This is a genomic window from Jiangella endophytica, from assembly GCF_003427025.1.
GTDB lineage: Bacteria > Actinomycetota > Actinomycetes > Jiangellales > Jiangellaceae > Jiangella > Jiangella endophytica.
Window position 1 is genome coordinate 172,386 of sequence record NZ_QVAI01000012.1, and the last position, 55,289, is coordinate 227,674.

The 55,289-nt window shown below is 72.6% G+C and carries 56 protein-coding genes (2 of these 56 cut by a window edge); 20 read left to right on the forward strand and 36 right to left on the reverse strand.

Features of this window, described 5'->3' with window-relative positions:
• The 5 genes from hisN to DZA62_RS22990 all read right to left on the reverse strand — a co-directional run.
• A protein-coding gene (hisN, locus tag DZA62_RS22970; RefSeq protein ID WP_116951267.1) for a histidinol-phosphatase crosses the window boundary here: on the reverse strand, nucleotides 1-544 show its 5' portion. Its footprint begins 245 nt before the window's first position; 544 of the gene's 789 nt are visible here — the first part of the coding sequence; the start codon lies at nucleotides 542-544; the stop codon falls past the left edge of the window.
• Between the two features lie 174 nt (nucleotides 545-718).
• Nucleotides 719-1,732, reverse strand: coding sequence for a ribosome small subunit-dependent GTPase A (rsgA, locus tag DZA62_RS22975; RefSeq protein ID WP_116951268.1), 1,014 nt, complete (start codon nucleotides 1,730-1,732; stop codon nucleotides 719-721).
• On the reverse strand, nucleotides 1,732-3,024 hold the full coding sequence (gene aroA / locus DZA62_RS22980; RefSeq protein WP_116951269.1) for a 3-phosphoshikimate 1-carboxyvinyltransferase: 1,293 nt from the start codon (nucleotides 3,022-3,024) through the stop codon (nucleotides 1,732-1,734). Before aroA ends, rsgA begins: the two co-directional genes overlap by 1 nt.
• A gap of 43 nt (nucleotides 3,025-3,067) precedes the next feature.
• Nucleotides 3,068-4,579 (reverse strand): glycerol kinase GlpK, encoded by a 1,512-nt coding sequence (gene glpK / locus DZA62_RS22985; RefSeq protein WP_116951270.1) that lies wholly within the window; start codon nucleotides 4,577-4,579, stop codon nucleotides 3,068-3,070.
• A gap of 50 nt (nucleotides 4,580-4,629) precedes the next feature.
• A complete protein-coding gene (locus DZA62_RS22990; RefSeq protein WP_232827575.1) occupies nucleotides 4,630-5,340 on the reverse strand; it encodes an MIP/aquaporin family protein in 711 nt (236 codons plus the stop codon).
• Between the two features lie 229 nt (nucleotides 5,341-5,569).
• On the opposite strand from DZA62_RS22990, the gene DZA62_RS22995 reads away from it, so the two are divergent.
• Nucleotides 5,570-7,315 (forward strand): glycerol-3-phosphate dehydrogenase/oxidase, encoded by a 1,746-nt coding sequence (locus tag DZA62_RS22995; RefSeq protein ID WP_232827576.1) that lies wholly within the window; start codon nucleotides 5,570-5,572, stop codon nucleotides 7,313-7,315.
• 7 nt (nucleotides 7,316-7,322) lie between these two features.
• Here the strand turns inward: DZA62_RS22995 and DZA62_RS23000 are convergent, their stop codons facing one another.
• Nucleotides 7,323-8,231, reverse strand: a complete 909-nt coding sequence (locus DZA62_RS23000) for a DMT family transporter (protein ID WP_116951272.1) — start codon at nucleotides 8,229-8,231, stop codon at nucleotides 7,323-7,325.
• A 59-nt stretch (nucleotides 8,232-8,290) separates the two neighbouring features.
• Between DZA62_RS23000 and DZA62_RS23005 the strand changes: the two genes are divergently transcribed.
• Complete coding sequence (locus tag DZA62_RS23005; RefSeq protein ID WP_116951273.1) at nucleotides 8,291-8,899, forward strand: TetR/AcrR family transcriptional regulator; 609 nt, start codon at nucleotides 8,291-8,293, stop codon at nucleotides 8,897-8,899.
• A complete protein-coding gene (locus tag DZA62_RS23010; RefSeq protein ID WP_116951274.1) occupies nucleotides 8,896-9,288 on the forward strand; it encodes an SCO4402 family protein in 393 nt (130 codons plus the stop codon). Before DZA62_RS23005 ends, DZA62_RS23010 begins: the two co-directional genes overlap by 4 nt.
• A 58-nt stretch (nucleotides 9,289-9,346) precedes the next feature.
• On the opposite strand, the gene DZA62_RS23015 is transcribed toward DZA62_RS23010, so the two are convergent.
• Nucleotides 9,347-9,907, reverse strand: a complete 561-nt coding sequence (locus tag DZA62_RS23015) for a DoxX family protein (RefSeq protein ID WP_116951275.1) — start codon at nucleotides 9,905-9,907, stop codon at nucleotides 9,347-9,349.
• Nucleotides 9,908-9,956: 49 nt separating this feature from the next.
• Between DZA62_RS23015 and DZA62_RS23020 the strand changes: the two genes are divergently transcribed.
• The 4 genes from DZA62_RS23020 (at nucleotide 9,957) to rsrA (ending at nucleotide 12,339) form a co-directional block, all read left to right on the forward strand.
• Nucleotides 9,957-10,673 (forward strand): SOS response-associated peptidase, encoded by a 717-nt coding sequence (locus DZA62_RS23020; RefSeq protein ID WP_116951276.1) that lies wholly within the window; start codon nucleotides 9,957-9,959, stop codon nucleotides 10,671-10,673.
• Entirely contained in the window at nucleotides 10,673-11,308 is a 636-nt protein-coding gene (locus DZA62_RS23025; RefSeq protein WP_198664082.1) for an alpha/beta hydrolase family protein, read from the forward strand. Before DZA62_RS23020 ends, DZA62_RS23025 begins: the two co-directional genes overlap by 1 nt.
• Before the next feature lie 132 nt (nucleotides 11,309-11,440).
• Nucleotides 11,441-12,064 (forward strand): sigma-70 family RNA polymerase sigma factor, encoded by a 624-nt coding sequence (locus DZA62_RS23030; protein ID WP_116951277.1) that lies wholly within the window; start codon nucleotides 11,441-11,443, stop codon nucleotides 12,062-12,064.
• The gene (rsrA, locus tag DZA62_RS23035; protein WP_116951278.1) at nucleotides 12,061-12,339 is read left to right on the forward strand and encodes a mycothiol system anti-sigma-R factor; all 279 of its coding nucleotides are present in this window, start codon (nucleotides 12,061-12,063) and stop codon (nucleotides 12,337-12,339) included. The genes DZA62_RS23030 and rsrA overlap by 4 nt, the downstream gene beginning before the upstream one ends.
• 157 nt (nucleotides 12,340-12,496) lie before the next feature.
• Here rsrA and DZA62_RS37670 read toward each other — a convergent pair whose 3' ends face one another.
• Nucleotides 12,497-12,571 carry a 50S ribosomal protein bL37 gene (locus tag DZA62_RS37670; protein WP_370246331.1) on the reverse strand — a complete coding sequence of 25 codons (75 nt, stop codon included), beginning with the start codon at nucleotides 12,569-12,571 and terminating at the stop codon, nucleotides 12,497-12,499.
• A 79-nt stretch (nucleotides 12,572-12,650) separates the two neighbouring features.
• A complete protein-coding gene (locus tag DZA62_RS23045; protein WP_116951280.1) occupies nucleotides 12,651-13,346 on the reverse strand; it encodes a DUF5317 domain-containing protein in 696 nt (231 codons plus the stop codon).
• Nucleotides 13,347-13,447: 101 nt separating this feature from the next.
• On the opposite strand from DZA62_RS23045, the gene DZA62_RS23050 reads away from it, so the two are divergent.
• Both DZA62_RS23050 and DZA62_RS23055 read left to right on the forward strand, forming a co-directional pair.
• Nucleotides 13,448-13,663 carry a biotin/lipoyl-binding carrier protein gene (locus DZA62_RS23050; RefSeq protein ID WP_116951281.1) on the forward strand — a complete coding sequence of 72 codons (216 nt, stop codon included), beginning with the start codon at nucleotides 13,448-13,450 and terminating at the stop codon, nucleotides 13,661-13,663.
• A complete protein-coding gene (locus tag DZA62_RS23055) occupies nucleotides 13,660-14,052 on the forward strand; it encodes a thioesterase family protein (protein WP_116951282.1) in 393 nt (130 codons plus the stop codon). The genes DZA62_RS23050 and DZA62_RS23055 overlap by 4 nt, the downstream gene beginning before the upstream one ends.
• Here the strand turns inward: DZA62_RS23055 and DZA62_RS35875 are convergent.
• Complete coding sequence (locus DZA62_RS35875; RefSeq protein ID WP_157987847.1) at nucleotides 14,040-14,198, reverse strand: hypothetical protein; 159 nt, start codon at nucleotides 14,196-14,198, stop codon at nucleotides 14,040-14,042. The genes DZA62_RS23055 and DZA62_RS35875 overlap by 13 nt on opposite strands.
• Before the next feature lie 93 nt (nucleotides 14,199-14,291).
• Here DZA62_RS35875 and DZA62_RS23060 point away from each other — a divergent pair, with 93 nt between their 5' ends.
• Nucleotides 14,292-15,254, forward strand: a complete 963-nt coding sequence (locus DZA62_RS23060; RefSeq protein WP_116951283.1) for a GlxA family transcriptional regulator — start codon at nucleotides 14,292-14,294, stop codon at nucleotides 15,252-15,254.
• Between the two features lie 169 nt (nucleotides 15,255-15,423).
• Here the strand turns inward: DZA62_RS23060 and DZA62_RS23065 are convergent, their stop codons facing one another.
• Both DZA62_RS23065 and DZA62_RS23070 read right to left on the reverse strand, forming a co-directional pair.
• Complete coding sequence (locus tag DZA62_RS23065; RefSeq protein WP_198664083.1) at nucleotides 15,424-17,088, reverse strand: acetolactate synthase; 1,665 nt, start codon at nucleotides 17,086-17,088, stop codon at nucleotides 15,424-15,426.
• A complete protein-coding gene (locus DZA62_RS23070; protein WP_116951284.1) occupies nucleotides 17,085-17,543 on the reverse strand; it encodes a MarR family winged helix-turn-helix transcriptional regulator in 459 nt (152 codons plus the stop codon). The genes DZA62_RS23065 and DZA62_RS23070 overlap by 4 nt, the downstream gene beginning before the upstream one ends.
• A 70-nt stretch (nucleotides 17,544-17,613) precedes the next feature.
• Here DZA62_RS23070 and DZA62_RS23075 point away from each other — a divergent pair, with 70 nt between their 5' ends.
• Entirely contained in the window at nucleotides 17,614-18,471 is an 858-nt protein-coding gene (locus DZA62_RS23075) for a TIGR03560 family F420-dependent LLM class oxidoreductase (RefSeq protein WP_116951285.1), read from the forward strand.
• 1 nt (nucleotide 18,472) lies between these two features.
• Here DZA62_RS23075 and DZA62_RS35880 read toward each other — a convergent pair whose 3' ends face one another.
• The 3 genes from DZA62_RS35880 to DZA62_RS23085 are packed head-to-tail and all read right to left on the reverse strand — an operon-like array spanning nucleotide 18,473 to nucleotide 20,141.
• Nucleotides 18,473-18,613 carry a hypothetical protein gene (locus DZA62_RS35880; protein ID WP_157987848.1) on the reverse strand — a complete coding sequence of 47 codons (141 nt, stop codon included), beginning with the start codon at nucleotides 18,611-18,613 and terminating at the stop codon, nucleotides 18,473-18,475.
• A gap of 51 nt (nucleotides 18,614-18,664) precedes the next feature.
• The gene (locus DZA62_RS23080) at nucleotides 18,665-19,246 is read right to left on the reverse strand and encodes a dihydrofolate reductase family protein (protein WP_116951286.1); all 582 of its coding nucleotides are present in this window, start codon (nucleotides 19,244-19,246) and stop codon (nucleotides 18,665-18,667) included.
• A gap of 13 nt (nucleotides 19,247-19,259) precedes the next feature.
• On the reverse strand, nucleotides 19,260-20,141 hold the full coding sequence (locus DZA62_RS23085; protein ID WP_116951287.1) for a DUF2785 domain-containing protein: 882 nt from the start codon (nucleotides 20,139-20,141) through the stop codon (nucleotides 19,260-19,262).
• A 65-nt stretch (nucleotides 20,142-20,206) separates the two neighbouring features.
• On the opposite strand from DZA62_RS23085, the gene DZA62_RS23090 reads away from it, so the two are divergent.
• A complete protein-coding gene (locus tag DZA62_RS23090; RefSeq protein ID WP_408619442.1) occupies nucleotides 20,207-21,682 on the forward strand; it encodes a sensor histidine kinase in 1,476 nt (491 codons plus the stop codon).
• 95 nt (nucleotides 21,683-21,777) lie between these two features.
• Here the strand turns inward: DZA62_RS23090 and DZA62_RS23095 are convergent, their stop codons facing one another.
• The 7 genes from DZA62_RS23095 to DZA62_RS23125 form a co-directional block, all read right to left on the reverse strand.
• The gene (locus tag DZA62_RS23095) at nucleotides 21,778-22,029 is read right to left on the reverse strand and encodes a WhiB family transcriptional regulator (RefSeq protein WP_053203257.1); all 252 of its coding nucleotides are present in this window, start codon (nucleotides 22,027-22,029) and stop codon (nucleotides 21,778-21,780) included.
• Nucleotides 22,030-22,414: 385 nt separating this feature from the next.
• Entirely contained in the window at nucleotides 22,415-23,341 is a 927-nt protein-coding gene (locus DZA62_RS23100) for a diacylglycerol/lipid kinase family protein (protein WP_116951289.1), read from the reverse strand.
• 35 nt (nucleotides 23,342-23,376) lie between these two features.
• Nucleotides 23,377-24,273 (reverse strand): RNA polymerase sigma factor SigF, encoded by an 897-nt coding sequence (locus DZA62_RS23105; protein WP_198664085.1) that lies wholly within the window; start codon nucleotides 24,271-24,273, stop codon nucleotides 23,377-23,379.
• Complete coding sequence (locus tag DZA62_RS23110; RefSeq protein ID WP_116951291.1) at nucleotides 24,270-24,659, reverse strand: ATP-binding protein; 390 nt, start codon at nucleotides 24,657-24,659, stop codon at nucleotides 24,270-24,272. The genes DZA62_RS23105 and DZA62_RS23110 overlap by 4 nt, the downstream gene beginning before the upstream one ends.
• 81 nt (nucleotides 24,660-24,740) lie before the next feature.
• Entirely contained in the window at nucleotides 24,741-25,499 is a 759-nt protein-coding gene (locus DZA62_RS23115) for an amino acid ABC transporter ATP-binding protein (RefSeq protein ID WP_116951292.1), read from the reverse strand.
• Nucleotides 25,496-26,281 carry an amino acid ABC transporter permease gene (locus DZA62_RS23120; protein WP_116951293.1) on the reverse strand — a complete coding sequence of 262 codons (786 nt, stop codon included), beginning with the start codon at nucleotides 26,279-26,281 and terminating at the stop codon, nucleotides 25,496-25,498. Before DZA62_RS23120 ends, DZA62_RS23115 begins: the two co-directional genes overlap by 4 nt.
• 5 nt (nucleotides 26,282-26,286) lie before the next feature.
• Nucleotides 26,287-27,183, reverse strand: coding sequence for a basic amino acid ABC transporter substrate-binding protein (locus DZA62_RS23125; RefSeq protein ID WP_116951294.1), 897 nt, complete (start codon nucleotides 27,181-27,183; stop codon nucleotides 26,287-26,289).
• Nucleotides 27,184-27,266: 83 nt separating this feature from the next.
• Between DZA62_RS23125 and DZA62_RS23130 the strand changes: the two genes are divergently transcribed.
• Nucleotides 27,267-28,232 carry a zinc-binding dehydrogenase gene (locus DZA62_RS23130; RefSeq protein WP_116951295.1) on the forward strand — a complete coding sequence of 322 codons (966 nt, stop codon included), beginning with the start codon at nucleotides 27,267-27,269 and terminating at the stop codon, nucleotides 28,230-28,232.
• Between the two features lie 17 nt (nucleotides 28,233-28,249).
• Here DZA62_RS23130 and DZA62_RS23135 read toward each other — a convergent pair whose 3' ends face one another.
• Genes DZA62_RS23135 through DZA62_RS23150 form a run of 4 tightly spaced genes read right to left on the reverse strand, consistent with a single transcriptional unit; the run spans nucleotide 28,250 to nucleotide 33,661 of the window.
• On the reverse strand, nucleotides 28,250-28,981 hold the full coding sequence (locus DZA62_RS23135; protein WP_116951296.1) for an AAA family ATPase: 732 nt from the start codon (nucleotides 28,979-28,981) through the stop codon (nucleotides 28,250-28,252).
• A 7-nt stretch (nucleotides 28,982-28,988) separates the two neighbouring features.
• Nucleotides 28,989-29,624, reverse strand: coding sequence for a GDSL-type esterase/lipase family protein (locus DZA62_RS23140; RefSeq protein WP_116951297.1), 636 nt, complete (start codon nucleotides 29,622-29,624; stop codon nucleotides 28,989-28,991).
• Nucleotides 29,621-29,818 carry a DUF6104 family protein gene (locus DZA62_RS23145; RefSeq protein ID WP_116951298.1) on the reverse strand — a complete coding sequence of 66 codons (198 nt, stop codon included), beginning with the start codon at nucleotides 29,816-29,818 and terminating at the stop codon, nucleotides 29,621-29,623. The genes DZA62_RS23140 and DZA62_RS23145 overlap by 4 nt, the downstream gene beginning before the upstream one ends.
• Nucleotides 29,819-29,848: 30 nt before the next feature.
• Nucleotides 29,849-33,661 (reverse strand): multifunctional oxoglutarate decarboxylase/oxoglutarate dehydrogenase thiamine pyrophosphate-binding subunit/dihydrolipoyllysine-residue succinyltransferase subunit, encoded by a 3,813-nt coding sequence (locus DZA62_RS23150; protein ID WP_116951299.1) that lies wholly within the window; start codon nucleotides 33,659-33,661, stop codon nucleotides 29,849-29,851.
• 170 nt (nucleotides 33,662-33,831) lie between these two features.
• Between DZA62_RS23150 and DZA62_RS23155 the strand changes: the two genes are divergently transcribed.
• Complete coding sequence (locus DZA62_RS23155; protein ID WP_116951300.1) at nucleotides 33,832-34,539, forward strand: permease prefix domain 1-containing protein; 708 nt, start codon at nucleotides 33,832-33,834, stop codon at nucleotides 34,537-34,539.
• Here DZA62_RS23155 and DZA62_RS23160 read toward each other — a convergent pair.
• On the reverse strand, nucleotides 34,471-34,791 hold the full coding sequence (locus DZA62_RS23160) for a PadR family transcriptional regulator (RefSeq protein WP_116951301.1): 321 nt from the start codon (nucleotides 34,789-34,791) through the stop codon (nucleotides 34,471-34,473). The genes DZA62_RS23155 and DZA62_RS23160 overlap by 69 nt on opposite strands.
• A 70-nt stretch (nucleotides 34,792-34,861) precedes the next feature.
• On the opposite strand from DZA62_RS23160, the gene DZA62_RS23165 reads away from it, so the two are divergent.
• From DZA62_RS23165 to cydC, 4 genes are read left to right on the forward strand one after another with little or no spacing between them, the layout of a single operon-like run.
• Nucleotides 34,862-36,154 (forward strand): cytochrome ubiquinol oxidase subunit I, encoded by a 1,293-nt coding sequence (locus tag DZA62_RS23165; protein WP_116951302.1) that lies wholly within the window; start codon nucleotides 34,862-34,864, stop codon nucleotides 36,152-36,154.
• Between the two features lies 1 nt (nucleotide 36,155).
• Nucleotides 36,156-37,109, forward strand: coding sequence for a cytochrome d ubiquinol oxidase subunit II (locus DZA62_RS23170; protein WP_116951303.1), 954 nt, complete (start codon nucleotides 36,156-36,158; stop codon nucleotides 37,107-37,109).
• Nucleotides 37,061-38,884 carry a thiol reductant ABC exporter subunit CydD gene (cydD, locus tag DZA62_RS23175; RefSeq protein ID WP_198664086.1) on the forward strand — a complete coding sequence of 608 codons (1,824 nt, stop codon included), beginning with the start codon at nucleotides 37,061-37,063 and terminating at the stop codon, nucleotides 38,882-38,884. Before DZA62_RS23170 ends, cydD begins: the two co-directional genes overlap by 49 nt.
• Nucleotides 38,884-40,620 (forward strand): thiol reductant ABC exporter subunit CydC, encoded by a 1,737-nt coding sequence (gene cydC, locus DZA62_RS23180; RefSeq protein WP_116951304.1) that lies wholly within the window; start codon nucleotides 38,884-38,886, stop codon nucleotides 40,618-40,620. Before cydD ends, cydC begins: the two co-directional genes overlap by 1 nt.
• A gap of 155 nt (nucleotides 40,621-40,775) precedes the next feature.
• Here the strand turns inward: cydC and DZA62_RS23185 are convergent, their stop codons facing one another.
• From DZA62_RS23185 to DZA62_RS37305, 7 genes are all read right to left on the reverse strand, one after another.
• Nucleotides 40,776-41,831 (reverse strand): trans-sulfuration enzyme family protein, encoded by a 1,056-nt coding sequence (locus DZA62_RS23185; protein ID WP_116951305.1) that lies wholly within the window; start codon nucleotides 41,829-41,831, stop codon nucleotides 40,776-40,778.
• 14 nt (nucleotides 41,832-41,845) lie between these two features.
• Nucleotides 41,846-42,781, reverse strand: coding sequence for an aldose 1-epimerase (locus tag DZA62_RS23190; protein WP_116951306.1), 936 nt, complete (start codon nucleotides 42,779-42,781; stop codon nucleotides 41,846-41,848).
• A 9-nt stretch (nucleotides 42,782-42,790) separates the two neighbouring features.
• Nucleotides 42,791-44,062, reverse strand: coding sequence for an MFS transporter (locus DZA62_RS23195; protein ID WP_116951307.1), 1,272 nt, complete (start codon nucleotides 44,060-44,062; stop codon nucleotides 42,791-42,793).
• A gap of 45 nt (nucleotides 44,063-44,107) precedes the next feature.
• A complete protein-coding gene (locus DZA62_RS23200) occupies nucleotides 44,108-44,956 on the reverse strand; it encodes an oxidoreductase (RefSeq protein ID WP_116951308.1) in 849 nt (282 codons plus the stop codon).
• A gap of 10 nt (nucleotides 44,957-44,966) precedes the next feature.
• Entirely contained in the window at nucleotides 44,967-45,851 is an 885-nt protein-coding gene (locus tag DZA62_RS23205; RefSeq protein ID WP_198664087.1) for an AraC family transcriptional regulator, read from the reverse strand.
• Nucleotides 45,852-45,990: 139 nt separating this feature from the next.
• On the reverse strand, nucleotides 45,991-48,240 hold the full coding sequence (locus DZA62_RS23210; protein ID WP_116951310.1) for a S1 family peptidase: 2,250 nt from the start codon (nucleotides 48,238-48,240) through the stop codon (nucleotides 45,991-45,993).
• 472 nt (nucleotides 48,241-48,712) lie between these two features.
• On the reverse strand, nucleotides 48,713-51,070 hold the full coding sequence (locus DZA62_RS37305; protein WP_116951311.1) for a S1 family peptidase: 2,358 nt from the start codon (nucleotides 51,068-51,070) through the stop codon (nucleotides 48,713-48,715).
• Nucleotides 51,071-52,369: 1,299 nt separating this feature from the next.
• Between DZA62_RS37305 and DZA62_RS23225 the strand changes: the two genes are divergently transcribed.
• A complete protein-coding gene (locus DZA62_RS23225) occupies nucleotides 52,370-52,810 on the forward strand; it encodes a MarR family winged helix-turn-helix transcriptional regulator (RefSeq protein WP_198664088.1) in 441 nt (146 codons plus the stop codon).
• Nucleotides 52,807-54,507 carry an MFS transporter gene (locus tag DZA62_RS23230; protein ID WP_116951314.1) on the forward strand — a complete coding sequence of 567 codons (1,701 nt, stop codon included), beginning with the start codon at nucleotides 52,807-52,809 and terminating at the stop codon, nucleotides 54,505-54,507. Before DZA62_RS23225 ends, DZA62_RS23230 begins: the two co-directional genes overlap by 4 nt.
• Here DZA62_RS23230 and DZA62_RS23235 read toward each other — a convergent pair.
• Together DZA62_RS23235 and DZA62_RS23240 are read right to left on the reverse strand one after the other, a co-directional pair.
• Complete coding sequence (locus DZA62_RS23235) at nucleotides 54,496-54,789, reverse strand: UBP-type zinc finger domain-containing protein (protein ID WP_116951344.1); 294 nt, start codon at nucleotides 54,787-54,789, stop codon at nucleotides 54,496-54,498. The genes DZA62_RS23230 and DZA62_RS23235 overlap by 12 nt on opposite strands.
• Before the next feature lie 25 nt (nucleotides 54,790-54,814).
• Nucleotides 54,815-55,289, reverse strand: partial view of a phosphotransferase gene (locus DZA62_RS23240; protein ID WP_198664089.1) — the final stretch only. 572 nt of this gene lie beyond the right edge of the window; only the last 475 of its 1,047 coding nucleotides appear in the window; the start codon falls outside the window, past its right edge — the gene reads right to left on this strand; the stop codon is at nucleotides 54,815-54,817.

Here is a 55,289-nt window from a genome sequence, read left to right on the forward strand (position 1 = left end):
AGGCCCGCGTGAGGTCGAGGAAGGCGGGCAGCAGGCCGCGCTTCTCCCACCCGGACAGCGACGAGTACGACAGCGACGCCCGCTCCAGCGACGTCACCGCCGACACCCGGCAGCGGGTCGCCGACGACAGCGAGCGGCCGGTGTAGGCGCCGGTGCCGCGGGCCGCCCACCAGCGCCGGCCCAGCGCCGGGGCCGACACGACGCCGGCGACGACCTGGTCCTCGACCATGAGCGCGATGAGCGTCGCCCAGACGGGGACACCGCGCAGGTAGTTCTTGGTGCCGTCGATCGGGTCGACGACCCAGCGGCGGGCGCCGTAGCCGCCGGCGCCGAACTCCTCGCCGATGACGGCGTCGCGGGGCCGGGCGCGCGACAACGTCCGCCGGATCGCCTCCTCGGTGGCCTTGTCGGCGTCGGTGACGGGGGAGTGGTCGGCCTTGGTCTCGACCCGCAGGTCGGGGGCCCGGAACCGCGACATCGTCTGCGAGTCGGCGTCGTCGGCCAGGACGTGTGCGAAGCGGAGGTCGTCGTCGTGGGCCACGATCGGTCAACCTACACGGTCAGGGGTGGCTGACGGGTCTTCGGCGGCGCGGATCGACGCACAGACGTCGACCAGCTTCGTTGTCGTCGCCCGATGGCACCGCATCGAACTCCTCCTCCGCCTTGCCGGACCGACGACTGGACGCCGCCCGCAACCACCACTACCCGTCAGACACTCCTAATCGCCCGCCTGGCGGTCGCGGCTGGCCAGCAGCCGGCGGTAGGACGCCAGGCGGTCCGGGTCGACGCGGCCGGCGGCCAGCGCGGCGTCGAGGCCGCACTCCGGCGCGCCGTCGGCGTGGGTGCAGCCGCGCGGGCACTCCTCGGTCTCGGCGGCGAGGTCGGGGAAGGCGAGGATCAGGCGGTCGGGGTCGACGTGCGCCAGGCCGAACGAGCGGATGCCCGGCGTGTCGATGACCCAGCCGCCGTCCGGCAGCGGCAGCGCGACGGCGCTCGTCGACGTGTGCCGGCCGCGCCCGGTGACGACGTTGACCTGGCCGGTCGCGCGGTCCGCGCCCGGCACGAGCGCGTTCACCAGGGTCGACTTGCCGACTCCGGAGTGGCCGACGAGGACGGTGACGCGGTCGTGCAGGTGGCCGGCGACGTCGCCGACGTCGGCGACGGCCGATCCGGGCGCCAGCCGGGTCGCGACGGCCGGGACGTGCAGCGGGGCGTACGCCGCCAGCAGCGGCCCGGGGTCGGCGAGGTCGGCCTTGGTGAGGCACAGCAGCGGCTCGATCCCGGCGTCGAACGATGCCACGAGGGCGCGGTCGATCAGCCGCGGCCGCGGCTCGGGGTCGGCGACGGCGGTGACGATCATCAGCTGGTCGGCGTTGGCGACGATGATCCGCTCGACCGGATCGTCGTCGTCGGCGGTGCGCCGCAGGACGGTGGCGCGTTCCTCGACCCGCACGATGCGGGCCAGCGTGCCGGGTGCGCCGGACACGTCGCCGACCAGGCCGACGCGGTCGCCCACGACGACCGCCTTGCGGCCCAGCTCGCGCGCCGCCATGGCCGTCACCGTCATGGCGTCGAGCACGCACGTGTAGCGGCCACGGTCGACGGCGATGACCAGCGCCGGCCTGGCGTCGGCGTGGGCCGGACGGAGCTTGCTGCGCGGCCGCGAGCCGCGTCCCGGGCGGACCCTGACGTCGCCCTCGTCGTAGGACGAGGCGGCGGTCCGCCGGGCCATCACGCGGACGTGTCCTGACCGAGGAGGGCCGACCACATGCCGGGGAAGTCGGCGAGCGTCTTCGATGTGGTCGCGATGTCGTCGACCTCGACCCCCGGCACCACCAGCCCGAGCACGGCGCCGGCCTGCGCCATGCGGTGATCGGCGTAGCTGTGGAAGACGCCGGCCCGCAGCGGTGCCGGCGCGATGTCGAGGCCGTCGGCGGTCTCGGTGACCTCGCCGCCCAGCCCGTTGATCTCGGTGGCCAGCGCGGCCAGCCGGTCGGTCTCGTGTCCGCGCAGGTGAGCGATGCCGCGCAGGTGCGACGGCGTGCTCGCGACGGCGGCCAGCGCGGCCAGGACGGGGGTCAGCTCGCCGACGTCGTGCAGGTCGGCGTCGATGCCGAGCACCGTGCCGGTGCCGCGCACCGTCAGCGCGCCGTCGTCGAGCGAGACGTCGGCGCCCATGCGGGCCAGGAGCTCGCTCAGCTGGGCGCCCGGCTGTGTCGTGGCGGCAGGCCAGCGCGGCACCCGGACCGTCCCGCCGGTCAGCACGGCGGCGGCCAGGAACGGCGCGGCGTTGGAGAGGTCGGGCTCGACGACGGTGTCGACGGCGCGGACGGTGCCCGGCTCGACCCGCCAGACGTTCGGCTCGGAGTCGTCGACCTCGACGCCATGCTCGCGCAGCATGGCCACCGTCATGTCGATGTGCGGCTGCGACGGGACCGGCCTGCCGTCGTGGTGGACGGTGACGCCCTTGTCGTAGCGCGGCGCCGACAGCAGCAGCCCGCTGACGAACTGCGACGACCCCGACGCGTCGATGGTGACGTCCCCGCCGGGGACCGCGCCCGTGCCGGCGACGGTGAACGGCAGCACGCCGCGCCCGCCGTCGTCGATGCTGACGCCGAGGGCCTGCAGCGCGTCGAGCACGGTGCCCATGGGGCGCAGCCGGGCCTGCGGATCGCCGTCGAACCGGACGTCGCCGTGGGCCAGCGCGGCGACCGGCGGCACGAACCGCATGACGGTGCCGGCCAGGCCGGTGTCGATGGCGGCGTCGCCGCGGACCGGCGCGGGCGTGACACGCACGTCGTCGCCCTCGGTCTCGAGGCCGACGCCGAGCACCCGCAGCGCGTCGATCATCAGCCGGGTGTCGCGCGCCAGCAGCGGATGGCGGACCAGCGACGGCCCGGCGGCGAGCGCGGCGAGCACGAGTGCGCGGTTGGTGATCGACTTCGAGCCGGGCAGCGCGACGGTGGCGTCGACCGGTGCGGCGGCGGTCGGTGCAGGCCAGAGCGGGGCAGTGGTGTCGGTCATCGGGCACCCAGCCTATCGGGTGCCCGACGACCTCACCCGCGGATTATTCCGCGTCGACCCAGTCGAAGGTCTTCGTGACGGCTTTCTTCCAGGTGCGGTACAGCTTCTCGCGGTGGGCATCGTCCATGTCGGGATCCCACTGCTTGTCCTGCGCCCAGTTGGTGCGGATGTCGTCCTCGCTGTTCCAGAAGCCCGTCGCCAGGCCGGCCGCGTAGGCCGCGCCGAGCGCCGTCGTCTCCGCGACGACCGGCCGGATGACCGGGACGCCGAGGACGTCGGCCTGGAACTGCATGAGCAACTCGTTCGCCACCATGCCGCCGTCGACCTTGAGCGACGTCAGCGCCACCCCGGAGTCGGCGTTCATGGCGTCGATGACCTCGCGGGACTGGAAGGCCGTGGCCTCCAGCACCGCGCGGGCGATGTGCCCCTTGTTCACGAACCGGGTCAGCCCGACGATCGCCCCCCGGGCGTCGGACCGCCAGTACGGTGCGAACAGACCGGAGAACGCCGGGACGAAGTAGGCCCCGCCGTTGTCGTCGACGCTGCGGGCCAGCGGCTCGATCTCGGGTGCCGCGCCGATGATGCCGAGGTTGTCGCGCAACCACTGCACCAGCGAGCCGGTGACCGCGATGGAGCCCTCCAGCGCGTAGACGGCGGCGTTGTCGCCGATCTTGTAGCAGACGGTGGTGAGCAGGCCGTTCTCGCTCATCACCTTCTCCGTCCCGGTGTTCAGCAGGACGAAGTTGCCGGTGCCGTAGGTGTTCTTCGCCTCGCCCGGCGACAGGCAGGCCTGGCCGAACGTGGCCGCCTGCTGGTCGCCCAGGATCCCGGCGACGGGCAGCCCGCCCAGCGCGCCGCGCTCGCGGATGGTCCCGTACACCTCCGACGACGACCGGATCTCCGGGAGCATCGACAACGGGATGCCCATGTCGGAGGCGTTGTCCTCGCGCCAGGACAGGGTGTCCAGGTCCATCAGCATGGTGCGCGAGGCGTTGGTCGGGTCGGTGTAGTGCAGCCCGCCGTCCGGCCCGCCGGTGGCGTTCCACAGCACCCAGGTGTCCATGTTGCCGAACACCAGGTCGCCGGCCTCGGCCTTGGCCCGGGCGCCCTCGACGTTGTCGAGGATCCACTTCACCTTCGGTCCGGAGAAGTAGGTGGCGAGCGGCAGCCCCGTCGTGGCCCGGTACCGTTCCTGGCCGCCGCCGAGCTTCCCGAGCTCGTCGACGATGCGGTCGGTGCGGGTGTCCTGCCAGACGATGGCGTTGTAGACCGGCTTGCCGGTCGTGCGGTCCCAGACCACGGTGGTCTCGCGCTGGTTCGTGATGCCCACAGCCACGACGTCGTTGGTGACGAGGTCACGTTTGGCCAATGCCCCCGCGCAGACCTCACGCGTGTTCTGCCAGACCTCCACCGGATCGTGTTCGACCCAGCCGGCCTGCGGGAAGATCTGCTGGTGCTCCCGCTGGTCGACGGAGACCACCCGGCCGGAGTGATCGAAGATCATGCACCGGGTGGATGTGGTGCCCTGATCGATGGCGGCTACGTACTGAGTCATCCCTTCTCCTCACATCGTCGTACGGGGGCAGGCAGTACCCGGTTGGGCGATCAGTAGATGGCCTTGGCGAGCAGGGCGCCGAGGACACCACCGATGATGGGACCCACCACGGGCACCCAGGAGTAACCCCAGTCGCTCGTGCCCTTGCCTCTGATGGGCAGGAGCGCGTGCGCGATGCGGGGGCCGAGGTCACGGGCCGGGTTGATGGCGTAGCCGGTCGGGCCACCGAGGGAGGCACCGATGCCGACGACCAGAAGGGCGACGGGCAGCGGGCCGAGGTCGACCGGCGAGTTGCCGAACGAGAGGATGACGAACAGCAGGACGAAGGTACCGATGATCTCCGTCACGGTGTTCCACAGCGGGTTGCGGATCTGCGGGCCCGTGGAGAACACGCCCAGCTTCTTGCCGGCTTCCTCCTCGGCGTCGAAGTGCTGCCTGAACGCCAGCCAGCAGACGATGGCACCGACGAACGCGCCGCAGAGTTGGGCGAGGATGTAGGTCGGTACGTCCGACCAGTCGGTGGTGCCCTCGACGGCGAGGCCGATCGTCACGGCGGGGTTGATGTGAGCGCCCGAAGGCAGCGCCACGTACACGCCGGAGAAGACCGCAAGGCCCCAGCCGAAGTTGATGAGCAGCCAGCCACCGCCGAGCCCTTTGCTCTGCGTGAGGATCGCGGTGGCGACCACACCGCAGCCCAGCAGCGTCAGCATCGCGGTGCCGAGGAACTCGCTCTGGAAGATGTCGCCGAAACTCAGGTCCATGTGAACCTCCGCTTCCGTTGACGACAACGGCCGTGGCGTCCCCGGTATCCCGGCTGGTCTCGGCAACGTTGCCAAGGGTCTCTTCGGAACTTACTGGTGCGTAGAGCAACTGTCTACGTTCTTCGCGACCTGAGCGGGTAGCGTGTTGCAGGGGTGCCGCTGACGCGATGCGACCTTGGCGGCATTCGACCGCTTTATGCGCTCTGAGCTGCAAGGAGACGTGATCGACGTGACCCGTGACAGCGAGCGGGCCGAAACGGCCGGCCCGAGTGGCCGGCTGGGGCCGCAGGCTCGGCAGGAGAACTGGGACCGCCTCGGCTCCGAACACTTCGACGTCGTCGTCATCGGCGGCGGCGTGGTGGGTACGGGCGCCGCGCTCGACGCCGTCACGCGCGGGCTGCGGGTGGCGCTGGTCGAGGCGCGCGATTTCGCCGCCGGCACGTCGAGCCGGTCGAGCAAGCTGTTCCACGGCGGCCTGCGCTACCTCGAGCAGTTCGAGTTCGGCCTGGTGCGCGAGGCGCTGCACGAGCGCGAGCTGATGCTCACCCGCATCGCTCCGCACCTGGTCAAGCCGGTGAGCTTCCTCTATCCGCTCAAGCACCGTTGGTGGGAGCGCCCGTACACCGCGGCCGGTCTGCTCATGTACGACACCATGGGCGGCGCCCGGTCCGTGCCGGGCCAGAAGCACCTCACCCGGGCCGGAGCGCTGCGGCTGTTCCCGGGCCTACGCCACGACGCCCTCATCGGCGGCGTCCGCTACTACGACGCGCAGTCCGACGACGCTCGCCACACCCTCACCGTCGCTCGCACCGCCGCCCACTACGGCGCCGTCGTGCGGTCGTCGACGCAGGTCATCGCGTTCCTGCGCGAGGCCGACCGCATCACCGGCGTACGTCTGCGCGACGTCGAGACCGGCGCCGAGCAGGAGGTCACCGCCGACGTCGTCGTCAACTGCACCGGCGTGTGGACCGACGAGATGCAGCGGCTGGCCGGCACCCGTGGCCGGTTCCGGGTCCGGTCCAGCAAGGGCGTGCACATCGTCGTCCCGCGCGACCGCATCGCCGCCGAGAGCGGGCTGATCCTGCGCACGGAGAAGTCGGTGCTGTTCGTCATTCCGTGGCGCAACCACTGGATCATCGGCACCACCGACACCGACTGGAACTTCGACCTCGCCCACCCCGCGGCCACCAAGGCCGACATCGACTACATCCTCGAGCACGTCAACTCCGTCCTCGCCACCCCGCTCACCCACGACGACATCGAGGGCGTGTACGCGGGGCTGCGGCCGCTGCTCGCCGGCGAGAGCGAGCAGAGCTCGAAGCTGTCGCGCGAGCACGCGGTGGCCCGGCCCGCGCCCGGCATGGTCGCCATCGCCGGCGGCAAGTACACGACCTACCGGGTCATGGCCAAGGACGCCATCGACGCCGCCCGCACCGACCTGCGCGGCTGGATCCGCCCGTCCATCACCGACAAGGTGCCGCTGCTCGGGGCCGACGGCTACCACGCCCTCGTCAACCAGGTCGACCGCCTGGCCGACGAGCACGGCGTCCACCCGCACCGGCTGCGGCACCTGCTCGACCGCTACGGCTCGATGGTGTACGAGGTGCTGGCGCTGGCCGAGGGCCGGCCCGACCTCCTGCAGCCCATCCCCGGCGCCGCCGACTACCTCCAGGTCGAGGTCGTCTACGCGGTCACCCACGAGGCCGCGCTGCACGTCAGCGACGTGATGACCCGGCGCACGCGCATCAGCATCGAGTACCCGCACCGCGGGCTCGACTCCGCCGACGCGGTCGCGCGGCTCATGGCCGAGACCCTCGGTTGGGACGACGCCACCATCGCCCGCGAGGTCGACGTCTACAGCAAGCGCGTCGAGGCCGAACGCGCGTCCCAGACCGAACCCGACGACCAAGCGGCCGACGGCGTCCGTTCCGCGGCCCCCGAGTTCCGCCCCGGCGTCGCCGAACCCGTGGTCTGAGGCCCACTCACCTCTCCTCCGGCGGGCCGACGCGTCCACGGCGTCCGAGAACCATCCACACCGCGAGTCCGGACACGGCGAACCCGGCGAGCGTGGCCACTCCGAGCGACTCCCCGAACATCGCCCACGCCCACACGGCGGTCGTGGGCGGCGTCAGGTACAGCAGACTGCTCACCCTGGTGGCGCCGCCCCGCCGCAGCACCAGCAGGTACGCCCCGTACCCACCGGCGGTCGACAGCACGAGCACCCACACGACCGCCCACCAGAACCCGCTCGACTCCGGCACGAAGAACCGCCCGAACGCGACCGCCTCGCCGGTGAACGCGACCGCCGCGATCACGACGTGCACGCTCAGCGACACGGTCAGACCTCCGGCCGGCCGCCACCGCTGCTCCAGCACGGTGCCCGCCGAGAGCGCCAGCATGCCGCCCACCGGCAGTAGGTACGTCCACGCCGACCCGCCGGCGCCGATGTCGTCCGCGACGACGATGCCGACGCCTACCAGGCCGAGCCACAGCCCCAGCCGGGCGCGTCCGCTGACCGCCTCGCCGAGCAGCCGTCGCGCGGCCGTCGCGACGACCAGAGGCTGAAGGGCCGCGATCAGCGCGGTCGTGCCGGCGGGGACGCCGAGGCCGATGCCCGTGACCACGCCGCCGAGATAGAGGGTCTGCGAGAGCAGGCCCACGACGGCGTGCCGGCCGAGGTCGCGGCGGGCCATCCGGACCAGCGACGGCGCGACGACCGGGAGCAGGAGCGCCGCGGCGACCAGGTAGCGCCACGACAGGAGAGTGTCGGCGGGCGCGTGCTCGGTGCCGAGCCGGGCGCCGATGAACCCGGAGCTCCAGAAGACGACGAGCGCGGTGGCGGTGCCGACGTCGACGGCCGAGGTGCGGGGGGCGAGCTGCGTCGTCGTCATACCGCCGATATAAACACACCGGTCGGTATACTGTCAGTGTCCACAACGGAGGAGCGGCGATGGCACGGAGGCAACCGGGCACCCTCACGCCGGCGGGGCAGCGGCTGCTCGACACCGCGAGCACGCTGTTCTATCGGCACGGCATCCGCGCGGTCGGCGTCGACGCCATCGCCGAGGCCGCCGGCACCACGAAGAAGACGCTGTACGACCGGTTCGGGTCCAAGGACGCGCTGGTCGCGCTCTACCTGGGCCGCCGGTTCGAGCGGTGGCGCGCGTTCGTCGCCGCGTATCTCGACGAGCACGCGCCGCGGCCCGGCCCGGACCGGGTGCTGGCGGTGTACGACGCACTCGCGCAGTGGCAGCGCGACGCCGACCGCGGGTGCGCCTTCGTCAACGCGTTCGCCGAGATCGGCGGCACCGACCACCCGGGGGTGGCGGTGATCCGGGCGGAGAAGGACACGGTCCGCGAGCTCTACGTCCGGCTGGTCGCCGAGGCCGGTGTGCCGACGGCCGAGGCCACCGACGTGGGCCTGCGGCTGGCGCTGCTGCACGAGGGAGCGCTGGTGACGATGACGGCGGGCGGGCAGCCCGACGCGCTGACGCACGCCCGCGCGGCTGCCGCCGACCTGCTGGCGGCGGCCCTGGACGAATCGTGGAACACACCATGACCGACGAGATCCAATACCCATCGATGCGCGCGCAGATTGTTTCGGCGCTTGAATCCCTCAGCGATCCGGTCCACCAGTCCACCCGCTGGGGCCGGGTCGAGGAGGGCGTCAACTACTACGACGACTTCTCGATGGCCGTGCACATCCTCTATGACGACACGACGGTGTTGCCCTCACCCGAGAACTCGGTTCCGTCGCTGCTGCACCCCGAGGAGGTGCCCGCGCTCCGGGCGCTCGACGAGGCTCTGGACCCGATGATCACTGACTTGAGCGGCAGCCCGGATGAGGTCTATCTCGCCGATCCCCGGTGGGCGGGGGTCGTCGGCGCGGCCCGTACGGCGCTGCTGACCATGCGAAGCTCCGATCAGAACGACCCACCGGCCTCGTGAGCGAACTCGAGCGTGAGCCGGGCCTGGACTTGAACGTCCCGGCCCGAGCAGGGCGCCGTCAGGGCGAGACGCGGTGCTGCACCGAGCGCAGGCCCGCCCGGGCCTGACCGGCGGTGGCCTTGGCGGCCAGCCTCGCCTCGCGCTTGGCCGTCTTGGTGGCCCGCTTCGCGTCCTTGGCGGCTCGCCGCGCCCGCCAGGACAGGCCCGGCTTGCCCTCGGTGTCGACGCTGGCCAGCAGCAGCCCACCGGCGAGTCCGACGTTCTTCAACGCCTGGATGCGCTGGGTGTTGCGCTGGGTGGGGTCCTCGATCGTCCAGAACGGGTGCCCGGCCAACGTCGTCGGGACCAGCGACGCCAGCAGCGCGACCGACGCCAGCCGCGGGAACCTGCTCGTGGCCAGCGCCAGCCCCGCGCCGACCTGCACGCCGGCGTTGATGCGGACGAGGGTCTTCGGGTCCGTCGGCAGCTGCGGCGCCCGCTTCTGCAGCGTGGGGCCGAAGCGGTCGGAGAACGTGGTGGCCGCGGGGAGCAGCGGCTCGGGGTCGCGCAGGTTCTTGGCGCCCTGCGCGATGAAGATCGTCGCGAGCATCGGGCGGGCGATCATTCGGACGAGGCTCATACCCCTTGCCTACCACGAAACCCGCGCTCGCCGGTGCGAGGATGGGCGTATGTGCGGACGGTACGCGGTCAGCCAGAGCGCCGACGACCTCGCCGACGAGTTCGGTGTCGAGCGGGCGGAGGTGCGCGAGCGCCTCGACCCCGACTGGAACGTCGCCCCGACCAAGAAGGTCTACGCGGTGCTCTCGCGCGGGAGGAAGGACGAGCCCGCCGAGCCGCCGGTGCGCCGGCTGCGCACGCTGCGGTGGGGCCTGGTGCCGTCGTGGGCCAAGGACGTCGCCATCGGGAACCGGCTGATCAACGCGCGGGTCGAGACCGCGGCGGAGAAGCCGGCGTTCCGCAAGGCGTTCGCGCTGCGCCGGTGCATCCTCCCGGCCGACGGCTTCTACGAGTGGCGCGGTGAGAAGGGGCAGAAGCAGCCGTTCTTCATCCACCCGAAGGACGGCTCGCTGGCCATGGCCGGGCTGTACGAGATCTGGCGCGACAAGAGCAAGCCCGAGGACGCCGACGACGCGTTCGTGTGGTCCGTGGTCATCCTCACCACCGACGCCACCGACGACGTCGGCCAGATCCACGACCGCATGCCCATGCTGGTCGGACCGGAGAGCTGGGACCGCTGGCTCGATCCCGGCAGCACCGACGCCGACGACGTGACGCGGCTGCTGACCCCGGCCGTGCCGGGCGTCCTCGACGCCTATCCGGTGTCGACCGACGTCAACAAGGTCGGCAACAACGGCCCGCACCTCGTCGACCCGGTGGAGCTGTGATGGCGCCGGTCCGGACCACGGTGAGCACCCCCATCGGCGAGGCCGCGTTCTGGACCGATGCCGCCGACGAGCCCCGGCTGCGGCTGGTGCTGGGCCACGGCGCCGGTGGCGGGCCGAAGGCGGCCGACCTCGAGGCGCTGTCCCGCGAGCTGCCGGCCCAGGGCGTCACCGTCGTCCGGTTCGAGCAGCCGTGGCGGCTGGCCGGCAAGAAGGTCGCGCCGCGCCCGCCGGTGCTCGACGAGGCCTGGCTGGCGGCGCTCGCGACGCTGCCGCGCGACGTGCCGCTGGTGCTCGGCGGACGCAGCTCCGGCGCCCGCGTCGCCTGCCGCACCGCCGCCGAACTGGACGCCGCCGGCGTGGTCTGCCTGGCATTCCCGCTGCACCTGCCCGGCAAGCCTCAGGCGTCGCGGCTGCCCGAGCTGACCGGCGCCGCCGAGAAGCTGCCCGTACTCGTCGTCCAGGGTGAGCGCGACACCTTCGGGGGTCCGGGCGAGTTCCCGGCCGGCCCGCACCGGCTGGTCACGATCCCCGGCGCCGACCATGGAATGCGGGTGCTCAAGGGCCACTCGCAGCGCGAGGCGATCGACGCCGTCGTGGCCGCCGTCAGCGCGTTCCTGGCCCCGCTGGGGGAATGAACCGGGCACCGTCGCCGTTGACCCCAACGGAACGACAGAGTCTTGGAGGTTCAGCTGACTGTGGGTGCAACGTGCTTGGAGCGACCGGTGTCCGAGGACACGGGAAGCGACGGCCGGGCGACGTGGGAAGCCATGACGCCGGTAGACTTGACGGCGATGGCTGATCAGGAGAGTGACGAGCAGCGCACGCAGCGGTTCGAGCGCGATGCGTTGCCGTTCCTCGACCAGTTGTACTCGGCGGCGCTGCGCATGACGCGCAACGCGAGCGATGCCGAGGACCTGGTCCAGGAGACGTTCGCGAAGGCCTACGCCTCGTTCCACCAGTTCAAGGAGGGAACGAACCTCAAGGCGTGGCTCTACCGCATCCTGACCAACACCTTCATCAACACCTACCGCAAGAAGCAGCGCGAGCCGCAGCAGAGCGCCACCGAGGAGATCGAGGACTGGCAGATGGCCCGGGCCGAGGCGCACACCTCGTCCGGCCTGCTCTCGGCCGAGGCCGAGGCACTGGCGCACCTGCCCGACTCCGACGTGAAGAACGCCCTGCAGGAGATCCCCGAGGAGTTCCGCATCGCGGTCTACCTCGCCGATGTCGAGGGCTTCCCGTACAAGGAGATCGCCGACATCATGGGGACACCCATCGGCACGGTGATGTCCAGGCTGCACCGTGGCCGCCGTCAGCTGCGCGGGCTGCTCGAGGACTACGCCCGCGAGCGTGGGCTGGTGCCGAAGGTCACTCAGGAGGTCGGGGGATGAGCTGCGACGACAACGAGGTCGACTGCGCTGAGGTTCTCGATCGGGTCTACGTCTTCTTCGATCACGAGCTCGAAGGCGACCGCGCCCTGACGTACGACGAGATCAAGGCGCATCTCGACGACTGTCAGCCGTGCCTGTCGACCTACGACATCGAGCGCGTCATCCGCGAGGCTGTCGCCCGCGCCTGCGGCTGCGACCACGCGCCCGACGAGCTGCGGCTGAAGATCCGCGCTCGCATCCAGGAGGTCCGGGTGCAGATGACCCGGACGCCCTGACCAACAGACGTCGCACACACGAGAGCCCCGGCCCTGCCGCTGCAGGTACCGGGGCTCTCGTCGGTGCGGTGCGCCCAAGGGGCTGGCTAACGGATCTTCGGCGGCGCGGATCGACGACTGGACGCCGCCCGCATCCACCAATATCCGTCAGACACCCCTAGGAGTTGGGGCGCTTGCCGTGGTTGGCGGCGCTCTTCTTGCGCGAACGGCGCTTGCGTGCCTTCTTGCCCATGGCGAGCTGACTCCTCTCCGGGATCGGTGTGTGCTGCCGACGGCCGGACCGCCGGGATCCGCAGATGACGGTGCGACCGTCACGCGGTGACGCGCGGCGACTCCGGCGCGGTCGCGTCGTCGTCCATTGTCGCATGACCGGCGGCCGGTTCCGGCGGGGGCGGTGGCGGGGCGGACGGCCGGGGCCGCGGCACGGGCCGCTGCTGGGGCCGTCGGGGCGTCTCGGCGCGCTCGCGGGCCGACGCCGTACGCCGTCCGGTCATCGCCGTGGCCAGCGCGGCCGCGACACCCGCCGCGACCGCGACGTCGCCCGGGCTGACCGCCTCCGGGCTGGGCGGGAACGCGACCGGGATGGTCTTGCCCAGCCACCGCAGCCGGGTGTCGTCGGCGGCGACCGTGACGACGCCCTCCTCGGGCCGCTCGGCGACCGTCGTCTCGACGCCGGCCCGCACCTGTGCCGACGGCGACACCGGCATGCCGCCGTTGAGCAGGATGACCAGGCCGTTCGCGGCCAGTCCGAGGGCGATCAGCCGGGCGCCGTGGTACTCGCGGTTGAGCCAGGCGTAGAAGCCGATGGTGAACCAGCACAGCGCGGTCATGACGGGCAGCAGCGGCTCCCAGGCCCAGCTGCCGCCGACGCCGATGGCGTACGCGCCGAGCGCGGTGAGGATGAGCCGGCTGCGGATCGGTGGCCGTTCGCCGAGCCGACGCAGGCGCCCGCCGCGTGCGTACCCCGCCGCCAGGCCGGCGGCCAGGGCGAGCAGGAGGAGCGCCATATCATCATCCTGACCTGGCCCGGCGCCGAACCGGGGACGCCACGCCCGGGAGTCAGCAGCTTCGTGGTGGAATGCTCCGAGCAGGCGAGAGGAGTCAGCGCGTGGCCGAGATGGTCGCCGCCGAGATGGTGGCGAATGTCCACTCCGTGGCGGTATCCGTGGGTGACCAGGTCGATGCGGGGGCGACCCTGCTGGTCCTGGAGTCCATGAAGATGGAGATCCCGGTGTTGTGCGAGGACGGCGGACTCGTGTCCGAAGTCAAGGTCGGCCCAGGCGACGTCGTCCAGGAGGGCGACGTGCTGGTCGTCATCTCGTGACCGCGCTCGGTCCAGGCCTGACGGCGAGCGAGTCGCACACCGTCACCGAGGTCGACACCGCGCTGGCGGTGGGCTCCGGCGACGTCCCCGTGCTGGCGACGCCGCGGCTGCTGGCGTGGATGGAGGCCGTGACCGTGGCCGCCGTCGAGGACGTACTCGCCGACGGCGACACCACGGTGGGCACTCGGGTCGAGGTCGATCACGTCGCGGCGAGCACGCTCGGCGCCCTCGTGGAGGTGCGCGGCGAACTGGCCGCCGTCGACGGGCGGACCCTGCGGTTCGACGTCGTCGCTCTGGACGGCGACGGCGAGCCGGTGGGCCGTGGGACGATCACCCGCGCCGTCGTGGGGCGCGAGCGGTTCCTGGCTCGTTGGGCTCAGCGCGCGTAGGGGTGCGTGGGCAGGGTCGGCGACCAGTCGTCCTCGGTCCGCGGGAGCGGATGCCGAGGGCCGCCGTCCTTGACCGTCCACCGGGCCGCGGAGACCGCGGCGGCGAGCGCGACTGCCAGGACGAGAAGAACGAATACTGTGCTCATGGCAGTAATTCTGCTCTCCTCGTGATTCTGCCAACAGTGGCAGGACTGCCAGTAGGCATCGACTTCCTGCCAGTCGTCTGGCAGACTGTCTGAATGCTGCGAAATGTCGCTGTCCTGGTGCTCGACGGCGTCGCGCCGTTCGAGCTCGGCGTGCTCTGTGAGGCGTTCGGCATCGACCGCTCCGAGCAGGGTCTGCCCGTCATGGACTTCGACCTGTGCGGGCCGTCTCCGCAGGTCCGCACGTCGCTCGGGTTCGGGGTGACGCTCGAGCACGGCCTCGACCGCCTCGAGTCGGCCGACCTCGTCGGCGTGCCGGCCGTGCCGCGGATGAACCCGGTGCCCGACGACGTGCTCGACGCGCTGCGCACCGCCGTCGACCGTGGCGCGCGGGTGCTGTCGGTCTGCTCCGGCGCGTTCGTGCTCGGCGCCGCCGGCCTGCTCGACGGCCGCCACTGCACCACGCACTGGATGTACAGCGACGAGCTGTCCGCCCGGTTCCCCGCGGCCAAGGTCGACCCCGGCGTCCTCTACGTCGACGACGACCCGATCATCACCAGCGCCGGCACGGCCGCCGGGCTGGACGCCAGCCTGCACCTGTGGCGCAAGGAGTTCGGCGCCGACGCCGCGGCCATGGTGGCCCGGCGCATGGTCGTCCCGCCACACCGCGACGGCGGCCAGGCGCAGTTCATCGAGGCGCCCATCCGCGCCACCCCGGCCCGCACGCTGGCCGGCGTCGTCGACTACATGGTCGCCCACCTCGACCAGGACCTCGCCGTCGACGACCTCGCGGCGCTGGCCAACATGTCGCCGCGCACGTTCGCCCGCCGGTTCCGCGCCGAGACCGGCACCACGCCGTACGAATGGCTGCTGACGGCCCGGCTGGCGGCCGCGCAGCGCATGCTCGAACGCGGCGACGACGTCGTCGAGACGGTGGCCGCACGGGCCGGTTTCGGCACCGCGGCGGCCATGCGGCACCACTTCGCCAAGCGGCTGGGCACCACGCCGCAGGCCTACCGGGCGGCGTTCTGCGACCGCCGCCCGGCATCCACCGCCTGACGAGAAATGATCACGTCAAGTGGGGGTGCTCCCGCTCCCACAGGCATGCATGCCTAGTGGGGCGAGCACTCGCCTGGGCCAGTACGGCCGAGGACTCCGTTCGCTTCCCCAGGAATGCATGCCTATGGGAGCGGGAGCACCCCCACTGAACGTGATCATTTCGGCGGGGTCAGATGCCGGTGGTCGAGCGCGGGTAGGCGACCTTCGGGTCGCACTGGACGTTGACGAGGTACGGCACGCCGGCGTCGAACGCGCGGCGCAGCGCCGGGCCGACGTCGCCGGGCTCGGTGACGGTCTCGCCGGCGCCGCCGAGGGCCTCGACGACGGCGTCGTAGCCGGTCTCGGGGCGCAGGTCGGCGGCGACGTCGTAGCCGTACAGGAAGCGCATGGGGTGCTTCTCCAGGCCCCACGCGCCGTTGTTGCCGACCACCATGACCACTGGCAGGTCGTGCCGGACCAGGGTGTCGACGTCCATCAGCGACATGCCGGCGGCGCCGTCGCCGTAGAGCAGCACGACCTGGCTGTCGGGGCGGGCCAGCCGGGCGGCCGCCGCGGCCCCCGCGCCGGCGCCGAGGCAGCCGTACGGGCCGGGGTCGAGCCAGCAGCCGGGCTTCCCGGGCTCGATCAGCTTGCCGGCCCACGACACGAAGTCGCCGCCGTCGCCGATGACCACGGCGTCGTCGTCGAGGACGCGGTTGAGCTCGCCGTAGATGCGCGCCGGGTGGATCGGCTCGCCCTCCGACACCAGCAGCGGCGCGTCGCGTTCGACGGCGGCGGCCGCCTGATCGCGGAGGCCGTTGGCCCAGTCGTCCCAGCGGCGTGTCGCCCGCAGCTGGTGCAGGATGCCGTCGAGCACCAGGGTGAGGTCGCCGGCGGCGCCGGCGGCCAGCTCGACATGCTTGGCGAGGCCCTCGGGGGAGTCGGTGACGTGCACGACCTTCGCCGGTGCCGAGCCGTCGGAGCCGCCGAACGTGCCGAACCCGAGCCGGAAGTCCAGCGGCGTGCCGACCACGACCACGAGGTCGGCGTTCTTGAACGCGGCCGACCGAGCCCGGTTGACCAGCAGCCGGTGGCCCTTCGGCAGCACACCGCGGCCCATGCCGTTGGCCACCACCGGGATGCCGGTCTCGTCGGCGAAGCGCAGCGCGGCCTCCTCGGCGCCGTCCATCCAGACGTCCGAGCCGAGCACGACGACCGGGTGCCGGGCCTCGCCGATCAGGGTGGCGATGGCGGTGAGGCTGTCGGGGTCGGGTTCCGCCCGCGGCGCCGGCGGGGTGAGCTCGAGCGTGACGTCGGCGAAGCTGTACAGCTCGTCCATCGGGACGTCGACGAACACCGGCCCGCGGTGCGCCGACCGCGCCACGCTGAGCGCGCGGTCGATGACGCCGCCGACGTCGGCGGCCTTGTGCGCCGTCGTCGACAGCTTGGTGACCGGCGCCAGCAGCGGCGGGTGGTCCAGTTCCTGCAGCGCGCCGGTGCCCCAGCGCCAGGCCGGTGCGCGGCCGCCGACGGCCAGCAGCGGGACGCCGCTGAAGTGCGCCTGCGCGATGCCGCTGATGCCGTTGGTGACGCCCGGGCCCGCGGTGAGCACGACCAGCCCGGGCTCGCGGGTGAGCTTCGCGGTGGCCTCGGCGCCGAAGACGGCGGTCTGCTCGTGGCGCACGTCGACGATGCGGGTCGGCGACTCGGCCTTGACCACGGCGTCGTACAGCGGGAACACGTGGGCGCCGGACAGCGTCCACATGGTGCCGACGCCGTGCGCCTCGGCGACGGCCAGGGCGTGCTGGCCGGCGTGGCCGTTCAGGGTGAGATCTTTGCGCTGCGAAATACTCACGCGGTCACCGTACCGGAATCCACGCGTCGATCATGGCGTAGTGGCGTGAGTGCCTCGTGCAGGGCCCGCAGCTGCGCCTCGTCGAGCCGGAGCAGGTCGGCCGGCGGCGCGTACATGGCCCGCACCAGCTCCGCCCGCATGGCCGCCCCGCGCGGCGTCAGGACCACGAGCCGGGCCCGCCGGTCGGCCGGGTGCACCCGGCGTTCCGCGAGGTCGAGGCGTTGCAGGCGGTCGACGGTCCAGGTGGCCGTGGATGCGTCGCACTGCCACTCGGCGGCCAGCTCCTTCATCGTCCGGCCGTCCTGGTCGTCCAGCGAGTGCAGCGCCTTGTACTCGTTCGCCGTCAGGCCGAGCCGGGCCAGGACGGCGTCGCGCTCGGGGCGGGACCGTACGAGGAGGTCGAACATCAGCCGCCAGGTGTCGGCGGCGAGCGTGGCGTGGTCGTCGGCGGGCACGTCGCCAGCATACTGCTTGGATGGCTCCAATAGTTTGACGAGTCCAAGTATTCGGTTCTAGGGTCGGACCATGAAGGTCAGCATCAGCGTCACCACCTACTCGTGGCCCGGTGGCGGGCTCACCGACGAGCTGACGCGCGTCGTGCGGACCGCCGACCAGGCCGGCATCGACACGGTCTGGGTCGCCGACCACCTGGTGCAGGGCGACCCTGCCTCGCATCTCGACGACCCGATGCTCGAGGCGTACACCACACTCGGCTATCTCGCCGGGCAGACCGAGCGGGTCCGGCTGGGCACCATGGTCTCGGCCGCGACGTTCCGCGCCCCAGCGCTGCTCGTCAAGGCCGTCACGACGCTCGACGTGCTCTCGGACGGCCGCGCGTGGCTCGGCGTCGGCGCCGGTTACCACGGCGACGAAGCCCGCATGATGGGCCTGTTCCTGCCGCCCACGGCCGAGCGGTTCGAGCGGTTGGAAGAGCTGCTGCGGCTGGCCACGCAGATGTGGGCCGGCGACGAGTCGCCGTTCGAGGGCGTCCATTACCGGCTGGACCGGCCGATCAGCAGCCCGAGCCCGGTCACCCGGCCGCACCCGCCGATCGTCGTCGGCGGGACGGGGGAGAAGGTCACGTTGCGGCTGGTGGCGCAGTACGCCGATGCCTGCAACCTGTTCGACATCCCCGACGGCGGGCAGACCGTCCGGCGCAAGCTCGACGTCCTGGCCCGGCACTGCGACGCCCTCGGGCGCCCGTTCGACGACATCGAGAAGACCCTGGCCATGGCACTGGAGCCGGACGAGCCGGCCGCGTCCTTCGTGGCCCGTGCGCGGGCCGCGCGCGAGTTGGGCATCGAGCACGTCGGCGTCATCGTCCGGGGCGCCGGCTGGACCGAGCGGCAGATCGAGACCGTGGCGGCCGCCGTCGGCGCGTAGCTCAGGCGGCGGCGCCGCGCCGCTCGGCCACCCGTTCGCGCACCGCGGGGACCACCTGGGACGTGAACAGCTCCGGCTGGGCGGCCGGGTCGGTGGGGTCGAGACCGACCCCGAAGGTGAGGGGGCGTCCGGAGTCGGCCACGCCTTCATCGTCGGCGCCCCGGGCGCCGATGGCGACATGGTGGTCAGTGACTCACCCTGTCGCGGGCCGGACGACCTCGTAGCGCAGGTGGGTGACGTCGCGGCCCTCGAGGCGCCGCACCGGCCGCAGCTCGACCCGCCGGCCGTCGTCGCCGAAGAGCCGGCGGCCGCCGCCCAGCAGCACCGGCACGAGATGGAGCTCCAGTTCGTCGAGGAGGCCGGCCCGCAGCAGCGACTGTGCCGCGGCCGCGCCGTGCACCATCACGGCGCGGTCGCCGGCGGCGGCTCGGGCGTCGTGCACGCACGCCGTGAGATCGGAGTAGAAGACCGTGCCGGGCGCCGCCGCGGGCTGCTCGCCGGGGCGGCTGGTGAGGACGTGGATCGGCACGCCGTTGTGGTGGTCACCCTGCCAGCCGCCGGCCAGGTCGAACGTGCGCCGGCCGGAGATGATCGCGCCGGTCGCCATCGCCTCGCCGAACACCTGCCCGTTGACCCCGGTGCCGTGGCGGTCGTCGAGCCAGTTGAACAGCCGCCCACCGCCACGGCCGAGTTCCTGGCCCGCGCGGTCGTCCGGGCCGGCGATGTAACCGTCGACGGACATCGTCATGTACAGGCGGATCGGTGCGGTCGTCATGGGCGCGGCCGGTTCAGCGCTGGCGGTACAGCCACGGAGCGCTGGAGCGCAGCGTCGCCTGCAGCGCCAGCAGCAGGTCGGAGCGGACGGAGGGCATCGGCTGGACGGTGCTGGCGACGTTCTGCGCGGGGGTGCCCTGCACGCCCAGCAGCAGCTGCAGGTGCAGCGCCCGCAGGTAGTCGAGGGTGTTCTCGCGCGCGGCTGCTCGCGACGACGGCGGCCGGGCGTCGTCGCGCCAGGCCTGAGCCAGCCGTTCCAGCCAGCCCTCCAACGGCTCGATGCTGACGAGGTCGCGGTGCAGGACCGACATCGTCGCGTAGGCCAGCCGCTGCTCCTCGCCGGCGGAGAACCGGTGCCGGGTCGGCGAGGTGAGCCGCTCGGCGACGACGTCGAGCAGGACGCGCAGCTCGTCGGCGCTCAAGTGCCGCGACGCGCTCAGTGCGCCGAGGACGTCGGCGCCGTGCACGAGCGCGTTGGCCCAGCCCTGGTTGGGGGTCCAGCCGCGTAGGTCGCGCTCGCCGAGCAACCAGCCGACCGCTTGGTCGGCCCAGGTGAGGACCGCCGCCGGGTGGAGTCCGTGGGTGGTGTTGTCGCGGGCGATGACCTCGGCCAGCACGCTCGCGGAGAACGAGCGGCGCAGGACGGAGTCGGTGCCCTCTTCGCCGAGGCCCTTCTTCAGCCCGAGCGCCAGCCCGTCGCCGAGCCCGATGAGCAGGTCGTCGTAGACGCCCTCGCGGATCCAGGTCTGCAGGACCGACCGGGCGATGTCCTCGCGCACGTGCGGATCGGTGTCGCCGAGCATCGTGACCAGCTCGATCGTGAGCTCGTCGAGGGCAGCACCTTGGGGTAGCCGGAAGCCGTCGGCGACGACCTGCTCCCAGTACGACTGCTGCACGGAGCAATCCTCGCAGAACCACCTCCATGGAGGGAAGCGACGTGACGAGAGCTACGCTCGGTGACGTGCCGTCGCTCAACGACGTCGTCCAGCGTCATACCGACCTCTCCGAAGCAGATCTCGACTGGCTGCATGCCCTCATCGCCGACTGGCAGCTGCTCGCCGACCTCTCCTTCGCCGACCTCGTGCTCTGGGTGCCCGACCGTGACGGCGAGGGGTACCGCGCCGTGGCCCAGATGCGTCCCACCACCGGCCCGACGGCCTACGTCGAGGACCTGGTGGGCACGTACCTGGTGAAGGGCCGCCGGCCGCTCATCGACACCGCCTACACCGCGGGCGTCATCCGCCGCGAGGGCGACCCTGAGTGGTGGGACGACGTCCCGGTGCGGGTCGAGGCGATCCCGGTGCGCCACGACGGCCGGGTGATCGCCGTCATCGGCCGCCACACCAACCTCATCGCGGTCCGCACCCCCAGCCGGCTGGAACTGTCCTACCTCGAGTGCGGCAGCCAGTTGGCCACGCTGATCACCGAGGGCCGGTTCCCGCACTCCACGCGCACCGACATGGGCCGCCGGGGCGCGCCCCGGGTCGGCGACGGCCTGGTCCGCCTCGACGCCGACGGACAGGCGCTCTACGCCAGCCCCAACGCGGTCTCCGTCTACCGGCGTCTCGGGCTGGCCGCCGACCTCGTCGGCCAGCATCTCGGCAAGGCGACCGCCACGCTGGCGCCGCCGCCGGGCGCGCGCGACGAGCCGCTCGAGGACGTGCTGGGCGGGCGGCAGCACGTCCGCACCGAGATCGAGGGCAACGGCACGGTCATGACGTTGCGGATCATCCCGCTCGACCCCGCCGGGCAGCACGTCGGGGCGCTGGCGCTGTGCCGCGACGTCACCGAGGTGCGCCGGCGCGAGCGCGAGCTGCTGACCAAGGACGCGACCATCCGCGAGATCCACCACCGGGTCAAGAACAACCTGCAGACGGTGGCGGCACTGCTGCGGCTGCAGTCGCGGCGCATCGCGTCGGCCGAGGGGCGTGCGGCGCTGGACGAGGCGGTCCGCCGGGTCGGCTCGATCGCCATCGTGCACGAGACGCTGTCGCAGACCGTCGACGACACCGTCGCGTTCGACGACGTCGCCGACCGCCTGCTCGGCATGGTCGCCGAGGTGGCCGCCACGACGTCCGACGTCAGGGCGACGCGGTCGGGGACGTTCGCGATCCTGGCCGCCGAGACGGCGACGCCGCTGGCCATGACGCTGACCGAGGTGCTGCAGAACGCCGTCGAGCACGGGCTGGGCCGCCGCGGCGGCGCGGTGCTGCTGACGGCGGAGCGGTCGGAGGGGCGGCTGCTGGTGACGGTCGAGGACGACGGCGTCGGCCTGCCGCCCGCGTTCGACGCGACCACCACCGGGAACCTGGGACTGCAGATCGTCCGGTCGCTGGTGGTGGGCGAGCTGGGCGGAACGCTGGACATCGGGCCGCGAACCGGTGGCGGTACCCGGGTGGTGCTGGATCTCCCGGTCAAGGCCGACGCGCCGCGCTGACGGGGCGCCTCCGGGCGAGCCGGGTCCGGACATACCGACGCCCCGCCATTCCGGGGTTCTGGCGGGGCGTAGCGTTCAGCGCGGGTGTCGGTGTCTCAGTAGGCTCGCGCGCGGGCTCGGGCGTTGCGACGCTTCAGGGCACGACGCTCGTCCTCAGACAGCCCGCCCCAAACGCCGGCGTCCTGACCGCTCTCGAGCGCCCAGCTCAGGCAGGCCTCGCGTACGTCGCAACGGCGGCAGACGGTCTTGGCCTCCTCGATCTGAAGCAGCGCGGGCCCGGTGTTCCCGATGGGGAAGAACAGCTCTGGGTCCTCGTCTCGACAGGCGGCACGGTGGCGCCAATCCATGGTTCTCACAGCTCCTTATGGTGTGGTGCCGGACGGCTCGGCCGTCCAGCCACGTTGCAGTACGTGAATTCGTTCACGAATCCCTGCCCGGCCCTGTGGCTTCATGAGGCCGAGGGGGATGACGCGAAGTCTTGCGGCGGCCTACTGCGCGCTCCTGGCGCGCCTGTAACCGCGTCGCCCTACCAGGGTGACAAGTTCGTGATGCATCTACAAGGGCTTTGTGTAATCCGTCTCATGAAGGTCGGTGTAGCGTCGGTCACAACATCGGTTCAAAACAGCCAAGATGGGACGATAACCGGCACCTCCTGCCCTGGCAAGGGTGCTGCGGACCTGCATCCGGCCGGGTTCGGCCCGTCTACCGGCTTCGGATCGACGGAGGCTCCACTTAGTAGGCGATCCGAAGCGCCTGTGGCACCGACGTCAGCGTGATCTCCGTCCGCTCGCCGATGTAGTCGCCGTCGACCTGCACCGGCTGCGGTTCGGGCGCGCGCAGCACGATCTCCTTGCGGTCGTGCAGCGACACGACGGCCCGCCCGCGCGGCCCGCGCCGCGTCGTCAGCTGGGCCAGGTGCAGCAGTGTCGGCGCCAGCCGCAGGCTGGTCAGTCCGAAGACGTCGAGACCGGCGTTGAGGTCGGCGAACGGCGTCGGCCGCAGCGGCCGGGCGCCCAGATACGTCCACGGCGTGCAGTTCGTGATGATGACGACCGCCAGCCCGGCGACCGGCAGCCCGCCGTCGGCGGTGAGCTCGATGATGCCGTGCCGCCGCTCGGGCTGGGCGAAGAAGCGCCGGACGGCGGTGCGGACGTACAGCTGGACGGTCGACACGCGGCCGCGTTCACGCTCGCCCTCGACGGCGTGGATGACGTCGGCGTCGAGCCCGAACCCGGCGGTGAAGGTGAAGTAGCGGTCGTCGACCCGCCCCAGCCCGATGCTCTGCCGCCTGCCGGTGCGCAGCGCGTCCAGCAGCAGCCCGGTGGCCTCGATGGCGTTCTCGGGGATGCCGAGGTTGCGGGCCAGCACGTTGGTGCTGCCGCCGGGGATGATGGCGATGTCGGGGACGGTCTCGCCCTCGGCCGGCGCGGGATCGAGAAGGCCGTTGACCACCTCGTTCACGGTGCCGTCGCCGCCCACCGACACGACCAGCCCCACGCCGTCGGCGCGGGCCTTCCTGGTCAGCTCGGTGGCGTGGCCGCGATGGGTGGTCTCGGCGACCTCGAGATCGAGGTCGTTGCTCAGCGCCGACAGCAGCACGTCGCGGGTGCGCACGGACGTGGTCGTCGCGTTCGGGTTGAGGACGACGAGGGCGCGCATGCCTGACAGCCTACGGTCCGTGGTTGCGCCGCCGGTCAGCGGAACATGGTCTCACGCAGTTGGATCAAGGTGCGCGCCAGCAGCCGGGACACGTGCATCTGCGAGATGCCGATCTCGCCGGCGATCTGCGACTGCGTCATGCCGCGGAAGAACCGCAGCACGATGATGCGCCGCTCGCGGTCGGGCAGGACCTCGAGCATGCGGGCCAGCGTCTCGCGGTTCTCGACGCCCTCGAGCGCTTCGTCGTCCTTGCCGATGGTCTCGATGGTGCTCGGCGCGTTGTCGCCCGGCTCGGGGGAGTCGAGCGAGACCGTGCTGTAGGCGGACGCCGTCTCCAGGGCCTCGAGCACTTCGTCCTCGGTAGTGCGGGTGGCCTGGGCCAGCTCGGCGATGGTCGGCGACCGGCCCAGCTGCTGCAGCAGGTCCGTCGTCGCCGTGCTGATGGACAGCCGCAGCTCCTGCAGCCGGCGCGGGACCCGGATGGCCCAGCCCTTGTCGCGAAACCAGCGTTTGATCTCGCCGAGGATGGTCGGGGTGGCGTACGTGGAGAACTCGGCGCCGCGGCCGGGGTCGTACCGGTCGATCGCCTTGATCAGGCCGATGGTCGCCACCTGGACGAGGTCTTCGTACGGTTCGCCGCGGCCGGCGAACCGGCGGGCCAGGTGTTCGGCCAGCGGCAGGTGCAGCGTCGTCAGCCGGTTGCGGATCTCGGCCCGCTCGGGAGCGTCGGCGTCGAGGTTGGAGAGCAGCTCGAGCAGCGCCCGGCTGGTGGCGCGGTCGACGGTGCCGCGCGTGGTCGCGCCCTCGGCCGGCTCGGCCTCGATCGGTCCGACGGCCACCACCGGCCGGACGACGTCGACGGCCGTCCCGGCGGGCTCTTCGGTGGCCTCGCTGGTCAGCCGCGCCTCGGCAGCTCCCACCGCCTGACTCAACCCCGCTTCTTGCGCAGCATGATGGACACCCGGCCGTCCTCGGCGCGCGAGTGGACCTCGCCGGCGAGCGCGGACAGGACGGTCCACGCGAAGCTGTCGCGGCTGGGGAGGTCGGTCTGCGCCGCGGGCACCGACACGACGACGTCGAGGATGTCGGTGTGCAGCTGGAAGCTGCAGTGCATGTTCGAGCCGGGGACGGCCAGAGGCAGCAGCATGGCGCCGGCTTCGTCGACGGCGATGCGGAGGTCCTCGATCTCGTCGAGCGTGAACCCGATGCGGGCGGCCAGTCGGGCGGCGGTCGTCCGCAGCACGGTGAGGTAAGCGCTGGACGCCGGTACCTGAAGCTCCACCAGGTCTCCGAACGACGATCCGGACTCGCTCACCAAACCTCCTCGTGTGAGTTGCTCCGGACCACAGTGTCACATGCGCGCCGGAACGCGTAGTCGGGCACTGTGCGACGAGGAGGGTCAGAGCACCTTCGAGAGGAAGGCCTGAGTGCGTGCGTGCTGCGGATCGGACAGGACCTCCCTGGGACGGCCCGACTCCACGATGGCGCCGCCGTCCATGAAGATCAACTCGTCGCCCACCTCGCGTGCGAAGCCCATCTCGTGGGTGACGACCATCATCGTCATGCCGCTGCGGGCCAGGTCGCGCATGACGTCGAGGACGTCGCCGACCAACTCCGGATCGAGCGCCGAGGTCGGCTCGTCGAAGAGCATCATGTCCGGATCCATCGAGAGCGCGCGGGCGATGGCGACGCGCTGTTGCTGGCCGCCGGAGAGGTGCGCCGGGTAGGCGTCGACCTTGTCCATGAGGCCGACCCGCTCGAGGTTGTGCCGGGCGACCTCCGCCGCCTCCGCGCGGCTGCGGCCGAGCACGCGCCGCTGGGCGATGGTGAGGTTGCGCAGCACGCTCAGATGCGGGAACAGGTTGAACTGCTGGAACACCATGCCGATGCGGGCGCGGATCCGGTCGAGGTCGATCTCGGGATCGAGGATGTCGATGCCCTCGACCCGGATGCCTCCCGACGTCGGCTCCTCCAGCCGGTTCACGCAGCGCAGCAGGGTCGACTTGCCCGAGCCGCTGGGTCCGATGACGCAGACCACCTGGCCCGGGTCGACGGTGAGGTCGACCCCCTTCAGCACCTCCAGCTCGCCGAAGCTCTTGTGGAGGGCGACGACCTCGATGGCCGGGATGCCCGCCACCGGCGCCGGGGCGGCCGTCACCGCGACCGTCCCAGACGCCGCTCGAGGACCGCGACCAGCCGGGTCAGCGGAATCGTGATCAGCAGGTAGAGCATCGCCGCCATCAGCAGCGGCGTGCTGTTGTTGGAGTTGATGACGCCGTCGCGCGCGAACGTGGTGATCTCCTTGGTGTCGAGCGTGGACCCGGCGATGAACAGCAACGACGTGTCCTTGATCAGCAGGACGAACTCGTTGGTGAGCGGCGGGATGACGATGCGGAACGCCTGCGGGAGCACGATGGAGACCATCGTGCGGCCGGCCGGCATCCCCAGGGACCGGGCCGCCTCGGCCTGGCCCTTGGGCACGCCCTGGATCCCCGCCCGGATGCTCTCGGCCATGTAGGCGCCCGCGACCAGGATCAGCGCCAGCAACCCGGCTCCCACCGTCCCGCCGGGCACGTGCACCTGGAACGCGATCGGCAGCACGTACGCCATCGCGAAGATCGTCAGCAGTGCCGGCAACCCGCGGAAGAGCTCGATGTAGGCCACCGCGAGCCAGCGGTACGGCAGCACCGTCGACAGCTTCATCAGGGCGAGGAGCACGCCCAGGACCAGCCCGCCGCTGAACGCGATGATCGTGAAGAGCACGGTGTTCTTGGCCGCGATGGTGATCATCTCGGGCAGCTGGTCACGGGCGACGTCGACCTGCAGGAAGTTCGTCTTCAGACGTTCCCAGTCCGCCGAGACGGCCACGACGACGACCGCCGCGGCGAACACCAGGTAGAGAACGCCTTGGCGGATCCGTCGCTGCGTGGTCCGGCGCACGGCGGTCAGCTCGTGCTCGGGCTGGGTCCTGTTGGGCTCGCCGCTCCCGTCGAGTCCATCGCGAAGTACTTCGCGTAGATCTGGTCGTAGGTGCCGTCGTCGCGCAGCGCCTGCAGCTGCTGGTTCACGGCGTCGAGGAGTGCGGTCTTCTCGCCCTTGCTGAAGGCGAAGCCGTACTGCTCGTCGGTCTGGTACTCCTCGACCACCTCGTAGTTCGGGTCGGAGCGCGCGTGGGTCTGGTTGACGGGCAGGTCCTGCAGGATGGCGTCGATGTTGCCGGCCTGCAGCGCCGGCCACAGCTCTCCGTCGCTCGGGAACGACTGCGGTGGGTTCGCACCCTCCGGCAGGTGCTCCTTGGCGTAGATCTCGCCGGTCGTGCCCTGCTGGACGCCGACGGTCTTGCCGTCGAGGTCGTCGAGCGAGGTGATCCCCGAGTCGGTGGCCACCAGCAACGACTGCAACGAGTCGTAGTACGGCGTCGAGAAGTCCAGGTGCTGCTTCCGCTCGTCCGTGATGGTCATGGCGGACGCGCCCAGGTCGCACTGGCCGGCGGCCAGCACGGCGCCGCTCTGCAGCGGGTCGAACCCGACGTCCTGGACGGCCATCTGCAGCCCCAGCCCGTCGGCGATGGCCTGCATCAGGTCCATGTCGAAGCCGCTGTAGCCGCTGGGCGCGTCCGAGCTCTCGATCTCGAACGGCGGGTACGGGACGTCGGAGCAGACGGTCAACGTGCCGTCCTGGACCAGGCCGAGGTCGGCCGCTTGGGTGCCACCGCCCGTGGCGGTGGCGCCGCCACCGTTGTTGTTGTCGTCGTCGCCGCCGCACGCGGCCAGCAGGAGCGTCGCGGCGGCGGCAGTGGCGGCGAGCCGGGTCAACCCGGCGATGGTGTTCTGCCTGGACATGGCATCCCCCCTTGGACGCGCCTACTGTCCTGATCGCATCCTGCCACCGCTCGTGCCAGTCGGACGGTCAGTAGGCTCGGGGAATGTTCGCCGCCTACGCCTCGACCCTGGACGCCGACGACCCTCTCGCCGGGCTGACCCTGGGGGAGCGGCCGGAGCCGTCGGTCCCCGACGGCTGGACGACGGTGACCGTACGGGCGACCGCGCTCAACCACCACGACCTCTGGTCCCTGCGCGGCGTCGGCCTCGACGCGGGCCGGCTGCCGATGATCCTCGGCTGCGACGCGGCGGGCGTCACCGACGACGGCCGCGAGGTGCTCGTCCACGCCGTCGTCTCCGATCCCGACTGGCGCGACGACGAGACGCTGGACCCCAAGCGCACGCTGCTGTCGGAGCGATATCAGGGCACGTTCGCCGAGCGGGTCGCGGTGCCGGCACGGAACCTGGTGCCCAAGCCGGCGGTGCTGTCGTTCGAGGAGGCGGCCTGCCTGCCGACCGCCTGGCTCACGGCGTACCGCATGCTGTTCACCCAGGCACGGGTGACGCCCGGGCAGACGGTGCTGGTGCAGGGCGCCGGCGGCGGGGTGTCGACGGCGCTGGTGGCGCTGGGCGCGGCGGCGGGCGCGAGGGTCTGGGTGACGTCGCGGAACCCGGACAAGGCGGCGCGAGCGCTGTCGCTGGGCGCCGACCAGGTGTTCGCCGGCGGTGAGCGGCTGCCGGCCCGGGTCGACGCCGTCATGGAGACCGTGGGCGCGGCGACGTGGCAGCACTCGGTGCGGTCGCTGCGGCCGGGCGGCACGCTCGTGGTGTCCGGCGCGACGTCCGGTTACGTCGCCGAGACCGAGCTGAACAGGGTCTTCTTCCTGCAGCTGCGGCTGGTGGGTTCGACCATGGGCACCCGCGACGAGCTGGTCCGGCTGCTGGCGTTCTGCGAACGGACGGGCCTGCGGCCGGTGGTCGACCGGGTGCTGCCGCTCGAGCAGGCCCGCGACGGCTTCGCCGCCCTCGACTCCGGCGACGTCTTCGGCAAGGTCGTCCTCACGCCCTGACGGGCCGCTGCCGGCGATCAGGTGACGTGGCGCAGGTAGCGGCCGGGTGCGTCGAGGAAGGCGCGCCAGTGGCGGACGAGGTCGAGGTCGGCCCACGCGACCTCGCGCAGCCCCCATTCGCCGGCCTCGAGGACGGTCGCGCCGGGGAGCGCCGCGACCAGCGGCGAGTGGGTCGCTACCAGCACCTGGCCGCCGGCTTCGGCGATCTCCTTCAACGCGCCCACGAGTGCGAGGCAGCCGCTGAACGACAGCGCCGACTCAGGCTCGTCCAGGCAGTAGAAGCCCGGGCGCTGGAACCGGTGGCGCAGGACGGCGAGGAACGACTCGCCATGGCTGAGCTCGTGGAAGGCCGGGTCGCCGCTGCGGGGCTCCGGGTTGGCCTCCAGATAGCTGAAGAAGCCGTGCATCGTCTCGGCGCGCAGGAAGAAGCCGTCCTTCGGCGCGCCCGGGCCGCGGGTCAGCCGCAGCGCACGTGACAGGTCCGACTCGCTGACCCGGGTGGAGTGGCGGGCACCGGTCGACCCGCCCTCGGGGGAGAACCCGTACGCCAGCGCGATGCCCTCGACCAGGGTGGACTTGCCGCTGCCGTTCTCACCGACGAGGACGGTGACCGGCGCGAGGTCGAGGCCGTCGGCGACCAGCCGGCGCACCGGCGGCAGGGTCCACGGCCAGCTCTCGAGGTCAGGCGGCGGGTCGTCAGGCGGGGCGAACTCCACCCGCCGCACCGGCCGCCGGTCGAGCAGGCTCACCCGGTGCTCACGACGTGGTGCGCGGCGCCCGGCGGTCCTTCACCGGCGTGCTCGGCGCCTCGACGCCCAGCCACGGGTACCAGCCGCCGTTGAGGACGAGGTAGGCGAGCAGGCCGTAGCCGGTCTGGTCGGGGTGCAGGCCGTCGTCGGCGCGGGCGGTCTGCCAGGCGGCCTTCGCCGCCAGCGGGCCGAACGTCTCGACGTACGGGACGTCGCGCCGTTCGCACAGCCGCGACCACGCGGCGTCCAGTTCGCCGATGCGCGCCACCATGGCGTCGTCGCCGACCGGGGGTGGTCCGACCACCAGGACCGGCACGCTCACCGACGAGAGCCCGAACTCCAGCGCCGCCACCGACCGCGCCACCGCGACGCCGCGGTATGCGTCGGCGACGCCCGGCGCCAGCACGACGCGGTGCTCGTCGCCGCGGGCGAACCGGGGCGCGGACTCCAGCGGCATCCGGACGACCACCTCCTCGGTGGCCTCGCCGCGCACACCCAGCGGGTACGCCGTCAGCTCGACACCGGTGGACGGCGGCGTGCGGGCGGCGACCCGGCCGACCCAGCCGAGGGCCTTGGGGTCACCGACCCCGGCGACGAAGGAGTCGCCGAAGACGCAGACCCGGACGTCGCGGGGACCGGTCACTCAGCGTCCTCGCCGGCGTCGTCGTCCTCGTCGTCGGCGCGGGCCAGCCAGGTGGCCAGCCGCTCGACGGCGGTCTCGAACTCCGGGTTGTGGTCGACGAAATCGCGCAGCCGCTCGGCCAGCCAGGCCAGGGTGACCTGTTCGTCACCCCGGCGCTCGTCGAGCTCCTCGATGCCGCGGTCGGTGAAGTACATCCTCGAACTCCGGCGAAATGGGTCGGGCGATCAGGCGAAGGCGGCGTCGTGCAGGGCCTTCTGCTGGTCGAGGTGGACGTTGTGGTTGCCCACCGCCGGCGACGTACTGGCCGGCCGGGTGACCGGACGGAACGGCATGCCGTCGGGCAGTCGCGGCGCCAGGTGCAGCGCCATGAACGGCCACGGGCCCATGTTCTCGGGCTCGTCCTGGACCCAGCGGATCTCCCGCGTGTTGGGGTACTTGGCGATCTCGGCCGCGATCTCCGCCGCCGGCAGCGGGTAGAGCTGCTCGACCGGGATGATCGCGGTGTGGTCGTCGGACCGCTTGCCGCGCTCGGCCAGCAGCTCCCAGGTGATCTTCCCGCTGCACAGCAGCACGCGGTCGACCTTGGCGGCATCCAGCGGCTCGGGGTCGGGCAGCACGGGCCGGAACGTGGTGGTGCCGGTGAAGTCGTCGGGCGTGGACACCGCTCGCTTGTTGCGCAGCATGGACTTCGGCGTGAACACCACCAGCGGGCGGTGGCTGCCGCCCAGTGCCTGCGAGCGCAGCAGGTGGAAGTGCGACGCCGGCGTGGACGGCTGCGCCACCCGGAACGCGTTCTCGGCGCCCATGAGCAGGAACCGCTCCATGCGCGCCGACGAGTGGTCGGCACCCTGGCCCTCGTAGCCGTGCGGCAGCAGCAGCACGACGCCGGAGTACTGGCCCCACTTGGCCTCACCGGCGCTGATGAACTCGTCGATGATGGTCTGCGCGCCGTTGGCGAAGTCGCCGAACTGCGCCTCCCAGAGCACCAGTGCGTCGGGCCGGGCGACGGAGTAGCCGTACTCGAAGCCCATGGCCGCGAACTCCGACAGCAGGGAGTCGTAGACGTAGAACTTCGACTGCGACTCGTCGAGGTGCTGCAGCGGGAGGTACGACTCGCCGGTCTTGCGGTCGACCAGCGAGGCGAACCGCTGGACGAACGTGCCCCGGCGGCTGTCCTGGCCGGCCAGCCGCACCGGGCGGCCGTCGAGCAGGAGCGCGCCGAACGCGGTGATCTCGGCCGTGGCCCAGTCGATGCCGCCCTCGGTGAGCGCCTGGGCGCGCCGCTGCACCTGCGGCAGCACCTTGGGGTGGACGGTGAAGCCGTCGGGCACCGTGAGGTAGGCGTCGGCGACCCGCTTGAGTACCTCGGGCGTGGTGGCCGTGACGGCCTCGCCCTCGGGCGTCGGCTTGTCGGGGTAGGTGGGCACCGTGGTGACGCTGGTGGGCGCCGTCTGCCGGGTCTCGGCGAACACCCGCTCGAGCTGCTGCTGGTAGTCGAGCAGAACCTGCTCGGCCTCCTCGATGGTGATGTCGCCGCGGCCGATCAGCGCCTCGGTGTAGAGCTTGCGCACCGGCCGCTTCGCCTCGATGAGGTCGTACATGAGCGGCTGGGTGTAGCTGGGGTCGTCGCCCTCGTTGTGGCCGCGCCGGCGGTAGCAGACCATGTCGATGACGACGTCCTTCTTGAACGCCTGCCGGAACTCGAAGGCCAGCCGGGCCACCCGGGTGCTCGCCTCGGGGTCGTCGCCGTTGACGTGGAAGATCGGCGCCTGCACCATGCGCGCGACGTCGGTGGAGTACATCGACGAGCGCGACTGGTCGGGCGAGGTGGTGTAGCCGACCTGGTTGTTGACGACGACGTGCACGGTGCCGCCCGTGCGGTAGCCGCGCAGCTGCGAGAGGTTGAGTGTCTCGGCCACGACGCCCTGGCCGGCGAACGCGGCGTCGCCGTGCACCAGGATCGGCAGCACCGGGAACTCCTCGCCGCGGTCGAGGATGTCCTGCTTGGCCCGCGCGATGCCCTCGAGCACCGGGTTGACCGCCTCGAGGTGGCTCGGGTTGGCGGTCAGCGAGACCTTGATCGTGGAGCCGTCGAGCGCGGTGAACTCGCCGTCGGCGCCCAGGTGGTACTTGACGTCACCGGAGCCCTGGACCGTCCGCGGGTCGATGTTGCCCTGGAACTCGCCGAAGATCTGGGCGTAGCTCTTGCCGACGATGTTGGCCAGCACGTTGAGCCGGCCGCGGTGGGCCATGCCGATGCAGGCCTCCTGCAGCCCGGCCTCGGCGGCGGCCTCGACCACCTCGTCGAGGACCGGGATCAGCGACTCGCCGCCCTCGAGCGAGAAGCGCTTCTGCCCGACGTACTTCGTCTGCAGGAACGTCTCGAAGGCCTCGGCCTGGTTGAGCTTGAGCAGGATGCGCAGCTGGTCCTCGCGCGGGGTGAGGTCGACCGGCTTCTCGACCCGCTCCTGGATCCAGCGCCGCTGCTCGGGCTCCTGGATGTGCATGTACTCGATGCCGACGGTGCGGCAGTAGGCGTTGCGCAGCACGCCGAGGATGTCGCGCAGCAGCATGAACCGCTTGGTGCCGCCGAACGAGCCGGTGGCGAACTCGCGGTCGAGGTCCCACAGCGTGAGGCCGTGGGTGCTGACGTCGAGGTCGGGGTGGGTGCGCTGCTTGTACTCGAGCGGGTCGGTGTCGGCCATGAGGTGGCCGCGCACGCGGTAGGCGTGGATCAGCTCCAGCACCCGGGCCTGCTTGCTGACCTCGTCCTCGTGGCTGTGCGGGACGTCGGTGGCCCAGCGGATCGGCTCGTACGGGATGCGCAGCGCGCGGAAGATCTCGTCGTAGAAGCCGTCCTGGCCCAGCAGCAGCCCGTGCACGATGCGCAGGAAGTCGCCGCTCTGGGCGCCCTGGATGATGCGGTGGTCGTAGGTGCTGGTGAGCGTCATGGTCTTGGAGACGCCCAGCCGGGCCAGCGTCTCCGGCGCGGCCCCCTGGTACTCGGCCGGGTACTCCATGGCGCCGACGCCGATGATGGTGCCCTGGCCCTTCATCAGCCGCGGCACCGAGTGGACCGTACCGATGGTGCCCGGGTTGGTCAGCGTGATGGTGGTGCCCTGGAAGTCGGCGACCGTCAGCTTGTTGTCGCGGGCGCGGCGCACGACGTCCTCGTAGGCGGCCCAGAACTCGGCGAAGTTGAGGTCTTCGGCGGCCTTGATGCTCGGCACCAGCAGCTGCCGGGTGCCGTCGGACTTCTTCATGTCGATGGCCAGGCCGAGATTGGTGTGCGGCGGCTTGGCCAGTGCCGGCTTGCCGTTGTTGTCGGCGTAGGCGTAGTTCATGTCGGGCATCTGGTGCAGCGCCTTGACCAGCGCGTATCCGATGATGTGCGTGAACGACACCTTGCCGCCGCGCGAGCGCGCGAGGTGGTTGTTGATGACGATGCGGTTGTCGACCAGCAGCTTGGCCGGGACGGCGCGCACGCTGGTGGCCGTCGGGACCTCGAGGCTGACCTCCATGTTGGTGGCCGTGCGAGCCGGTGCCCCGCGCAGCGGGACGATCTCGGGCTGGTCGCCCGAGGTGTCCTGCGGCTGCGCCGGCGCCTTGGCGCCCGGCTGGGCCGGGGTGGGCTTCGGCGCGGCCTTGGCCGCCGTGGTGGCCGGCTGTGCCGGCGTGGCCTGCGACGCTGCGGCCTGCGACGGTACGGCGGCGGGCGTGGAAGTCACGATGGTCCTCGCGGGGGACGTGGCAGTGGCGGTCGGTGCGGAGGTCGGCTTGGCTGCGGTGGCGGCGTGACCCGGTGGTCCGGTGGGGGCGGCGCCGGCGGCCTTGCGCTCGGCGAAGAACTCCGCCCACTGGGGGTCGACGCTGGAGGGGTCTTCGAGCCAGCTCTCGTAGAACTCCTCGACGAGCCACTCGTTCGGTCCGAATCCCGATTCCGGGCCGGTGGGGGCCACTGTCGCGTTCGCCTTCTTCCGTTCGAATCTGCGCGGCTGCTCTGGTACAGGGTAGTCGGGGTCGCCGACTCCGCGCATCGGCGCAATCGTGGCCTAGATCACTTGGGCCGACAAGTCGAGATCCTGTCCACCGTCCGATGCACGTCAGGGGCATCCCTGACCGGTCCCGGAGATGCCGGTCCGGACCTTCTGCGCGGTCCGGCCACGCCGTTACGCTGGCGGCGAACCACCCCAACGTCGGAGGCGTCGTGATCGACGAGTACGTGGCGCGGCTGCGCCGCGAGGTGCGCGGACCGCTGCTGCCCCGGCGCAGCATGCTCCGCGAACTGCGCGACGGCCTGCTCGACGCCGCCGACGCGCACCGGTCGGCCGGCGCCACCCGCGCCGAGGCCGAGCGGCTCGCCGTCGAGGAGTTCGGTCCGGTCCCGGTGGTGGCCGCCGAGGTGCGCGCGGAGCTGGCCGCCGTGGCCGCGCGCTACCTGGCCGGGCTGATCGCCGTCCTCGGGTCGGTGCAGTTCGCGCTGTCGACCTACACGTGGACCACGGCGGCCGCCGAGCAGGGCTGGCCCGAGCCGGCGCCGTGGTACGGCGTGCTGTCGCGTGCCGTCGACATCTCCAGCTTCGCGTTCGTCGGCCTGGCCGCGGTGGCGGTGCTGGCGCTCGGCCGCGGCGCCCGCCTCTGGCCCACCCGCCGGGTGGTACGGGTCATCGCGGTGGTGACGCTGGTCGACGTCGGCGTGCACGTCGTCAGCGGCGTGGTGCTGAGTGCCTTCGCGCCGGCCACGGTCGGCGAGTGGGACGGGTCGTGGCTGGCGGTGATGTCGCTGCTCTCGGTGGGGTCGACGCTGTGGATCACCTGGCTGGCGGTGAGCTGCCTGCGGCTGACCTCACGCCGGTCCCAGGATGGCGTTCATGACGGAGCTCATCTCGCTCCAGGCCTGCTGCTGCGTGGCTAGGAAGCCCCTGCCGTCGCGGGTGATCTCGTACGTGCGGCGCTTCCGGCCGCCGACGGTCTCCCAGGAGCTGCGCAGGTAGCCCAGCCGCTCGAGCCGCCGCAGCGCGGGGTAGAGCGTGCCGGTGGGGAGGTCGACGGCGCCGTCGCTGCGCTCGCTCAGCGCCTCGGAGACGCCGTAGCCGTGCAACGGCCGGTCTCGGACGACGGCGAGGATCAGCGCGTCGAGGTTGCCGCGGAGGGCGTCGGCCTTCATGTCGGTAGTCTACGCATCATCATGTAGCGTGCCTACATGTAGACAGTCGGAGAGCGCGGGAGGGGCGAGGATGAGCGTGCTGGACCTGTCGCGGCTGCAGTTCGCGCTGACGGCGATCGTCCATTTCCTGTTCGTGGTGCTCACGCTCGGCCTGGCGCCGATCGTGGCGTTCTTCCAGACCCGCTGGGCGATCACCGGGAAGGAGATCCACGAGCGGCTGACCCGCTACTGGGGCCAGCTCTACATCGTCAACTACGCGATGGGCATCGTCGTCGGGCTGGCCATGGAGTTCCAGTTCGGCCTGCACTGGGGCGGGCTGATGACGTTCGCCGGCGACGTGTTCGGCGCGCCGCTGGCCACGGAGACGCTGGTCGCGTTCTTCCTGGAGTCCACCTTCCTCGGTATGTGGATCTTCGGCTGGCACCGGCTGAACCGCTGGGTGCACACGACGCTGATCTGGCTGGTGGTGCTCACGGCGTACCTGTCGGCGTTCTGGGTGATGGTCGCCAACGGGTTCCTGCAGGAACCGGTCGGCCACGTGATCGAGGACGGCGTCGCGCGCATCGACGACTTCGGCGCGCTGCTGACCAACCAGCAGGCCATCGGCGCGCTGCTGCACATCGTCCCGGTCTGCCTGCTGACCGGCAGCGTCGTCATGGTCGGCATCTGCTCGTGGCACTTCCTGCGCGGCACGCCCGACGTCGACTTCTTCCGCCGCTCGCTGCGCGTCGCCGTCGTCGTGGGCGCGGTGGCCGCCGTGTTCGCCGTCGGCAACGGCTACGCGCAGTTCGGCTACCTGACCGAGGGCAAGGAGCTGGCGCTGGGAGCGTCGGTGGCGGACCGGGCGGACTTCCAGGCCGAGATGGAGGCGCTGCACGGGCCGGGTGACTGGACGCCCCCGACGTGGATCTCGTTCGCCTGGCCGCTCATGGAGATCAGCGGGACGATCTACCTGATGATCTTCTCCGGACTGGTGCTCTTCCTGATCAAGAACGCCTTCGACCGCGCCCGGCCGGCCCGGCTGCGCCGGTTCTGGCACCGGTTCTACGTGTGGACGCTGCCCTGGCCGTTCGTCGTCGTCGCCTGTGGCTGGCTGCTCCGCGAGGTGGGCCGCCAGCCGTGGGTGGTCTACGGCGAGCTGACCACGGCCGAGGCCGTCTCCGGCCACTCGGCCCGCACCGTGCTGGCCAGCCTGGTGGTGTTCGGCACACTGTTCGCGACGCTGGCCGTGCTCGACTGGTGGCTGATCGCCCGGCTGGCCCGGCGCGGCCCGCACGACCTCGTGCTGGGCTCGGACGGCGCCGGCCGCGGCCTGGGGACGCCCGGCGGCGAGGCCGAGCTCGTGCTCGCGGAGAGGAGTTGACGTGGATGTGCTCTGGCTGGGACTGCTCGGCCTGCTGCTGACCGGCTGGTCCGTGCTCGACGGCGCCAACCTCGGCCTCGGCGCGTCGCTGCGGCGCATCGGGCGCAGCGGGCCCGAGCGGCGGCTGCTGCTGACCGCGATCGGGCCGTTCCTGCTCGGCGGCGAGGTCTGGCTGGTCGCGGCGTTCGGCATCATGATCGGCGCGTTCCCCGGGCTGGAGAAGGACCTGCTGTTCGCCTACTACCCGGTGATCGTCGGGCTGGTGGTGTCGTGGATCCTGCGCGACATCGGTATCTGGTTCCGCAGCAGGCGGTGCTCGCGGGCCTGGCAGCGCGGCTGGGAGACGATCGTCGTGCTGGCCAGCACCGCCATGCCGTTCGCCTGGGGGCTGCTGCTCGGTAACGTCGTCCAGGGGGTGCCGACGAACGGACGACCGGGGGTTGAGACACTGATCGGGCCGTATTCACTGTTGTGGGGGGCCGTCGTGGTCGCCGTGTTCACGCTGCACGGCGCGGTGTTCGCCGCGCTGCGGCTGCCGCCTGAGCGCCGTACGCGCGCCGCCGGCACGGTCCACCGGGCCGGTGCCGCCGCGCTGGCGCTGCTCGCCGTCGTCGGCGTCGCGACCCCCGCGTTCAGCGTCGATCTCGCCCGCCCGCTGCCGGCCGCCGTGCTCGGCGTGGTCGCGGTCGCGGCGGTCGTGGCCTCGACCCGGCTGTTCGCCGGCGAGCGCGACCGCTGGGCCTATGTCTGCACCGCCGTCGCCGCGGCCGCCCCGGTGCTCGCCGCCGGGCTCGCGACGTCGCCGCGGCTGCTCGACGGCATCGCCGCGTCCGGCACGCTCGACCTGCTGACGGTCGTCGTCGCCCCGCTGGTCCCGGTCCTGATCGCCGTCCAGGCGTGGATGTGGTGGACGTTCCGGCACCGCGTCGGCGTCGGATCGGCGGTGTTCTTCTGAATCGGCTCGCCCGCCGGCTGCTCGCCGGACTGCCCGCCTTCCGGGTCACCGCCCTGGTCTTCACCCTGCTGGCGGTGGCCGCGGCGGTCGCCATCCTGGTGCAGGCCGAGCTGCTGGCGCGGCTGCTGGCCGACGGCGTCCTCGACGGCCCGTCCGCGGGCTCTGTCGCGGGCATGCTGGCGCTGCTGGCCGGGGTGTTCGCCGTCCGGGCCGGGCTGTCGTGGGCGCAGCAGGCGCTGGCTCAGCGGGCCGCGGCGTCGGCGAAGGCAACGCTGCGGCGGCAGGTGCTGCGCCGCACCCAGGAGCTGGGCCCGGGCTGGCTGTCCGGCCAGCACACCGGCGGGCTGACGACGACGCTCGGGCGCGGGCTCGACGCGCTGGACCCGTGGTTCACCGGCTACTTCCCGCAGCTGTTCCTCGCCGCGGTGATCCCGTTCGCGGTGCTGGTGCGCATCGCCGTCGCCGACCTCGCGTCCGCGGTGATCATCCTGGTCACCTTGCCGCTGATCCCGATCTTCGGGGCGTTGGTCGGCATGTCGACCAAGCGGGCGACGCAGCGGCAGTGGCGGGCGCTGGAGCGGCTGGGCGGACACTTCCTCGACGTCGTGGCCGGGCTGCCGACGCTGCGGGCGTTCGGCCGGGCCAAGTCGCAGGCGGCGCAGGTGCGGCGCATCGCCGACGAGCACCGTTCGGCCACCATGGGCACCCTGCGCATCGCCTTCCTGTCCGCGCTGGTCCTCGAGCTGGTCGCGACGCTGTCGGTGGCGCTGGTCGCGGTGCCGATCGGCCTGCGGACGCTGAACGGCGGGCTCGGCCTCGAGGCGGCGCTGCTGGTGCTGCTGCTCGCGCCGGAGGCGTACCTGCCGCTGCGGGCGCTCGGCTCGCAGTTCCACGCGAGCACCGAGGGACTGGCGGTCGCGGAGCGGTGCTTCGAGGTGGTCGACGCCGAGGGCGGGCCGCCCGGCCGCGTCGCCGTCGCCGCCGCCGAGGCGCCGGACGCCGCCGCGGGGGTGCGGTTCGAGGGCGTCACGGTGCGCTACCCCGGCCGCGACGAGGCGGCGCTCGACGACGTCTCGCTGGCGGTCGCCTCAGGCGAGCGGGTCGCGCTGGTCGGCCCCAGCGGCGCCGGCAAGAGCACGCTGGTGAGCGTGCTGCTCGGGTTGGTTTCGCCGACGTCCGGGCGGGTGCTGGCCGGCGGCGTCGACCTCGCGGAGGCCCCGGCGGAGAGCTGGCGGCGGCAGCTGGCCTGGGTGCCGCAGCGGCCGCACCTGTTCGCCCGGACGGTCGCCGAGAACATCCGGCTCGGCCGTCCCGACGCCACCGACGACGAGGTCGTGCGGGCCGCGACTCTGGCGCACGCCGACGAGTTCGTGCGACGCCTGCCGCGCGGCTACGAGACCCCGCTGGGCGAGCGCGGCGCCGGGCTGTCCGCGGGACAGCGCCAGCGCATCGCTCTGGCCCGCGCGTTCCTGCGCGACGCCCCGTTGCTGCTGCTGGACGAGCCGACCGCCGGGCTCGACGCCGGGAGCGAGGCCGTCGTCGTCGAGGCCACCGCGCGGCTGATGGCCGGGCGGACGGTGCTGGTCGTGGCGCACCGGCCGGCGATGGTGCTCGACGCCGACCGCGTCGTCACGCTCGACCACGGCCGCATCGCCGAGCCGGCGCCGGCCACCGAAACCGGTGGCCGACCGCAAGGTCTGACGTCGGTCGCCGATGACGAGACGGGCAGCCGGCCGCGAGGCCTGACGTCGGTCGCCAATGACGAGGTGGGCTGATGACGCGGCGCCTGGCAGGTCTGCTCCGCGCTCATCTGGGCCGGTTGCTGGTCGCGGTGTCCGCGTCGGTGGCCACCGAGCTGGCCGCGCTGGCGCTGATGGGCACCGCCGCCTGGCTGCTGGCCCGGGCCGCCGAACAGCCGCCGCTGGCCGCGTTGTCGCTGGCCATCGTCGGCGTGCGCGCGTTCGCCACCGGCCGCGGCGTGTTCCGCTACGCCGAGCGGCTGGCCAGCCACGACGCCGCGCTGCGGGCGCTGGCGACGCTGCGCGGCCGGGTCTACGACGCGCTGGTGCCGCTGGCGCCGTCGGGACTGCCCGCCTACCGCAGCTCCGACCTGCTCAGCCGCATGGTCTCCGACGTCGAGGCCGTGCAGGACCTGGTCGTTCGGGTGCTGGTGCCGGTGAGCACGGCTGTCGTGGTGGCCGGCGTCGCCATCGGGTTCTCCGCGGTCGTGCTGCCGTCGGCGGCCGTGGTGCTGGCGGCCGGATTGGCGCTGGCCGGTCTGGTCGTGCCGCTGCTCATGGTGGCGACGGCGCGGCGCACCGCCCGGCGGCTGGCGCCGGCCCGGGCCGAGCTGGCGGCGCACCACACCGACCTGCTGCAGGGCAGCGCCGACCTCGCGGTGTTCGGTGCCACGGCGACGGCGCTGGACGAGGCCGAGGCGGCCAGTCAGCGGCTGGCCCGGCTGGAGCGGCGCACGGCCCTGACGACGGCGCTCGCCGGTGCGGCGGCCATGCTCGTGCAGGGCGTCACGACGGTCGCGGTCACGGTGCTGGCGTTGGGCGCCCGCGACGACGGCGGGCTGGCCGGCGTCATGGTGCCGGTCGTCGCGCTGGTCGCGCTGATCTCGTTCGAGCCGGTACTGCCGCTGGTGCCGGCGGTGCAGCGGCTGCTGGAGGCGCGGTCGTCGCTGCGCCGGGTGCTGGCGGTGCTCGACACCCCGGCGCCGGTGGCCGAGCCGGGCGACGCCGCGCTGCCGGCGCCGGTGGCACCGGTCACCGTGGCGCTGCACGGCGTCTCGGTCCGCTATCCCGGTGCCGACGTCGACGCGGTCGACGGCGTCGACCTCGACCTCACCCCGGGCCGGCGGGTCGCCGTCGTCGGGGCCAGCGGGTCGGGCAAGAGCACGCTGCTGGCCTGCCTCATGCGTTTCATCGAGCCGTCGGCCGGGACCGTGCTGCTCAACGGTGCCGACGTGCGCCGCTACGACGGCGACGACGTTCGCGCCGTCGTCACCGGCGTCACCCAGGACGCGCACCTGTTCCACACGTCGATCCGCGAGAACCTGCGGCTCGCCCGGCCCGCCGCCTCCGACGACGACCTGCTGGCCGCGCTCGAGACGGCCCGGCTGCGCGACTGGGTCGACTCGCTGCCCGCCGGGCTGGACACCATGGTCGGCGAGTCCGGCGGCCAGGTCTCCGGCGGTCAGCGCCAGCGGCTGGCGCTGACCCGGGCGCTGCTGGCCGACCCGCCGGTCGTGCTGCTGGACGAGCCGACCGAGGGCCTGGACCCGCGTACCGCCGACGACCTCATGACCGACCTGCTCGCCTCGACCCGCGGCCGCACGACGGTCGTCGTCACCCACCGCCTCGCCGGCCTGGACGCCGTCGACGAGATCGTCGTGATGGACGCCGGGCGGGTCGTGCAGCGCGGCACCCACGCCGAGTTGGTCGCCGTCGACGGCGCCTACCAGGACCTCTGGTGGGCGTCGCGCCCCGCGCTGGCCTCTGAATGATCACGTTAAGTGGGGGTGCTCCCGCTTGACGAGGAATGCATGCCGCGCGAAGCGGGAGAAGTCCTATGCCGGGCCTCGGCAGGGGAGTACTCGCTTCACCAGGCATGCATGCCTGGGTGAGCGTGAGCACCCCCACTTAACGTGATCATTCAAGGTCAGATCGTGTCGAGGGCGCCGGCGAGGTCGGCCCAGAGGTCCTCGACGTCCTCGATGCCCACGGAGAGCCGGAGCAGCGACTCGTCGACCGCCGTGCTCTCGGTGGGCCAGCGCCGCCGCCGTTCCAGCGACGACTCCACCCCGCCGAGGCTGGTCGAGTGCACCCACAGCCGGACGGCCGCGACCACGGCGTCGGCACCGGCCGCGCCGCCGGCCACCTCGATCGAGCACATCGTCCCCCAGCCGGGATGACGCACGACGTTCACCGAGCGGTGGGCGCGCAGCCTGGACGCCAGCTCCGTGGCGTTGGCCTGGGCCCGCTCCAGCCGCACGGACAGCGTCCGCAGGCCGCGCACGGCGAGGTAGGCCTCCATCGGGCCGGGGATGGCGCCGTGCAGCCGGCGATGCGCGTCGAGCCGGTCGTGCAGGGCGTCGTCGGCCGTGACGACAGCGCCGAGGACGACGTCGGAGTGCCCGGCCAGCAGCTTGGTGACGCTGTGCACGACGATGTCGGCGCCCAGCTCCAGCGGCCGCTGCAGCAGCGGCGTCGCGAACGTGTTGTCGACGACGGTGAGCGCGCCGGCCGCGCGGGCCGCCGTGGCCGCCGCCGCGATGTCGGCGACGTCGAGGTTCGGGTTGGTCGGCGACTCCAGCCACACCATCGAGGCGCCTCGGGCCGCCGCGGCGATGCCGTCGGCGTCGGTGACCGGCAGCTGCCGCAGCGTCAGCCGGCCCTGTGCCGCCCGCTCGCGCAGCAGGTCCAGCACGCCCAGGTACGCGCAGTCGGGCGCGACGACGACGGCGCCCTCCGGCAGCAGCGACATGACCGCGTCGGACGCCGCGAGGCCCGACGCGTACGCCAGCGCGCGGCCGCCTTCGAGGCCGCCGAGCGCCGACTCCAGCGCCGTCCAGGTCGCGTTGCCGTAGCGGCCGTAGCCGACGTCGCCGCCGGCGTGGAACGTCGAGGCGAACGTGACCGGCTCGTTCAGCGGGGCGTCGGCGTCGCGGGCAGGACGTCCGGCGGTGACGACACGGGTGGCGGGGGACTGGGACATGCCGCCAGTATCGGTCACGCCGTCGTCGCCGCGAGCGTCAGCGTCACCGTGGCGGTGCGCTGCTGGCCCGGCTCGATGCGGACCTGTGTCCCCGTGGTCGACCGCACGCCCGTCACTCCGGCGTCGGGCCAGCTGGTCGCGGGTTCCAGCGCGAGCACGTACGCCCCCGAGTACCACGGGAAGCCGGCCCGCCCACCCGCCTCCAGCCAGTACCACGCGTGCGGCATCAGCGAGGTGTCCCAGGTGAGGTCGGCCCGCAGCCCCAGGTCGTCGTTGACGATGCCGGCCCGTCCCTCCGTGAAGTCGGACAGGAACGCCAGCCGGCTGACCCCGGAACCCGGCGCCGGGATGCGGTCGAACCCGTCGCCTGGCCAGGCCGCCGGTGTCGTCGGGTCCAGCCAGACGGTCCGGGCCGCGGTCTCGACGCGGGCGGCCGGGCCGACCAACGGAGCGCCGAACGCCGGGTGCTGGCTCCACGTCACCTCGACCGGCTCGGCGCCGTCGTTCGTCACCGTCTCCGTGACCGTGACCGACGGGCCGGCCACCTCGATGCGCTTCACGATCGAGAAGGGGCTGCGGACGAGGTCGGTGCGCAGCTCGACGGCGGCCCGGCCGTCGGCCGTCCAGTCGTAGGACGCCAGCCACGCCTCGCCGTGCATGCCCCACTCGACGCCGTGCTCCTGGCTCGGCGAGCCGGCGTTCGGGAACACCGTCTGCCAGCCGCCCGGGTAGGCCTGCATCAGCAGCGCCTCGCTGCTGCCGACGGTGACGTGCTCGCCGCGCGGCCGCAGCCCCCACCGGGTGCGCCACATGACGTCGACGTCGAGCGGGCGCCAGCGCACCGACGTCACGTCGCCACCCTTGCCGGGCACGACGTCGACGCTGAGGTCGTCGGAGGTGAGGTGGAGGATCTCCCAGCCGCGATGGGACGACACGCTCGGTTCGGTCACGCCGCTACCTTAGGGCTCCGGGTGCCGGGCGTCGTAGCGGACGAAGCGGCGTTGCGTCACGGCCAGCACGCTGACGATGACCACGCAGGCCAGCCCGCCGATGATGGCCGCCCACGCCTCGCTGCTGAGCTCGGCCATCGAGCCCAGCACCAGGTCGCCCAGCCGCGGGCCGCCCGCCACCACGACGATGAACACGCCCTGCAGCCGCCCGCGCATCTCGTCCGGCGTGGCCGCCTGCAGGATCGTCATCCGGAAGACGGCGCTGACGGTGTCGGCGGCGCCGGCCAGCACCATGCAGAACACCGCGGGCCAGAGCGCCCAGTGGACGACGCCGTCGTCCGGGCCGGTGACGACCAGGAGCACCAGGCCGAACGCGACCACCGACAGCGCCCACGCGATGATCGCGACCACCACGGCGAGGCCCTGCCGGCGCACGTGTCCCAGCGGCCCGGAGAACAGGCCGGCCAGGAACGCGCCGACCGCCATGCCTGCCACCAGGATGCCCACCGTCGTCGACCCGCCGCCGAGCACCGCCGCCGCGACGGCCGGGAACAGCACCCGGGGCATCGCCAGCACCATGGCGCACAGGTCGACGATGAACGTCATGCGCACGTTCGGGCGCGTCCGCAGATACGACAGGCCCTCCAGCACCGAGCTCAGCCCGGCCCGGCGCACCAGTCCCTGCGGCGGCAACGGCGGCAGCGCGAACAGTGTGGTCAGCGCGAACGTCAGCAGCACCGCCTCGATGCTGTACGTCCAGCCGTAGCCGACCGAGTCGATCAGCACACCGGCCAGCAGCGGGCCGATCGTCAGGCCGAGGCTCATCGACATGCTGCCGAGCGCGTTCGCCGCGGGCAGCAGCGGGCCGGGCAGCAGCCGGGGGATGATCGCCGTCCGCGCGGGGGAGTTCACCGCGAAGAACCCGTTCTGGACCGCGACCAGTGCGTACAGCAACCACACCTGGCCGAGGCCCAGCCAGGCCTGCACGGCGAACGCGGTCGCCACCAGCAGCAGCCCGGTCGAGCTGACGATGACGACCCGCCGCCGGTCGTACGCGTCGACGATCGCCCCGCCGTAGAGGCCGAGCGCGACCAGTGGCGCCAGCGCGAACAACCCGACCAGCCCGACGTTGAACGTCGACCCGGTCAGGTCGTACACCTGCAACCCGACGGCGACGGTGGTGAGGTGGGTGCCGATGCCGGACAGCGAGATGCCGATCCAGAGCCGGCGATACGGAACGCTGACCTTGAGCGGCGTCACGTCCAAAAGCAGCCGGCGCACCTGGACATCCTTCCAGTGGCGCCCCGGGTCCGGACGGACGGGTCCTCAGACGGGATCGAGGTCGGTGCCGCGCGAGACGGCCTCCCAGGTCAGGTACTCCGCGCGCAGCCGGTCCAGGCTGTCCGCGATCGCGTCGGCGGCATCGTTGCCCAGGACCAGCCGCAGCGGAGGCTCGTCCGCGTCGAGGGCGGCGCGGATGGCGGCGGCCGCCTTGGCCGGGTCGCCGGGCTGGGCGCCGTCGAAGGCGGTCTGCATGGCCCGGATCGGCCCGACGACGGCGTCGTAGGCAGGGATCGGGGCGGTCATCCGCATCGCCCCGCCATGCAGGCCGGTCCGGAACGCGCCCGGCTCGACGATGAGCACCCGGATCCCGAACGGCGCCACCTCGGCGGCCAGCGCCTCCGAGTAGCCCTCGAGTGCGAACTTCGTCGCCGAGTACGCCGGCACCGCGGCGAACGACAGCCGCCCGCCCATGCTGCTGATCTGAACGATCGCTCCCGAGCCACGCGTCCGCATGCCCGGCAGGACGGCGCGGACCAGCGCCGCCGGACCGAAGAAGTGCACGTCCATGAGGTCGCGCAGCTCCTCGTCGGTGGTCTCCTCGGCCGCGCCGATCAGTGCCCGGCCGGCGTTGTTCACCAGGACGTCGATGCGGCCGAACGCCTCTGCGGCGGCCTCGACGGCGGCGGGGATGCGGGCGGTGTCGGTGACGTCCAGCTCGACGGCGGCGACGTGGCCGGGGAACCGGTCGGCCAGGTCGTCGAGGGCGCCGGGCTTGCGGGCGGTCGCGACGACGGCGTCACCGGCGGTCAGGGCGGACTCGGTGATGGCTCGACCGAACCCGGACGTCGCGCCGGTGACCAGCCAGACACGGCCGGTGGCGGGGGTGATCATGGTGGCGACCCTACGGAGCGCCGGCCGCCCGGGAATGTACGTTCTTGCGCTCGGCGGCCTCACGGGCATAGCGGCCGGGCGGGACGCCGACGAAGCGCTTGAAGTGCCGGGTGAAGTGGCTGAGGTCGAAGAACCCCGCCTCGTGGCCGGCGTCGCTCACCGGACGCCCGGCCAGCAGCAGCCGCTTGGCGTGGTCGACGCGCAGCTGCAGCTGGTAGGCGTGCGGCGGCATGCCGACGTCGGCGGTGAACAACCGGGTCAGGTGGTATGGGCTCAGCTCACTGACGCGGGCGAGGTCGGCCAGCGCGACCGGCGCGGCGTGGTGCTCGTGCAGGTAGTCGCGGGCCTGGCGGACGGCGCGGTGGGCGGGTGGGAGCGGACGGCCTGAGCGGACCCGTGCGTGCCGGTGCAGCAGCCCGGCGACGAAGCCGAGCAGCCGCACGTCCTGGTTGAGCACCGAGGCCGTCCCCGGGCCGCCGGCCAGCGCCGCGTGGGCGCGGGCGAACCGGGCGACGGTGTGCGCGTCGGCGATCGTGAGGTCGCGGAAGAACGGCAGCCCGGCGGGCCGGCCGGCGATCTCGGCGGCGGTGGCGGCGACGGCGTCCGGTGCCAGGTAGAGGACGAGGTGCTCGGAGTCGCGGTCGCGGTGGTCGGGGTCGACAGGGGTGTGCGCCTCGCCCGGCATGACGACCGTGAGGCGCCGGGGCGGCACAACGTGGTACTCGCCGCGGTAACGGATGCCGCCGGGCAGGTCGAGGTTGAGGTTGAGCTGATAGCCGTCGTGCGTGTGCCGCGGGATGGCGACCGGCGGGCCGGGTGGGTAGCGGTACCACTCGAGCAGCACATCGCGGCGGAGCAGGCCGGTGACGTCGGTCCGCGGCGGGGGCGAGGTCACGCCGTCCAACCTAGGGCGCTCGTCACCCAGAGTGACGGCGGAGGTCGCATCACGATTCCGTAACGACGAGTGGCCCCGTACCCCGCACGAGGCGGGGCCGGGGCCACTCGGGTCGATCTGGTGGTGCGTTACCCGATGATCAGGCGGTGGTGGTGTTGCGGCGAGCGCGGACGGCAACCGCGGCACCGCCGGCCAGCAGCAGCGCGATGCCGCCGACGATCATCCAGGTGGTGCCGGACGAACCGGTGTCGGGGAGGTCGTCGTCGCCGCCCTCACCGTTGCCGCCGTCCTCGTCGCCACCGCCGCCGTTCGCCACGGTGAACGTGGCCACGGCCTCGGAGTCGGCCAGCTCGGGGTCGCCGCCCTCGAGGGTCGCCTGAGCGGTGATGGTGTACTCACCCTCCGGCAGGTCCTCGGCCGGGTCGAACGTCCAGTTGCCGGCGTCGTCGATCTGGAACTCGCCGGCCCACTCGTCGACGTCGTCGTCGCCCTCGGCACGAAGGCCCAGGCGCGGCTGCACGTCGTCGCCAGCGGCGTCGGCGGCGGCCTGCTCGAGCAGCAGGCCGATGGAGGCACCAGCGAACGAGGTGCCCTCGAAGTTGACGTCACCGGTGACGGTCGAGCCGTCCTCGGGCGCCGTGATGGTGACGTCGGCCGCCTCGATGCCGAGGTCGGCGACGGTCGCCTTCTGGGTGTCGTCCTCGAAGGTCTGCGTCACGACGGCGTCGAACCGCACGCCGACCGGCAGGTCGCTCTCGGGGGCGAGCGCCCAGGCGCCGTCCTCGTTGACCTCGACCGAGCCGAACTCGGCGTCGCCGACCGTCAGCGCGACGGTGGCGCCGGGCTGGCCGGTGCCGGAGAACTCCGGACGGGCGTTGCCGGTGGTCTGGCCGTCGGTCGGGGAGTCGACCGCGAGCTCCTCGACCGGAGGCGCCTCGGTGACCGTCCACGAGCCCTCGGCGACCTCGGACTGCGAGTGGTTGCCGTAGAACGCCTGGACGGCGTAGCTGTGCTCGCCCGGCTCCAGAGCGTCCGGAAGGGCCACGGAGAACGTGCCGTCGGCCGCGACGTCACCCTCGACCGCCTCGCCGCCGTCGACGGAGACCGTGACGCGGTGGTCGGTGGTGGCGCCCTCGACCGAGCCCTCGAAGGTGACGGACTCGCCGGACTCGCCCTCGGGGGAGGTGACCGCCGGGGTGTTCACCGCGACGTTGAGCTCCCACTGGTTGCCCAGGACGTCCAGCGCGTTGTACTGGCCGCCGGACACCGCGAAGCCGATGCCGAAGTCACCGGTGCTGCAGTCGGGGCCGAAGTTCGAGCCCGAGTTCACGCCGAGGGCGTAGTTGCCGACGACGATCGAGCCGCCGCTGTCGCCGCCCAGCATGCAGGCGTCGAAGATGAAGCCGGTGACCGTCTCGCCCGTGTTGAAGGTGACGGACTCCTCGGCGCTCTGGATCTGGCCACAGGTCCAGCCGGAGGTGGAACCCGACTTGCAGGCCTCGGCGCCGACGACGGCGTCGATGGTGCCGTGGACCGTGACGGAGTTGGCGTCGGGGTTGCCCTCGCCGCCACCCCAACCGGCGACCTGGGGGACGCCCTCGAAGTCGGAGTTGGTGATGTCGACCAGGCCGGCGTCGTAGTTGTCGAAGTCCGGGCCGAAGTGCATGGAGCCGTCGGTGATGGCGCCGAGCTCGTCGCCCACGTTCAGCGGCGGCTGCGGCGTCTGCGGCGGGCCGATCGGGCCCTCCAGCGGCAGGTGGAACACCGGGCCGGACAGCTGCTCGTAGGTGCTGCCGTCCACGCCGCAGTGACCCGCGGTGAGGTAACGGTCGGCGCCGTCGGGCGTGTAGCCGCTGAAGCCGACCGAGCAGCGGTAGCCGCTGCCGTCCGGGTTGGCCTGGGTGAAGAAGCCGTAGCCGCCCTTGTGGTCGACCTTGGGCTCGAAGTCGTAGTCGGAGTAGTCGCGCTCCTCGGGAGCGCCGATCTCGACCTTGGCGCCGACCGCCTCGGCAGCGGCCACGTCGGCCTCCGCCTCGACGTACAGCGTCACGTCCTGGCCGTCGATGACCGTGGCGTTGATGTTCACGCCGGCGTCGACGAGCTGAGCGGACACGTCGGCGGCGACCTTGGCGGCCGCCGCGTTGGCGAGGTACTCCTCGGCCGACAGGCCGAGGTCACGCTGGATGGCCTCCACGAGACCGGTAGGGAGCTCATCGGCCTGGGGGGCGAACGCCTCCGCGGCGAACGTCTGCAGAGTCCCGGTGACGGTCTCTTCCTCAGCCGAAGCGGCCGTGGAAGAGATGACGACGCCCGTGCTCACGAGAGCGCAGACGCCCAGCACACCGGAGACCCGTGCGACGCCACGACGGCGCAGCAGGGCTGTGCTCACAGTTACTCCAAAATGAAATGTCATTGACATGGAATGGTTCCGGTGCTCCGCCGGCGGGGTGGAACTGCCGACGGGTACCCCGGAGCCTGTGTCACCCTACAGCACCGTTCAGACCCATATTCAAGTACTCGGTACCTATCAGGGTGAATGTCCGACATCACTCTGTGTGACGAGAAATTTGAATGCTCAAGTGGTGAATTTCGCAAATCGGACACAACCGCGGGATTGACCGTTGGTGTCACTCAAGAGATGTGCAGGTCGGCTCGCGTGTCGCGGAGGCCCGTGAGCGGGCTCGGGCCTGCATCCGCGGGAGTGCGGCGCGCGGTGCGACCGGCGGCCCTGACGGTGATCGGTCGCGGAGTTCGGGCGATGGTGACGACACGGGTGGCGCGGTCGTATAGCGCGCGTATAGCCGGCGCTGGTGCGGGTGGTGCCACTGTGACGGCTGGGGTCGGCGGGACCGGGCGGGGGGTCAGCCGGCCGCGCGGCGGCGGCGCCAGACGAGGGCGCCCGCGACGGCCGCGCCGGCCACCAGGATGCCGGCCGCGGCGGCCAGCGCTCCGCCCGGCAGGCCGCCGTCGTCGGCGGAGGAGGACGCAGCGGCGGCGCCGTCGAGGCCGCCCGCCGCCCGTGCCGTCGCGGCGACGTCGACGACGACCGGGGAGGAGGGCTCGGAGGTGAGGTCGTCCACGGACTGGGTCGCGACGACCACGTGCCGCCCGGCGGGCAGCGGGGTGTCCAACTGGACGGTCCAGGCGCCGTCGGGACCCGCCTCGGCACGCAGCTCCGGCGCGGCGGCGACGTCGGCTCCGGCGTCCGCGACCCGCACCGACACGGCGGCGCCGGGCGCCCCGGCACCGGTGAGCGTGCCCGCGTCGGTGGCGGGGATCCGGCCCAGCGGCGCGCTCACCACGGGTGCGCTCGGGGCCACGCCGACACCGGCGACGGTGACCGACGCGTCGGCGGCGTCCGCCGAGTGGCCGTGGCCGGACTCGGCGGTCCCGGAGCCCGGCTCGGCCGAGGCCGTCCCGGCCGCGCCCTCGTCGGGCACCGCCGCCGCGGGCAGGTGCTGGGTCAGGACGGCGTCGAACCGGCCGGCGGGGCGGGCGGACTCCGCGCGCAGCGACCAGGTGCCGTCCTCGCCGACGGTGGTGCTGGCCAGCTCCTCGCCGCGGACGGTCAGGGAGACGGCGGCGCCGGGCTGGCCGGTGCCCTCGAACGCGAGCCGCCCGTCGGGGCTGACATGGCCGGCGGCCGGCCAGCTGACGCCGAGGCCGGCCAGCTCGGCCACCTCGAACTCACCGCTGGTCTCCGCGGACGTGACGGCCTGGTCGCCGGTCGCGGGCCGGAGTGAGGTGCGGGCGGTGTACGTGTACGTCCCCGGCTCGAGCGCCGTGCCGACCGGGGCGCTCCACCGGCCGGCCGCGCCGACCTGCGCCTCCAGCTCCGGGCCGTCCTCGATCCGGACGGTGACGACGGCGCCCGCGGCGGCGTCGGCGGTCCCGGTGATGGTGGGCGTCGGCCCGGTGGTGGCGTCGTCGGCGGGCGAGGTCACCCGGGGTGCGCCGACCCGGACGGCCAGCTCCCAGCCCGTGCCGTAGAGCCCTTCGACGTCCGGCATCGCGTACCCGACGCTGAGGTCGTCGCCGCGGGAGGCGGGGTCGCCGTCGGCGCAGGACGGCCCCGGCCAGGTGGAGCCCGAGCTCAGTCCCAGCGCGTACGTCCCGACGGTGACGGCGCCGCCGCTGTCGCCGGGCAGCACGCAGGCGTCGAACAGGAAGCCGGTGACCGGCCGGCCGCTGACCGGCACGGTGGTCCGGGTGTCGAGGACGTGCCCGCAGGTCCAGCCCGACGCGACGCCGGCCGCGCAGACCGGCGCGCCGGCGACGGCGGCGACGGAGTCGTGCACGGTGAGCGCGGGCTCCTCGCCGGCGCCGGGGCTCCAGCCGGACACCTCGGGCCGCACGTCGCCGTCGACCGAGATGAGAGCGGCGTCGTGGCCGTCGCCGAAGGTGACGCTCTCGGGGATGTACGCGCCGAGTTCGTCGCCGATCAGGCCGGGCCACTCGAACGGCTCGGTGGTGGAGAGCGGCACGTCCGGCGCGAGCTCGTCGACGCCGGAGGTGAAGAGGCCGTCGGCGCCGGCGCCGCAGTGCCCGGCGGTGAGCAGCCGTGGCTCGCCGTCGGCGTCGGTGCCGGCGAACGCGGTGGAGCAGTGGTAGTCCGCGAGGGGGGTGCGGACGGCGACCCCGGAGCCGCCCGCGTGGTCGGCGGAACGCGCCGACAGCCGCACCTGGCCGACCGGTGCGCCGCGGACCTCCGCGCCGACGGCGACGACCCGCTCGGCCGCCCGGTCGATGTAGGCGAGCTTGTTCTGCGTGCGGGCGGCGGACAGGGCGTCGGTCAGGACGTCGCCGACCTGCACCTCAGCGCCGGTGCCGCGGGCGGCGATCGCGGCACCGCGGTCCCGGACGGCGACATGCAGCGTCTGGCCGTCCAGCCAGGCCGAGCGGACCACGTCGCCGAGCGAGCCGACGACCTCGCCGGCCAGCCGCGCCGCGGCCGCTGTCGCGAGGTACTCCTCGGGCGACTGGCCGAGGTCGCGCCGGATCGCCTCGGTCAGGCCGGCCGGCAGTTCGGCGGCGCGGTCGGCGAAGTCGGCGGGGTCGAAGGCGCGCATCCGCACCTCGGGCGTGGCCGGCGTGGTGTCCACCTCGAGGGCCGCCGAGGAGCCGGCGGCCGGACCGGCCAGCACGACCCCGGTCGCCGCGACCGCGGCGACGGCACCCAGGACGCCATGGAACCGACGGCCGAACGACGATCCGTCCACCGGCGTCCGCTTCCCCTCTGACCGAAGTCCCCCAGACCGGTTGAACCGGTCGAATCGCTGATCAGCGGCCCCGTGGGCCGCTCCGCCGACCGAGGTTACCCATGGCGAGCCCGGCGCTGCCGTTGATGTGTCAGGAATCACCCGTACGGGCGACCCTCCATCCTCCGAGGGCACCCCGCTGACGCGCGACGGTGAGCGGGTCGACCTGCGGCGGGCGGCTTGGTATCCGGAGTGAGCCTGCCGGGTTCGCCGGTTCGCCGGTTGGCCGGTTGGTCGGGGTTCGCGGGTTGGCCGGGGGTTGGTTCCGTTGGCGGGGTGACCCCGTCCTCCTGCTGTTCATTGTTTGGGCCGTGGGTGCGTGCCTCAAGTCCGCGGCCTCTGCTGGGTGCTGTGTGTGGTGGTGGGGGGCCTTGGACGTGACCCGCGTACCCGCGGCCCAAGTGCTGGCAGCTATCCGGGGGGACGGGGGGAGTCTGGCGACGGGTGGGGCGTCGGGGTGGACGCTTCTGCGTGCGTTGGTCGGGGCGTCGGGGTGGACGCTTCTGGGTGCGTTGGTCGGGGCGTCGGGGTGGACGCTTCTGGGTGCGTTGGTCGGGGCGTCGGGGTGGACGCTTCTGGGTGCGTTGGTCGGGGCGTCGGGGTGGACGCTTCTGGGTGCGTTGGTCGGGGCGTCGGGGTGGACGCTTCTGGGCGCGTTGGTCGGGGCGTCGGGGTGGGCGCTTCTGGGTGTGTTGGTCGGGGCGTCGGGCGTGCCGGTGGGGCGTCGGTGGTGCGTTCGTGAGTCGTTGATGGGGCGTCTGCCGGGTTGGTGGGATCGGTGGGGTTGCCGGTCGGGCGGGGTTGGTGGTGCCTGTGAGGCTGGCGGGGTCTGTGGGGTTAGTGGGTTCAGTGGGGTGGTGTGGGTGTCCAGGGGGTGAGATTTCCAGGCGATCTGGGGGCCATGCCCAGGCGTGTGTTCGCTCTGCGAGGCGTGCATGCCTCGCAGAGCGGGATGACGCCTGGTGAGGTAGCGGATCGTTGATGATCATCGTCGCCCACACTCCGGCACACGGGGCGAAGCGGGAGCTAGACGGGTGTGAGGTGGGTGTGTGGCGGGTGAGGCGGGGAGTGAGGCGTGCCCAGATCCTCCCCGTCCCCCTGATAGCTGCCCGTTCTTGGCCGCGGGCGTGCGGGTCAAGCGGTCGTCGTCGGCGCGAAGCGCCCGTCAGTCCGCCTCGCGTCGCCGTCCCAGGGGCTCGACCGGGAGTGACGGCGACGGACGGATGCATCACGCACTAATATAAGTACGTTATGGATTCCATGGAGCTCGCATCCGCCCTCGAGCGGCTGGTCCGGTTGTTCCGCCAGCTCACCACCGCCGGCGACCTGTCGCTCACGGCCGCGGCCACCCTTGCGACGCTGGAGCGCACCGGCCCGCGCCGCCTCACCGAGCTCGCCGTGCAGGAGGGCGTCACCCAGCCGGCCATGACCCAGTTGGTCGCCCGGCTGCACGACGCCGGGCTGGTCGAGCGCAGCGCCGACCCCGCCGACGGCCGGGTCGTCCGGGTCGGCCTCAGCGACGCCGGCCGCGCCGCGCTGGCCCTGCGCCGGGAGACGCGCGCCGACCGGCTGGCCGTCCTGCTGGGCACGCTCGACCCCGCCGACCGCGCGGCCCTCGAGGCGGCCGTCCCGGCCATCGACGCCCTGACCACGACCACCCTCACCACCACCGTCCCCGACCGCACCGGAGCCACCGCATGACCGGCACCGCCACCACCGCCCACGCGGCGGGCACCGCCGCCCCGTCCACCAACCCGTTCCGCCAGCCGAAGGCCGTCTACGCCGTCGCGTTCGCCTGTGTCGTCTCGTTCATGGGCATCGGCCTGGTCGACCCGATCCTGCCGGCCATCTCCAGCGACCTGGACGCCACGCCGAGCCAGGTGACGCTGCTGTTCACCAGCTACCTGGTCGTCACGGCGGTCGCGATGCTGGTGACGAACTGGGTGTCCAGCCGCATCGGCGCCAAGCGGACGCTGATCGCCGGGCTCGCGCTCATCGTGGTGTTCGCGGCGCTGGCCGGCGCCTCGGACAGCATCGGCGGCATCGTCGGGTTCCGGGCCGGCTGGGGCGTGGGCAACGCCCTGTTCATCGCGACGTCGCTCGCGGTCATCGTCGCGTCGGCCAGCGGCGGGTTCGTCGGCGCGATCGTGCTGTACGAGTCGGCGCTCGGCCTGGGCATCGCGGTCGGGCCGCTGCTGGGCGGCGTCCTCGGCGAGATCAGCTGGCGCGGCCCGTTCTTCGGCGTCGCCGCGCTGATGAGCATCGCGCTGATCGCCACCGTCGTGCTGGTCGAACCGCAGCCGCTGCCGGCCAGACGCACCGGCCTGCTCGAGCCGCTGCGGGCGCTGCGGCACCGCGGCCTGCTGGCGATGTCGCTGACGGCGCTCTGTTACAACTGGGCGTTCTTCACGGTGCTGGGCTACGCGCCGTTCCCGATGGGCCTGGGCGCCATCGAGCTGGGTCTGGTGTTCACCGGCTGGGGCCTGCTGGTGGCGATCTTCTCGGTGGCCGGTGCGCCGTGGCTGCAGCGACGGCTCGGCATCGCCCGCACGCTCTACGCGAACCTGGCCTGCTTCGCCGTCGTCGTCCTGGTCATCGCGATCTGGACCGACCACGTGCCGGTGCTAGTGACGGCGGTCATCGTCGCCGGCGTGTTCATCGGCATCAACAACACGGTGACGACGCAGGCGGTGATGACGGTGTCACCGGTCGACCGGCCGGTGGCGGCGGCGGCCTACGGCTTCGTCCGGTTCATCGGCGGCGGGCTGGCGCCGTTCGCCGCGGGCAAGCTGGTCGAGGCGACGAACGTGCACGTGCCGTTCTTCCTGGCCGCGGGCGTGCTGGTGGTCGGCATCGCGATCCTGACGACGGCGCGGGACGCGCTCTCCGACGCCGAGCGGGTCCAGGCCGGCGAGACGGCGCCGGCGTCGGCGCCGCGACTGGAGACCGTCGGGCCCGAGACGGCGGCTCCTGACGGCGTCATCGTCGCGGCCGTGGCCGGCACCGACGGCGCCGAGGTCACCCGGGTGGCCGCCCGGCTCGCGACCCTGAACGGGCGCACCGTCGACGTCCTGCACGCGCAGGAGTCCGCGATCGCCGGCGACAGCGCCGCCGAGACCGAGGACGACTCGGCCGCGCGCGACGCCGTCCGGCAGCGGCTGGACGAGGTCGCCGCGTTGGGCGTCCCGGCCGTCGGTCACCTGTTGCGCGGTGTGACCGACCATGGTGCCGTCGGCCGGCTGATCGCCGAGCATGCCGAGCAGGTGGGTGCACGGGCCATCGTCATCGGCACCCCCAGCCACGGCGGACTGGCGGCCTTGATGGACGCCAGCGCCAGTCAGGAACTGTGGCGGCACGCCCGCTGCACCATCGTGATCGTCAACGACTCACGGGTGTGACGGCGCCGGCTCCTGGCCCTCGATCTCGAACGTGAGCTCGTCGGCGTAGCAGTACCACCAGTCCTCGTCCGGCTCGAACGACCGGATGATCGGGTGGTCGGCGTGCTCGTGCGCGTGCGCCGTGGCGTGCTTGCCCGGCGAGCTGTTGCAGCAGCCCACGTGCCCGCAGGCCATGCACAGCCGCAGGTGCACCCAGCGGCCGCCGTCGCGCAGGCACTCGACGCAGCCGTCGCCGGACGGGGCCACCTCGCGGACGGTGTCCAGGTGCGTACAGGTCCTCATGGCCGACATGCTCTCACGCACCCCGTCAGCCGGCGGCGAGCGCGGCCAGCCCGCGTCCGGCCAACTCGCCGCGGACGACGGAGAGCGCGAACTCGCGGTCCGCGCGTTCGCCGGACGGGTCGAGCAGCTGCGCCGCGAACTCGGTGAGATCGACCAGCGCGCGGACCGCCCGGTAGTAGGCCAGACGGTCCGGATCGACGTCGACGCGGCCGTAGCCCACGGTGAACCAGCCCAGCTCACGCTCCCCGACCGGGGCGAAGCCGGGCAGCCCGCCGACGACGAACATCAGGTCGCGCTCCGGCGGGGCCAGCGTCGCGTCGTCCCAGTCGATCAGCCAGACCTCGGCGCCGGATGTGTCGGTGCCCGCCCCCGGGGTGGGCCCCACCCGGGCCGGGAGGGGTCTGCCCACCCCGCCACGACCCGACCGCAGCAGCACGTTCCCGAGGTGCGCGTCCGTATGGCAGACCACCGCGCGGGCCGGACGACCGCGCAGCCGGGCG

Excerpts from the sequence above, each read along its gene's own strand:
- rsgA (WP_116951268.1), bottom strand. The coding sequence starts at position 1,732 with ATGGCCCGGCGGACCGCCGCCTCGTCCTACGACGAGGGCGACGTCAGG.
- aroA (WP_116951269.1), bottom strand. The coding sequence starts at position 3,024 with ATGACCGACACCACTGCCCCGCTCTGGCCTGCACCGACCGCCGCCGCA.
- glpK (WP_116951270.1), bottom strand. The coding sequence starts at position 4,579 with ATGACTCAGTACGTAGCCGCCATCGATCAGGGCACCACATCCACCCGG.
- DZA62_RS22990 (WP_232827575.1), bottom strand. The coding sequence starts at position 5,340 with ATGGACCTGAGTTTCGGCGACATCTTCCAGAGCGAGTTCCTCGGCACC.
- DZA62_RS23000 (WP_116951272.1), bottom strand. The coding sequence starts at position 8,231 with ATGACGACGACGCAGCTCGCCCCCCGCACCTCGGCCGTCGACGTCGGC.
- DZA62_RS23005 (WP_116951273.1), top strand. The coding sequence starts at position 8,291 with ATGGCACGGAGGCAACCGGGCACCCTCACGCCGGCGGGGCAGCGGCTG.
- DZA62_RS23010 (WP_116951274.1), top strand. The coding sequence starts at position 8,896 with ATGACCGACGAGATCCAATACCCATCGATGCGCGCGCAGATTGTTTCG.
- DZA62_RS23015 (WP_116951275.1), bottom strand. The coding sequence starts at position 9,907 with ATGAGCCTCGTCCGAATGATCGCCCGCCCGATGCTCGCGACGATCTTC.
- DZA62_RS23020 (WP_116951276.1), top strand. The coding sequence starts at position 9,957 with ATGTGCGGACGGTACGCGGTCAGCCAGAGCGCCGACGACCTCGCCGAC.
- DZA62_RS23025 (WP_198664082.1), top strand. The coding sequence starts at position 10,673 with ATGGCGCCGGTCCGGACCACGGTGAGCACCCCCATCGGCGAGGCCGCG.
- DZA62_RS23030 (WP_116951277.1), top strand. The coding sequence starts at position 11,441 with ATGACGCCGGTAGACTTGACGGCGATGGCTGATCAGGAGAGTGACGAG.
- rsrA (WP_116951278.1), top strand. The coding sequence starts at position 12,061 with ATGAGCTGCGACGACAACGAGGTCGACTGCGCTGAGGTTCTCGATCGG.
- DZA62_RS23045 (WP_116951280.1), bottom strand. The coding sequence starts at position 13,346 with ATGGCGCTCCTCCTGCTCGCCCTGGCCGCCGGCCTGGCGGCGGGGTAC.
- DZA62_RS35875 (WP_157987847.1), bottom strand. The coding sequence starts at position 14,198 with ATGAGCACAGTATTCGTTCTTCTCGTCCTGGCAGTCGCGCTCGCCGCC.
- DZA62_RS23060 (WP_116951283.1), top strand. The coding sequence starts at position 14,292 with ATGCTGCGAAATGTCGCTGTCCTGGTGCTCGACGGCGTCGCGCCGTTC.
- DZA62_RS23075 (WP_116951285.1), top strand. The coding sequence starts at position 17,614 with ATGAAGGTCAGCATCAGCGTCACCACCTACTCGTGGCCCGGTGGCGGG.
- DZA62_RS23080 (WP_116951286.1), bottom strand. The coding sequence starts at position 19,246 with ATGACGACCGCACCGATCCGCCTGTACATGACGATGTCCGTCGACGGT.
- DZA62_RS23095 (WP_053203257.1), bottom strand. The coding sequence starts at position 22,029 with ATGGATTGGCGCCACCGTGCCGCCTGTCGAGACGAGGACCCAGAGCTG.
- DZA62_RS23100 (WP_116951289.1), bottom strand. The coding sequence starts at position 23,341 with ATGCGCGCCCTCGTCGTCCTCAACCCGAACGCGACGACCACGTCCGTG.
- DZA62_RS23125 (WP_116951294.1), bottom strand. The coding sequence starts at position 27,183 with ATGTCCAGGCAGAACACCATCGCCGGGTTGACCCGGCTCGCCGCCACT.
- DZA62_RS23130 (WP_116951295.1), top strand. The coding sequence starts at position 27,267 with ATGTTCGCCGCCTACGCCTCGACCCTGGACGCCGACGACCCTCTCGCC.
- DZA62_RS23145 (WP_116951298.1), bottom strand. The coding sequence starts at position 29,818 with ATGTACTTCACCGACCGCGGCATCGAGGAGCTCGACGAGCGCCGGGGT.
- DZA62_RS23150 (WP_116951299.1), bottom strand. The coding sequence starts at position 33,661 with ATGCGCGGAGTCGGCGACCCCGACTACCCTGTACCAGAGCAGCCGCGC.
- DZA62_RS23160 (WP_116951301.1), bottom strand. The coding sequence starts at position 34,791 with ATGAAGGCCGACGCCCTCCGCGGCAACCTCGACGCGCTGATCCTCGCC.
- DZA62_RS23165 (WP_116951302.1), top strand. The coding sequence starts at position 34,862 with ATGAGCGTGCTGGACCTGTCGCGGCTGCAGTTCGCGCTGACGGCGATC.
- cydC (WP_116951304.1), top strand. The coding sequence starts at position 38,884 with ATGACGCGGCGCCTGGCAGGTCTGCTCCGCGCTCATCTGGGCCGGTTG.
- DZA62_RS23185 (WP_116951305.1), bottom strand. The coding sequence starts at position 41,831 with ATGTCCCAGTCCCCCGCCACCCGTGTCGTCACCGCCGGACGTCCTGCC.
- DZA62_RS23200 (WP_116951308.1), bottom strand. The coding sequence starts at position 44,956 with ATGATCACCCCCGCCACCGGCCGTGTCTGGCTGGTCACCGGCGCGACG.
- DZA62_RS23225 (WP_198664088.1), top strand. The coding sequence starts at position 52,370 with ATGGAGCTCGCATCCGCCCTCGAGCGGCTGGTCCGGTTGTTCCGCCAG.
- DZA62_RS23230 (WP_116951314.1), top strand. The coding sequence starts at position 52,807 with ATGACCGGCACCGCCACCACCGCCCACGCGGCGGGCACCGCCGCCCCG.
- DZA62_RS23235 (WP_116951344.1), bottom strand. The coding sequence starts at position 54,789 with ATGAGGACCTGTACGCACCTGGACACCGTCCGCGAGGTGGCCCCGTCC.